The sequence below is a fragment of the Bradyrhizobium sp. YCK136 genome (assembly GCF_044570075.1).
Lineage (GTDB): Bacteria > Pseudomonadota > Alphaproteobacteria > Rhizobiales > Xanthobacteraceae > Bradyrhizobium > Bradyrhizobium diazoefficiens.
The window spans coordinates 4,214,415-4,268,682 of record NZ_CP172424.1 but is presented as its reverse complement, the minus strand read 5'-3'; the positions used below and the strand labels follow the sequence as shown (position 1 = coordinate 4,268,682).

The window sequence follows — 54,268 nt, the reverse complement described above, 5'->3', positions numbered from 1 at the left end:
GGTCGGCGGGCCGGCCTTTGCCAGCGACGCCAGGGATTCGCCGACCTCCGGCGCGAAGGCGGACACATAGACCAGCGCCGAAACCTTGGGATCGTTGCCGGCTTGCGTGATCACCACGCCGCCCCAGGAGTGGCCGACCAGAACGGTCCTGCCATCCTGTCTCGCCAGCGCCTGCTTGGTGGCATCGACGTCAGCGACGAGCGAGGTGAGCGGATTTTCCACGAGCGTGACGTTATAGCCTTTCTTCGTGAGAATATCGGCAACCGGCTGCCAGCTCGTCTGGTCCACGAAAGCGCCGTGCACGAGCACGATGTTGTGCGCTGCTCCCTTGGGCAGTTCGGCGGATTGGGCGGAGCCGACCAACGTCGATCCGGCCAGGAGTACAGTGGCGGCTGAGAGAAGGATATTTCGCATTGAATGTTCCTGTTGGCATGTCGGACGAAATCAGTCCGGGGGGATGGACAGGCGTTTCCTGCAAGGTCGCGGTTCTTCCATCCGCCGTCGGCGAAATGGTTGCCGCACCTACCGTCGGCCCGCTGCGGCATGATCTATTCCGCGGGCATTTCGGACGATAGGGATCAATCGTCCGCATGTTGTGTCCGATCGTCCACCGGTCTAATCTGGACCGCATGGACATCCTCACCCAGGTGCTCGATCGGGTTCGTCTCGGCGGGACGTTGCTCTTCCACTTCGAGCTCGGCCATCCCTGGCATCTTGAGTTGCCGGCGCGCCCCTACGCCCTGTTTCACTATCTCAGCCAGGGTTCGGCGACCCTCGCGCTCGAACAGGGAGAGGAAATCCAGATGACCGAGGGCGATTTTGTCGTGATCACGCGCGGCGAGCCCCATGTGTTTTATTCGGATCGCCGGGCCGAGCCTTTGCGCATCGCGGATATCGAACGGTCGTCGCCACGCCTCGGATTCCTTCGTCACGGCAGCCGTGCAAAGCCGCTCTCGACCATGCTCTGCGGCAATTTCACGGTGTCGCGGCCGATGTTTGGCAGCGTGCTGGAGTTGCTTCCACCCGTGCTCTTGCTGAAGCCGACGGCGGACCGTGGTTGGCTTGAAGCAATCCTGCGCCGCATGATGAGCGAGTCCGCGCTCGAGCGTCCTGGCCAAGGCGTCGCGCTTTCACGACTGACGGAAGTGCTCTTCGTCGAGGTGCTGCGAAGCTGGATCGCGTCTCTCAGTCCCGGACAAGGCGGCTGGATCGGGGCCATTTCTGATCCCCATATCGGACCGGCGCTGAAGCTAATTCACGAAAGTCCGGAGCAGCTCTGGACGCTGAGCGACCTTGGCCGTCGCGTCGGGCTCGGCCGCTCGGCATTTTCGGCGCGCTTTACCAGGCTCGTCGGCCAGTCCATGCACCGTTATGTGATCGAACGCCGAATGGCGGAGGCGGCGTTTCTGCTCGAAACAAGCGATGAGCCCATCGCGCGGATTGCCAGCCGGGTTGGTTACGAGACAGCGGCGGCGTTTTCGAAGCTGTTTCACCGGCATCACGGACATTCGCCAGGCCGCTACCGAGCCTCTCGACGCGCCGACGGAGGCTACGCGCAATCGGGCAATTCGGAAGTACACGTATCCGATTGACCTCGAGCACGCGCGCCGTCGCCATGTCTGCAAGTGGCCCATCGCCGACAACGTCGCCTTCCAACAGCAAAGCAGACGCGACGAATTCATGAGTACCCGCCCTACGCCCTTCGCATCAGCTTGAACGAGGCCGCCAGCCGCAGGCTGCGCTTGCCGGCGCGCTGGTCGATGCCTGGGTGAAGACCGGGGCGGCGTGTCCGGCTCCGTGACGAGGCGCTAGGGCGAGTACTCATGACCGTCGGCTTCCGAAGATAAAGCGGACGTCGCCCCGCTTGGTCATCATCGCCGGCTCATGACCCTGGCTGTGTAAAAAGCCACGAGTCGGCTACGATTCCTCCGTTTCCTGATGGGGGATACGGATGGGACGCTTCGTTGAAGGCGCGGACAGATCCCAGCTGACGCTCTTGCCGGAATGTCTGGAGGATTGGGTAAGCGAGGACAACGCGGTCCATGTGATCGATGTGTTCGTCGAGGCGCTCGACCTGCATGGAATGGGGTTTGTGCGTGCGATCGCCAAGGAGACGGGCCGGCCCTCCTATCATCCGGCAGTCCTTCTGAAGCTTTACATCTACGGTTATCTCAATCGGGTGCAGTCCAGTCGCCGCCTGGAACGTGAGGCGTGCCGCAATATCGAGGTGATGTGGCTGATCGGCCGCCTGGCTCCCGATCATAAGACGATCGCCGATTTCCGGAAGGACAATGGTGCGGCGACCCATAGCCGACGTACTACGGCCGTTGGCCCGATGTCGGCTTTTTGACCCTCAAGGACATTGAGGCTGAGTTAGGATATTGCAGCCCGGCAATGTCGCCCCTTCGAAGGATGCATGTTGCGATAGCTGACACTTCACGACATGGATCAAGCCGTTGTCGTCCAACGGCATGCACGTGATCATGCGAAATCCATGGCAAAGCGAGACTTGTAACTTTCGTGAAGCCCAAGCCAAACAGAACCGCGCCCGGAGGCCGGTCATTCATCTTCGATCACGAGAACAGAAAGGTCCCAATCAGCAGGCCCGCAGCGAAAGCGAAAAGCCCCAATGTGCAGCATGAAACGATACGGACGAGGATGCGAACTTGCTCCTCGTACTCCTCTTCTGCGGTCTTGTGGGACTGAGCCGTCACTGCAACTGCCCTGCCATCGCCCAGATTTGGCAAATATACGCTCGAAATCATGGTCAGCGCGAGGCATTTTAGTCCCGCCGCGATGCCCTGTTCGTGATCTGGCAGGCATCCCTTACGGGAAGGATCATTGAAGCCTCTCTTGAGGCTACTCTCGGCTCAGCGAGTTGGCGGGCAAATTGAGCACAATTGAATGTCCGCCGGTTGATGTCCGGCTTCGCCCCAATGCGGAGCGGGCTGCTTTCATTCCCCTGCGACGCAGATGTCGAGTGCAAGCGCCGACGAGGTGATCAAATAGCAGATCTCCGCAGCTAGTACCCGGAATCAGAGCTGAGTGATACGGCGGCCTTTGAAACGGCGTTGACGGACCTTTTTCTTGGTCCAGACGAAGGGCTCGGCTCTGTCGTTGTATGCGTTGACGTAGGCATCGATGTGTTCCTGAAGCTGCTTGAGGCTCGTGAAGGAGGTGCCGCTGAGCGACTGCCCCTGCAAGATGGAAAACCATACTTCGACCTGATTGAGCCATGACGCACTTGTCGGCGTGAAATGAAATTGCACGTTGGGGTGGGCCTTGAGCCAGTCCTCGTTCTTTTTATGGGTGTTGAGGTTGTCGAGGATGACGTGAAGCTTGCGGTTCGGAAAAGCCGCGGTGACGCTGTTCATGAAATCGAGAAACTCGACGCGGCGCCGGCGTTTTGAATGGGTCGCGATGATCTTTCCGGTGGCGACTTCGAGCGCCGCAAACAATGTTGTGGTGCCATGCCGCTTGTAATCGTGGCTTTGGCCGGTCAAGGCGCGGCCATTGGGCAACTTCAGATAACCCTGCGCTCGCTCCAAAGCCTGGATCGAGGGCTTCTCGTCCACGCACAGCACAATGGCCTTCGCCGGCGGCGCGACATAGAGGCCGACAACATCGGCGGCTTTGGCCGTAAAGTTCGGGTCGTTGCTCTCGCACCAGGACTTGCGAGCCACCAGGTCAATCTTGTGGCTGCGCAGGAACCGCCAGACATATTGGACATCGACATCGCCCAGCGCCTCGGCCAGCAGGGGGCCGGTCCAGCGCGCAAACCCTTGCGGTGGCGGCTTATCCAGCAGCTTCAGAATCCGCTTGTCGGTCGTCTTCGTATAGATCGGCTGCTTGCCAGGCCGCGGCTTGTCTTGCAGCCCTTCAAGGCCATGGTCGGCATAGCGATGCCGCCAAAGGCTGACAATCCGCGGCTGGACCCCAACTTCCTTGGCGATCGACCGGGTGCTGCGCCCATCCGCCGCCAACAGAACTATCCGCGCCCGCTTCAAATCGCGCTGCAACGTCACCGGTGAGCGACAGCACGCCTCAAGCACCTTGCGATCTTTCCTCGAAAGGTGGACTTCTCTTGCTTCGGGTATCATCCCGACCTTGAATCACGACTCACGTTCCAAGAAAAGTGGGTACTAGCGCCGAAATTGTTCGCTTATCGGGGTAGAGAGAAAGCAACTGGCCGACCTTCCAAACGGCGCTTTTGACCCCAACCGGCCCTCCGGCATGAAAACTCCGCACCGACGCAGGATCTCGGGAAATTCACTGCGAACTTTACGGGTTTGATCGGATGATCATCCGGAACGCTGAAGCTACAGTCGACCTTGGTCCCGGTGCCTTTCCAACCCAGTGGAGCACAGGTGAGCACTCACCCAACGAGTACAGGAGGACTCCGATGTGCCGTATTCTGTTTGCTGCGGTCTCCACCATTTTGATCTTGGTCACAGTCGGATCACTCTCGCCCGCGGTCGCAGATCGCTACTGCCTACAAGGCCGCCGCTGGGGCCATCCCGGCAACTGCCAGTTCTCGACTCTCCAGCAGTGCAGGACGGCTGCCTCCGGCACACATGCGTCCTGCGGGGTCAATCCGCGCCATGCATTCGGACGCTCGCGGCAGGGCAGACAGTAGTTGAGCGCCGCGGGCGCACCGGGCCGATAATTGTTGGTGGGTGCGGCTTGATTATTGAGAAAATCGTCGACCTGGATGAGTCCCGTTCTGCCTGAATTTCAAGGAATCAAATGGAGGGATGAGAATGTCGGTCCCCTGCAAGTTCGAACGCAGCCTCCTCAGCCACGAAGAATATGAGACGATCCGCCTCACGCACCATCCTGCCATCTATGACGTCGAAATCGCTGAGCTTGAGGCCATGCGACCCCGCTTGCGCAAGATGCGCAATAAGGAGCGAACGCTCGGCCGACAAAGGCAGCGACAGGGGCGCGGAAAAGCCGAGGCTCGCGGAGCCAGCTTTCCAGGAACCGCCGAGCATGCATCAGAACGCAAGCAAGTCTTCGCCGCGGCGCTGAAGCGGTTGAACAACGAGCTTCGGCGTCTTCACAACCTGGCAGCTCGGACCGCGCATGTCGAAGCGGCTCGAAAGGCTCTCGCGCTGCATCGAGCGGCGAACTTCACGATTTATCCCCCAGCCGGAGCCACCGCGAACGAAGGCATGGTGCCGAAGGCAAGCACACGCCGAAGAAAGACCATTGCAGGCGCAAAGATCGGACGAGTGTCGCAGGCGACGAAAGTCGCGCAGGCGGTACGCGACGCGCGAGGCGGATGAGCCTGAGTTGACCCATAACGAACTTGATGCGCAACGCATGCCCTTGTGATCGACGAAGGGCGTGATGTCGCCTGTTGGCCCACGGCCGACATCCAGACGTATCGGATTCAACGTCGCCTTCCAACAGCAAAGCGGACGCGACGAATTTATGAGGACACGCCCTAGGCCCGCCGCATCAGCTTGAGCGAGGCCGCAAGGCGCAGGCTGCGCTTGCCGGCGAGCGCGATGCCTTCGAGCTTCGCCGCTATCCGCCGTGCAAGTCCCGGAGAAGCCAATCCCGACCTCATAGCCGCCGAACACCGGATTTTCGCCTTTCGCCGGCGTGTGCTCCTGGTTGAGCATCTCACCCTTCCAGCGGCCGTCGGCCGATGAATAGGAGCCGAGATAGTAGAAGAACGCATCGCCGCCGAGGATGCGGCCGTCGATCAGCAGCATCACGCCGGAGAGTCCGGCATCGACACCGTCAAGCGCGCGCAGGCTCATCCCATAGAGCCCGTTGACGATGCCGCCAGGGCCGACCGCGCCGCTCGGAGGCACCGCCTCGTCGTCGAGCCGGGTGAGATTGGCCCAGAATTTTGCGCCCGGCATGGTGTCCGCGCCGCCCTCCAGACGGATCTGGTTGCCGTGCAGCCTCCCGCGTGCCCCGATCGAGGCGACGTCGGCGCCCATCAGCGGCTTGTAGTTCGGATCCAGATTATGCCGCTCGGTGATGACCTCGGCGATGGTCTCGCCATCGCGCTCGACATAGGTGCCAAGATGCGCGAAGCCCGAATTGCCGCCCAGCATCTTGCCGTCGTGCAGGCACATGATGCTGCGGCCGAACGCATCGTTGACGCCGTATTCAACCTTGTAGAGTCCGTCCAGCAACGCAATCAACCCGCAAAATCGGAAAAGAATCGAGGCTACCTAGCACTGCCGCCGCGCCAAGGCCATCCGGCTTTTGCGCGCAGGGCCGCTCGCCGGACCCCTCGCTGCATGATGCCATCATGCCCCTGTTTTGCCCGACGGGTCAACCGAGATTCGCCAAATCCGCAATCCGTGATTTCGTTGCGATTTCAGTGCCCCGGCTACTGTGCATGGGGTTGTTTTTCGACTTTTTTGTTCTGCGTGGTCCCGGCCGCCTCGCCCCGCGCTAGTGACGCTTGAAATATTGCACCTCGCGCTCGTGCTTCTCGGCCGCCGCGCGGCTCTTGAAGGTGCCGAGGTTGCGACGCTTGCCGGTCTTCGGATTCACCTTGCGTGAGTAAAGGCGATACTCGCCGGATGCCAGTTTGCGGATCATGATCACGCCTCCTGTCGGGTTTTCGGATTCAACCCGCTGCGCGCGAAATCCGTTCCGTCACGGCTTGGATGGCGGCGCAAACTGCTGATTGGCGAATGGCGCCTGGTCGGAAGGAACCTTCATGACGACGAAGTTGCGCTTCATCGACCGGTGGCAGGTGTTGCAGCCCTCGGTCAAATCGCCAAAGGCCTTTGCGAATTTGCGGCCGTCCTTCGCCGTGAGCGCGTCGGACATCGATTGCAGCGATGGCTCCAAGGTCGTGACATTACCGACGGGAATGCCTGAATAGAATACGGCGGCCTCGACCAGGCTGGCCTTGAGCTGGCGCAGCTCATAGGCCGCGAGCTCCCAGTTCTGGGCCTTGCCGGCCAGCCAGAGTTTCTGGTGACGCGTCTGCGCGGCGCCCATGATGTCGCCGAGGCGCGGCACATACTGGTCCGAGGATGGCGATTTGAGGTCCTGCGCCGTTGCCACGGCGGTTAGCGCGCCAAAGCCGGCCAGCGCCAGCATCCACCCCCGAAGCCTCATCGCAGGTCTCCATTTCCCGTGAGAAGCAAGTGTACGCTGGCGCGGTGCCCGGGAGCCTTGCGCTCGATCAAGGGCGGCGTCGAACCCGTCGGCGCACGCGCACGACAAAGGGGCATGAACCGGACCGAACCATCCGCCGAAGAGCAGATCGAGGCCTTCATCGCCAGCGCGGCGAAGCAACCGCTGCTCGATGCCGCGTTCGAACTCTGGCGCTGGCGCTACCGACTGGATTCGATCGAGGGGCGCCCGACCGCCGAGGAGGTCCGCATCAATCGCACCCTCTCGCCGCAGCAGATGGCCGAGAAATATCGTTACGACCGCGACCATGCCCATGAGGGGTCGATGTTCGGCTATGTGAAGCGAGCTCATCCTCGCGCCGACGACAACGCGATCAGGCAGGCCATCATCACCGCCGTCAAATTCGAGGGCGCGGCCGATGCCCATTTCAAATGGGACGGTGATTTCTGGGACTGCGTCGTACGCGCCGTGGCGCAGGCCGCCGCGGAATATCCCGATTTTCTCGAGACGACCTATCGCGACGCCCGCAACAATCTCGCCTACTACATGAAGTGAGCTACAGCATGATCCGGAAAAGTGGGCAGCGGTTTCCCGAAAGGATCATGCTCAAACAATAATTCTAAAGCGCGATCTCATCGCGCGCTTTAGAAGCACAGCGTGGTGACGAGCTTGCCCTGCTTGTCCTTGATCGCGTAGGGGCAGCGCAGCCGCTCCAGCGCAGCCTTGGCGTCCTCGTCGCCGAGCGCGGCAGCACGCTCGTAATAGGCTTTTGCGGCATCCTTGTCCTTCGGCCCGCCGCGGCCTTCCTGCGCGAAGGCGCCCATCCGCTCCAGCGCACCGGGATGGTTTTGCGCGGCCGCCTTCTCGAACAGCGCGCGCGCCGCGACGTCGTCCTTCGCACCGCCCGTGCCTTCGGAGAGCATCAGGCCGAGCTGATACTGCGCCTCCGCGTTGGTCTCGGCGGCCTTGCCCAGCAGCGCGCGGGCCTGCGCGGGATCGGCCGGCGCGGCACCACCGGCGCCGCCGAGCGCGGCAAGATTGCTGACGCCGCGGGGATTGCCGGCCTGCGCCGCCTTCTCGAACAGCTTTCGCGCCTGCGCCTCATCTTTCGCGACTCCTGATCCCGTGCCGTAGAGCACACCGAGCTCGACCATGGCCGCGCTCGATCCCTTGTCGGCCGCCTTGCGCCAGGCGGCGATCGCCTCCGCCCTGACGGCCGGCGGCATAGGCGCGGCCGAGCTCGAACATCGCGCGCCGCGAGGATGGCGCGGCCTGCCTGCAGAATTTGATGGCGGTCGCGACGTCGGAGGCAGCGACCTCCGCCACGCCCTTCACGTCGGCCGGCTTGTCGGGATCGCTGGGATCGGCCGCAACCCGGTCGCACAGGACGAGGTCGGCCGATTGCGCATGCGCCGCGAGGGGCGCGGCCAGCGCAAGGAGAATGGCAAGAAGATAGGTCCGCATGGGCACCACGTTGCGTCCCCGCCCCGGCAAATTCAAGGCTCGAGTCCGGATTGACGGAGAACGGGCACGACCTCCGGCGATGCCAGGTAGCGCAGCAGCAGGTACGCGGCTTCGGCCTGTTTCGCGTTCGCCATGCGGCCGGTGGAGAACACGGCCGGCGTCTGCAAATCGTGCGGGACCGGGCCGACGATTTCGATGCCGTCGACCTGCTTCAGCTCGCTGATCTGCTGCACGGCGAGGTCCGCCTCGCCGTTGACGAGCCGCTCGGCGGTAAAGCCCTGTTCGACGATGGTGGCTTTGGCGTTGATCTCGGCTGCGATCCCCATCCGGACGATCAGCTGGGCGAAGTAGACGCCGCTGGCGCCCAGCCGCGAATAGGCGACGGACCGCGCCGCAAGCAGCGTCTTGCGCAGCGCAGCTTCGGTGGCAATGTCGGGATGCGCCTGCCCTGCCCGCACGGCAATGCCGACGAAGGAGCGCGCGAGATCGGCCGCGCTCTCCGCGACGACGCGGCCCTCGCCGATCATCTCGTCGAGCCCCTCGCGCGTGAGGATGACGAGATCGGCGGCCTCGCCGTCGCGCAGCCGCTTGAGCAGCGCCAGGGTCGGCGCGAAGTCGGATTCGACGTGGATGCCGCTAGCGGTCTCGAAGGCGGTGGACAGGCTGCGCATCGCGCCCATCAGGCCGAGCGTCGAAAGCATGCGGATGGTCTTTTCCATGTGTCTTCCCGGATGAGATCAGGCGCGGTGCATCAGCTTGAGCGCTGCGGTCAGGCGCAGGCTGCGCTTGCCGGCGAGCGCGGTTGCCTCCAGCACCGCCTGCTCCGCGTCGTAGCTGCCGGAGAAGCCGATGCCGACCTCGTGGCCGCCGAAGATCGGATCGTCCTTGGCCGGCGTGTGCTCCTGATTGAGGATCTGGCCCTTCCAGCGGCCGTTCGCGGCGGTGTAGCTGCCGAGATAGTAGAACGCGGCATCGCCGCCGAGAATGCGACCCTGGTTGAGCAGCATCACGCCGGTGAGGCCGCCGTCGACGCCGTCGAGCATGCGCAGGTGGATCGAATAGAGGCCATCGGCGATGCCGCCCTCGCCGACGCCGCCGGCGATCGGCACCTCGTCCTCCGTGATCGGCGTCATCACCGACTGGAACGGCACGCCCGGCAGCTCCTTCAGCTCGCCCTTGAAGCGATAGAGATCGCCGTCGGCCCGGCCTTTCGCCAGCAAGGTCGCGTCATCGGTGCCGGCCATGGCGCGGTAGTTCGGATCGGGGTTGTGGCGGACGGTCTTGATGACGATGTCGACGCCGTCATCGGTCTTCTCGTAGGTGCCGATATGGGCGAAGGCCGAATTGCCGCCGAGCATCTTGCCATTGCCGGCATGCATCACGCTCCGGCCAACGGCGTCGCCGAGCTGAAACCGCACCTTGTAGAAACCCTCAAACACCAGCCGTCCCCGGCCCTGCGCACATCCGGGCACAGTCTATCCCGCTTTCGATGACGATGGACAAAATTCACCTCATCACAGCCGGCGGACCACAGGAACGGCCGTCATCAAAATGCAAAAAATCCGCCGGAGCCTTTCAGCTCCGGCGGATTGAATGCCAACCCGGGCCAGCCCCCTCGCCCGGGCCGGGAGGATCTTAGGCGACCGCCTTCTTCTCGGTCGGCACGGACGAGATCGTCTTCAGGATCTGCGAAGCGATCTGGTATGGGTCGCCCTGCGAGTTCGGGCGACGGTCTTCCAGATAGCCCTTGTAGCCGTTGTTGACGAAGGAGTGCGGCACGCGGATCGAAGCGCCGCGGTCGGCCACGCCGTAGCTGAACTTGTTCCACGGCGCGGTCTCGTGCTTGCCGGTCAGACGCTTGTCGTTGTCCGGGCCGTAGACGGCGATGTGGTCCATCAGGTTCTTGTCGAAGGCAGCCATCAGCGCCTCGAAGTACTCCTTGCCGCCGACCGTGCGCATGTACTCGGTCGAGAAGTTGGCGTGCATGCCGGAGCCGTTCCAGTCGGTGTCGCCAAGCGGCTTGCAGTGGAACTCGATGTCGATGCCGTACTTCTCGGTCAGGCGCAGCATCAGGTAGCGGGCCATCCACATTTCGTCAGCGGCCTTCTTGGAGCCCTTGCCGAAGATCTGGAATTCCCACTGGCCCTTCGCGACTTCCGCGTTGATGCCTTCATGGTTGATGCCGGCCGCGAGGCAGAGGTCGAGATGCTCTTCGACGATCTTGCGGGCGACGTCGCCGACGTTCGAGAAGCCGACGCCGGTGTAGTACGGGCCCTGCGGCGCCGGATAACCGGAGGTCGGGAAGCCGAGCGGACGGCCGTCCTTGTAGAAGAAGTATTCCTGCTCGAAGCCGAACCAGGCGCCGGCGTCGTCGAGAATGGTGGCGCGCTTGTTGGAGGCGTGCGGGGTCTTGCCATCGGGCATCATGACTTCGCACATCACGAGCACGCCGTTGGTGCGCGCGGCGTCCGGGAAGACGGCGACCGGCTTCAGCACGCAATCGGAGCTGTGGCCTTCGGCCTGCTGGGTGGAGGAGCCATCGAAGCCCCAGAGCGGAAGCTGCTCGAGCGTCGGGAACGACGCGAATTCCTTGATCTGAGTTTTGCCGCGCAAGTTCGGAGTCGGCGTATATCCGTCGAGCCAGATGTACTCGAGCTTATACTTGGTCATTGAGCCTCTCTGTAGATGATGCGAAAGGTTGGGGGCCCGGGGGCCCCCCACGTTTGTACCCGGCCACCATCGGCCGACCGTTTACAAGCATTTAGCGTGCCAAAAGGCCGCATTGCGGGAGGTTTTCCACCGCGGCCGCCCCCCCCCCCCCGCGAGCGGCCGGTCGTCCCCGGCGGCGTGCGTCATAGCGGCGCACCTTTGCGTGAAGCTGCACTGCAAAAATCCCGCGGAAAACGCCTGATTCTGGAGCAGGCCGGCCGGTGCCGGAGGTTGCCGATGAAACGCGCATCAACGTCCGGCAATTTTCGCAAAGTCTTCGCCCCATCGCCGGCAACCTTCGCAATGGCCCAAGCGTTAGTCACCAAGCTGGTGCCTTGGAGGATGCAGAATGCACGCTGCCTAGAAAATAAGCTGAAACTGATTTCCTTTTCAGCACTTTGCATTTCGGGGCGCGCGGCCGATATGGGGATTCCAGTAACCACAATCGAACGAGTCGGGCGCACCATGGAGGCCAAGCGCTTCGACCCGAGGAGATACCGCAATGATGAACAATGGTCTGAGTGAGGGATCTGCAAAGATCTATCAATTCCCCGCCGGGGGCCGCGCGGCTCTCGGAGGTCGCCGCTACGGTGAGGCCCGCCTTCCTGCCGACCGTCTCTCGCTTCCTGTGAACGAGACGATCTGCAGCGGAAGCTGGTACCATCAGGAGGCCGTCGACGAAGCCAAGCCGAAATGGGATCGCTAATGCCTGCGTTTGGTTCAATCCCGCGACGCTCCCTGGAGCGACCGGCAGCAGTTTGAAGAGGGTCGAAACAATGAGGTTTCGACCCTTTTTGATTCTTGATGGCAGCGCGGCTAGAGCCCGGGCTTTTCGACCATTGCGCAGGCCGTGACCGGCCGCTTCAGATGCTTGACGGTGGTCGCTCCCGTCTTGCCTATCCTCAGCGTGACCCCCGCCCCCGAATAGCGTGCGCCCGAGACCGTCAGCCGCTTGGCGAGCGTGACGGGTTCGCCGTCGATCTGGAGGAAGGCGCGCTTGTCCGCGTCATAAAACCCGACGATGAACTGCGTACCATCGGCGCAGCGGTAGGTCTGGAACGTCTGTGCACCGGCCAGCCGCATTCCGAAGATTCCGCTCGCCAGCATGGTGCTCGCCAAGACAATGGCCTTGTGCCGGTTCATGATCGCCCCCTGTAATGATCCGCCGGCAACATAACAAAAGCATATCCGATGTCAGAGCCCCCTGCCCGCCACCTCGCCTTGCAAGGCGCCAGCAATTTCCGCGATCTTGGTGGCTATCCGACCATCGATGGCCGCACCACGCGCTGGCGGCACATCTTCCGCTCCAACCATCTCGGTCAGCTCACCGCCGATGACATCGAAATCGTCCGCGCGCTCGGCGTCAGGAGCGCGTTCGACTTTCGCGGGCTGGAGGAGCGCGCGGCCGGTGTCTGCGTCGTGAACGAGATCACCGTGCACTCGCTGCCGATCGAGCCGACGGTTGTTGCCGCGCTGCGCGCCGAGCTCGCCCGGGGCACATTGACGGCGCCGGTTGCGCTGGAGCTGATGCGCGAGTCCTATCGCAACTATGTCCGCTACAACACGCACAGCTTTCGCGCGCTGTTCGGCCATCTGCTGGAAGACCGCGCCCCGCTCGTGATCCACTGCACCGCCGGCAAGGACCACACCGGCTTTGCCAGCGCGCTGATCCTGCATGCGCTCGGCGTTTCCGACGACGTCATTGCCGAGGACTACCTCCTGACCAACCGGCACTACCGGCGCGATGCGTCAAACGCCTCCGATCTTCCCGCCGACGTGCTCGACGCGATCGGCTCCGTCGAGGCCTCGTACCTTGCGGCGGCTTTCGAAGCCGTCGGCAGCGACTATGGCGACCTCGAAACCTACTTGCGCGACGGGCTCAAGGTCGGCACAGCAGAGCGGACCGCACTGAAGGCGCGCTATCTGCAATCGTAGGCGGCCGCGCCGGGAGAACGACAATGCAAGGCAAGGTTCTGATCGTCACCGGCGCGCTCGGCGCTCTCGGTAAAGTGGTTGCGGAGATCGCGCAGTCTCGCGGCGCACGGATCGCCGGCATCGATTACGCGCCCTCGCAAGTACCAGCGACGCCCGAGCGCATCGAGATCGGCGGCGTCGATCTGTCCGACGCGGCGCAGGCGAAGACCGCGGTTGATGCGGCCGCGAAGCACTTTGGCCGGCTCGATGCGCTGATCAACATCGCCGGCGGCTTTGCCTTCGAGACCGTCGGCGACGGCGACACCAAGACGTGGCAGCGCATGTATGCACTCAACGTGCTGACCGCGCTCAACGCCTCGCGCGCGGCGCTGCCGCATCTCGCCGCATCCAGCGCCGGACGCATCATCAACATCGGCGCCATGGGCGCGCTCCAGGCCGGCAATGGCATGGGTCCCTATGCGGCGTCGAAAGCCGGCGTGCATCGCCTCACCGAGGCGCTGGCCAGCGAGTGGAAGGGCAAGGTGACGGTGAACGCGGTGCTGCCGTCGATCATCGACACCACGGCCAACCGCGCCGACATGCCGAAGGCGGACTTCACCAAATGGGTGACGCCGCAGGAGCTCGCCGAGGTCATCCTGTTCCTCGCCAGCGACGCCGCGAGCGGCGTCACCGGCGCGCTGATCCCGGTGGGCGGGCGGGTGTAGTCGAAGTCCGATCCGTCGTCTGATGAGTGCCGGCTCTGATTCAATCGGAGCCCCGAACGCTCTAGACTGTCCACAATTGATTCTCCGATCGGAACACCTGTGGAAACCGCGCTCTACCTGCCCGTCAAACGCTTCCTCGAAGAGCTCGGCTTCACGGTCAAGGGCGAGATCGGCGGCTGCGATCTGGTCGGCCTGAGCGCCGGCGATCCGCCGGTGGTGGTGATCGGCGAGCTCAAGCTCGCCTTCAATCTCGAGCTGATCCTCCAGGCGGTCGACCGCGCGCCGGCCGGCGACGAGGTCTGGATTGCGGCAAAGATGTCGGTGCGCGGCAAGGGCCGCGAGAGCGACTCGCGCTATCGCAATCTCTGCCGCCGCCTCGGCTTCGGTATGCTGGGGGTCACCGACCGCGGCCAGGTCGAGGTGCTGGTGAAGCCGCCGACCGCGGCGCCGCGACGCGAGCCGAAGAAGCGCTCGCGCCTCGTTGCCGAGCATCAACGCCGCCAGGGCGATCCGGCGCTCGGCGGCAGCACCCGCGCGCCGATCATGACCGCCTATCGGCAGCAGGCACTGGCCTGCGCCGCGGCGCTCGCCGACGGCCCACGGCGCGTGGGCGAGCTGCGCGACCGCTGTCCGGATGCCGGCAAGATATTGCTTAACAATGTGTATGGCTGGTTCGAACGCACCGAGCGGGGAATCTACGGGCTGACCGCGGCTGGACATGCCGCGCTGAAGCGCTGGCCGCAGCAACGGACCGAGATCGACGCCGGTGCCCCGTCACCGCCGTGATACGGGATCGATGCAAGCCGTGAATAGCTGAGCTGCCACACCAAATTCATATTGCAATGCAACATAGGCGGCACTAGGTATCCCGGATCGAAACGAGGCCCCCATGAGCGCAGACTGGAATACCAAGTACGGCACGCGGCGCGTGCGTCACGATCCGCCCACCCTGGACGAGGCGATCTTCGCCGCCGTCGGCATCACCGACGACCAGGAGCAGCAGGCCGAGATCGCCGCAGCTCTGATGGGGATGCCGCTCGATGTCGTCCAGGCCGAGGTGAAGAAGCAGGCCCGCACCAACAGCCGCATCACCGCCACGCGCGTGATCGCCGGCGAACAGGGCGCACAGCGCTCGGTGGTGGTCGAGCGCCGCGTCGTCCGCCGCTTCGGCACCGGTACACGCACCGGCACCTGAGCGCCTCATCCACACTCCCCAATACAAGAGCGGACCGGTTTTGCCGGTCCGCTTTTTGATTCAGGCGGCGCGATTGCCGTACATGCTGGAGATGATCTTCCAGCAGGTCGAGTTGAAGCTGAGAAGCGCGCGCCCGGCCGTGAACGGCGCGGCCGCGAGGTCGGCCAGCTCGGCTTCCGGCGTCTTGGCGAGATCGATCGTGCCGGTCGATTCGCCATGGTGGAAGGCGAGATGGGCGCCGAACTTCCTGGCGAGCGCCCGCATCGCGTGATTCTCCGCGCCGGTGGTGATGCGCAGGCGCTTGTAGCCTCTCCAGCGCGCTTCCGCGATCAGGCGGCGGAACAGCACGGTGCCGACGCCCTGGCGGCGTGCGGAGGCCTCCACGCTGAAGGCGACTTCGGGCAGCGAATCGTGCTCCGGCGGATGCAGCTCGGCCGCACCGCGGACCACGCCGTCGACGATATAGGCGACGATCACGGTGCCGTCTTCGGCACAGCGGGCGGCGTAACGCTCGATGAAGCTGTCGTCGAGAAAACCGTTGAAACGATCATGCCGGCTTTCGGCATCGAGCCTCAGCAGGTGGTCGCGCAGCAGCGGCAATTCTTCCTGCTGGATCAGGGTCCGCACATAGCCTGGGGCGGTGCGGAGCGTCTCTTCAAGTACCACGTCAAAACTCCTCTTGGTGTCCCTCGAGGAGGCGTTCGAATCCCTAGGCTCCCTATGTTGTGCATCGCACCATAATTTTCAAGACTGGAACCTGCCCAAGTTAATGGCATCGGGAGCGACTATTTCGTTAACAAAATCAAAGGCCCGTAGTTATACGAGGACCAGCTGCGTCTGGGTCACCACCGCGACCAGCTTGCCGTCCTCGGTTTCCAAACGGGTGGTCCAAACCTGGGTCCGCCGGCCCCGGTGGACGGGGGTGGCGGTGGCGATGAGCGTGGTTCCCTCCTTCGCGCCCCCGATGAAATTGGTCTTGCTCTCCAGCGTGGTCGTCCCCTTGGCGTCCTCGGGCAGGTTGATGACGGTCGCCGCCGCGCCGACGGAATCGGCCAGCGCCATCACCGCACCGCCGTGGATGGTGTGGTGGAGGGTGCAGAGATCGGGGCGGACGGTCATCCGCGCCACCACGCGGTCCTTCTCGGCCTCGACGAATTCGACGCCCTTGAGCTCGGCGAACGGCATCTTCATCGCTTTAAGTTTCTCGAGCGGCGTCATCGGATTTCCTCCCAATTCGTTGTTGTCCCAGCGTGAATTGCTTCGCGCGGCAAAGCAATGACGTCCGAGGTCATGGCCATGCTGACATCGGCGCCCGCATTTGTGCATATGCTGCTCCCATGCGTCACTTCCCTCCCAGCCGCATCGTCTGCCTGACCGAAGAGACGGTCGAAACGCTCTATCTGCTCGGCGAGCAGGACCGCATCGTCGGCGTCTCCGGCTACGCCGTGCGCCCGCCGCAAGTGCGGCGCGAGAAGCCGCGGGTGTCGGCCTTCGTGTCGGCGGACATCCCGAAGGTTCTGGCGCTGGAACCGGATCTCGTGCTCGCCTTCTCCGATCTCCAGGCCGGCATCGTCGCCGATCTGGTGCGCGCCGGGCTCGACGTCCACGTCTTCAACCAGCGCGACGTTGCGGGAATACTGGCGATGATCCAGACGCTGGGCGCGCTGGTCGGCGCCGCCAAGCGCGCCCAGGAACTCGCCCAGGGATTCGAGTTGCGTCTCGCCGCGATCGCCGCAACGCCCCGTCCCTCGCCGCAGCCAAAGGTCTATTTCGAGGAGTGGGACGACCCGTTGATATCAGGCATCGGCTGGGTGTCCGAGCTGATCGAGATCGCCGGCGGCGCGGATGTATTTCCGGAGCTACGGCATCGGCAGGCGGCTAAGGATCGTATCGTCGCGGCGGACGACGTGCGTCACGCCGCCCCCGACGTGATCCTCGCATCATGGTGCGGCAAGAAGGTTGTGCCTACCCGCATCCGCGCGCGCGAGGGGTGGGATGAAATTCCGGCCGTGCGGGACAACCGCATCGTCGAGATTAAGTCACCGATCATTCTCCAGCCGGGGCCGGCCGCGCTCACCGACGGGCTCGATGCGATCGTGCAGGCGCTGTGGGGCGAGCGCTCCTGATCTCTCCTTCGTCATTGCGAGCGAAGCGAAGCAATCCAGAGCGTCTCTGCGGAAGGATCCTGGATTGCTTCGTCGCAAGGGCTCCTCGCGATGACGGATGGGCGGGCACCGTCCTCACGTCACCGCGTTCACGACCTGATATTCCGGCCGGCGCCATACCTCGCCTGCGATCACCTCCTCGATGATCTCAGCCGCCCTCATCACTTCGCTCTCGCCGATATACAGCGGCGTGATGCCGAAGCGCATGATGTCGGGAGCGCGGAAATCGCCGATGACGCCGCGGGCGATCAGGGCCTGCATGGCGGCGTAGCCGCCATCGAAGGCGAAGGAAACTTGCGAGCCGCGGCGCTCATGCGCGCGCGGGGTCACCAGCTCTAGGGACGGACAGCGGCGCCCGACTTCCGCGATCAGGAGATCGCCGAGTGCCAGCGAGCGCGCGCGGACCTCGGCGATATCGACGCGGTCCCATATGTCGAGCGAAGCCTCCAGCGCCGCCATCGCCAGCACCGGCGGGGTGCCGACGCGCATGCGCTCGATGCCGCCGGCGGCGACATAGGCGAGTTCAAACGCGAACGGCTTCGCGTGGCCCATCCAGCCCGACAGCGCGGCGCGCGCACTGTCGGCGTGGCGCGGCGCGACGTAAAGGAAGGCCGGCGCGCCGGGGCCGGCGTTGATGTATTTGTAGGTGCACCCCGCGGCGAAATCGGCACCTGACCCTGCAAGATCGACCGGCAGTGCGCCGGCCGAATGGGCGAGATCCCAGACCGTGACGATGCCGAGCGCATGGGCTTTCGCCGTCAGCTTCGCCATGTCGTGGCGGCGGCCGGTGCGGTAATCGACCTCGGTGATGTAGAGGACCGCGATCTCCTCCGACAACGCAGCCTCGATCTCCTCCGGCGCGACCAGTCGTAATTGATGCCCGCGCCCGAGCGTCGCGATCAGGCCTTCGGCCATGTAAAGATCGGTCGGGAAATTGCCGGTGTCGGACAGGACGACCTTGCGCGATGCTCTCATGTCGAGCGCGGCCGCAAGCGCTTGGTAGACCTTCAGCGACAGCGTGTCGCCGACCATCACGGAGCCGGCTTCCGCGCCGATCAGCCGGGCGATGCGATCGCCGACATGGCGCGGCTGGGCATACCAGCCCGCGGTGTTCCACCCGCGGATCAGCTCGTTGCCCCACTCGGTGGTGATGACGCGGCTGACGCGCTCGGCAACGCCCAGCGGCAGCGCGCCGAGTGAATTGCCGTCGAGATAGATCACGCCGTCAGGCAGATGGAACATCGCCCTGGTGTCGTCATAGACGCGAAGCTTCGACTTGGTCATGGACATCTCTAGAGGATGGTGCGGACGCGCCAAAGTTCGGGGAACAGCTCGACCTCCAGCATGCGCTTGAGATAGCTGACGCCGCCGGTGCCGCCGGTGCCCCGCTTGAAGCCGATGACCCGCTCGACCGTCGTCACGTGGTTGAAGCGCCAGCGCCGGAAATAGTCCTCGAAGTCGACCAGCTTCTCGGCGAGCTCGTACAGCATCCAGTGCGTCTCCGGCGCTTCATAGACGACACGCCAGGCCTGCAGCACGCCCTCGTTGAAGCTGTGGGTCTCGCGGACGTCGCGCGACAGCACCGCCGCCGGCATCGTGAGTCCGTTGCGGTCGGCCAGCCGCAGCACCTCGTCATAGAGGCTCGGCGTCGCGAGCTCGGCCTCGAGCAGCTTCGTCACCTCGGCATCGTGCGCGTGCGGCTTCAGCAGGGCGTGATTGCGGTTGCCGAGCAGATATTCGATCAGCCGGTACTGCCGCGACTGGAAGCCCGAGGACTGGCCGAGCTGCGAGCGGAAGCGCGTGTATTCGCTCGGCGTCATCGTGCGCAGCACGTCCCAGGCGTTATTGAGCTGCTCGAAGATGCGCGACATCCGCGCCAGCATCTTCATCGCGGGTTGCACCTCGTCCCTGGCGATGGCACGGCGCGCGGCGCTGAGCTCGTGGATGGCGAGCCGCATCCACAGCTCCGTGGTCTGATGCTGGATGATGAACAGCATCTCGTCATGCGCTTCCGACAGCGGATGCTGCGCGCCGAGGATCGCATCCAGCGCCAGATAGTCGCCATAGGACATGCGCCGGGAGAAGTCGGTCTCGGCGCCTTCGCTTGCAGGATCGTAATCGCTGGACGTCATGGCTGGCCCTCCCGATCGATCATTCCGGCCCGGCTCAGTCGAGGCCGATCAGGCGCGCGGTAATCTGCGACGACGGATCCTTGAGCCCGTCGATCACGGTGAAATGATTCAGCGCCGGCTCGACGACGAGGCGCGTCGGCACGTCGAAGCCGGTCCAGACATTGGCCAGTAGATCGGACTGGCGGATGAATTCGGGCCGCTCGCCGCCGCCGACCCAGGCGGTCACAGGCGAATGCCCGCGCGGCAGATGCAGCGCCGCGCTTTCGAGCGTCGCCTCCTCCATGGTCATGCGCAGCGTCTCGTTCATCTTGGTCTTGAGCAGCGGACGCAAGTCGTGCAGCCCGCTGATCGAGAGCGTGCCGGCAATGCGGTTGTAGACGGCGGACTCCAGCCGGCTGTCATCGCACAGCATGCGCGTGACGAGATGGCCGCCGGCCGAGTGGCCGGCAAGGCGGATGGGACCTGCGACAAGCGAGGCCGCTGTCGCAATCGCGGCGGTGATCTCAGCGGTGATGTCGGAGACGCGCGCAGCCGGCGTCAGCGTGTAGCTCGGCAGCGCCACGGTCCAGCCCTGGTGCCGCGCGCCTTCGGCAAGATCGGTCCACGCCGACTTGTCGAAGCGCATCCAGTAGCCGCCATGGACGAAGACGACGAGGCCCTTGCTGTCGCCGTCGGGCAGGACCAGGTCGAAGCGCTGGCGTTCACCGGCGCCATAGGCGATGTCGGCGCGAAACTCCTTCAGCCCGGCGCGGTAGGCCGCCGCCCGCTCCGCCCACTGCGCCGGCATCTTGTCCGAGCCCGGGATATGGGCCGAATTGGCGTAAGCGTCGTCCCAATCGCGCATCGTTACTCCCTCGGCGGACTCAAGGCGGCCGCCAGTCTGCCACCGGGAACGGCCGCATCCTAGTACCCGGAATCAGAGCTGAGTGATACGGCGGCCTTTGAAACGGCGTTGACGGACCTTTTTCTTGGTCCAGACGAAGGGCTCGGCTCTGTCGTTGTATGCGTTGACGTAGGCATCGATGTGTTCCTGAAGCTGCTTGAGGCTCGTGAAGGAGGTGCCGCTGAGCGACTGCCCCTGCAAGATGGAAAACCATACTTCGACCTGATTGAGCCATGACGCACTTGTCGGCGTGAAATGAAATTGCACGTTGGGGTGGGCCTTGAGCCAGTCCTCGTTCTTTTTATGGGTGTTGAGGTTGTCGAGGATGACGTGAAGCTTGCGGTTCGGAAAAGCCGCGGTGACGCTGTTCATGAAATCGAGAAACTCGACGCGGCGCCGGCGTTTTGAATGGGTCGCGATGATCTTTCCGGTGGCGACTTCGAGCGCCGCAAACAATGTTGTGGTGCCATGCCGCTTGTAATCGTGGCTTTGGCCGGTCAAGGCGCGGCCATTGGGCAACTTCAGATAACCCTGCGCTCGCTCCAAAGCCTGGATCGAGGGCTTCTCGTCCACGCACAGCACAATGGCCTTCGCCGGCGGCGCGACATAGAGGCCGACAACATCGGCGGCTTTGGCCGTAAAGTTCGGGTCGTTGCTCTCGCACCAGGACTTGCGAGCCACCAGGTCAATCTTGTGGCTGCGCAGGAACCGCCAGACATATTGGACATCGACATCGCCCAGCGCCTCGGCCAGCAGGGGGCCGGTCCAGCGCGCAAACCCTTGCGGTGGCGGCTTATCCAGCAGCTTCAGAATCCGCTTGTCGGTCGTCTTCGTATAGATCGGCTGCTTGCCAGGCCGCGGCTTGTCTTGCAGCCCTTCAAGGCCATGGTCGGCATAGCGATGCCGCCAAAGGCTGACAATCCGCGGCTGGACCCCAACTTCCTTGGCGATCGACCGGGTGCTGCGCCCATCCGCCGCCAACAGAACTATCCGCGCCCGCTTCAAATCGCGCTGCAACGTCACCGGTGAGCGACAGCACGCCTCAAGCACCTTGCGATCTTTCCTCGAAAGGTGGACTTCTCTTGCTTCGGGTATCATCCCGACCTTGAATCACGACTCACGTTCCAAGAAAAGTGGGTGTACTAGTCTTTATTTTAAGCTTAAAGTATCTGGATGAGGCACCGCTAGCCTCTCCACTCGTTATTCCGGGGCGATGCAAAGCATCGAACCCGGAATCTCGAGATTCCGGGTTCGCCCTTTAGGCGCCCCGGAATGACCAAACGTTTTGTTCGTAATGACGTCGGAGAGTGACCTACGCCTTCTCCACCCCGCACCACTCCGCGATGAACAGCGCCATGGCCTTGGTCATCTTCTTCAGCGACTCCAGATCAACGTATTCGTTGAAGCCGTGCATCTCGCCGCCGCTGGCGCCGAAGCAGAGGCTCGGGATACCGTGATTGAGGCCGTAGAAGCGGGTGTCGGTGAGCGCGGTGAAGACGAGGTCCTCGACTGCGCCGCCATAGACCTTGTTGAAGGCCTTGCCGAATGCGGCCTCGGGCGCCGCCGCGTCGGTCAGCTCATAGCCTTCTGACAAAAAGCCCGACCATTCGACCTCCGGCGGATTGTTGGCGAGGAAGCGGTGGTTGCGCGAGGCAGCAGTGACGCAGGCCATGATCTCCTTCTGGTGATCGGCCACCGACCAGCCAGGCAGGATCGCGATGCGGCAGTCGACGTCGCACCAGGCCGGGACGCTGGAGGCCCAGTCGCCGCCCTTGATGATGCCGGGGTTGAAGTTAATGGGATGGTTGATCGTCCCAAAATGGCGATCGGCCTTGGCCCGCTCGTTCCATTCGATCTCGAGCTTTTGCAGCGCATGGACCAGATGATAGGCCGCCATGATCGCATTGGAGCCGGAGCCGGCGAACGCGACATGGGTCGGATGGCCCTTCACCCGCAGACGAAACCAGATCACGCCGACCTGCGAGCGCACCATCTTGCCGCCGGTCGGCTCCGGAATGAAGCAGGCGTCCGCGCGATAGCCGCGCTGGAGCGTCGAGAGCGCGCCGACACCGGTGCTCTCCTCCTCGATGACGGACTGGAAGTGGATCCGCCCCGTCGGCTTGAGGCCGGCGGCCTTGATGGCATCGAGTGCATAGAGCGCGCCGATCGTGCCCGACTTCATGTCGCAGGCGCCGCGGCCGAACATCTTGCCGTCCTTGATGACGGGCGAGAATGGCGGGGTGTCCCACAATTCCAGCGGGCCTGCCGGCACCACGTCGCAGTGGCCCTGGAGGATCAGCGATTTGCCGCCGCCCGTTTGTGGACGGTAGGTGCCCACCACCGAGCGCGCCATGGAAAAATCATGCTCGATCGGACCGAAGCCGCGCAGATCCTTCAAATCGTCGACATTGATGTGCCAGTCGTCGACCTCGTAGCCGCGCGCGCGCAGGAGGTCGCCGATCATGTCCTGGCACGGCCCCTCGGCCCCGCGGATCGAGGGGATCGCAACGAAATCACGGGTGGTCGCAAGCTGGGCTTCGAAGCCGGCATCGACGGCGTCAACAATCCTCTGCTGCGTTTCGGCATTCATCAGGCAACTCCAGGCATTCGAATGGTCCCAAGGAGCGCGCAAGCTAGCCGATTTCAGCCGTTCGGGTACTCCACAAAATATGCATCTCGCAATGCATCTTCGAGCAGGCGGCCTTCCGAATAGCCATCGAGCGTCGCCGGGCGCGTCACACCCTCCAGCAGGCGCGGACACGGCTCCGGAGCACCGAGCACGGTGCGCACGGGAATGCGCTCGGCGTAGATCGGCAACGCATAGTCCTCGTCGTCGTCCGCAACACCCTTGGCGCGGATTTTTGCCGAGGCCTCCTCGATCTCCATGGCGATGAAGGAGGTCGCCTTGATCTCCTGCGTGTTGCTCGCCCGCAGGCTCGCGGTGCGGTCCGGGAAAAATCGGTCGACCATGGCGATCACCGCCCGCTCCTTCTCCTCGGGGTCGGTGACGAGATAGGCGGTGCCGAACGCCATCACCGCGCGATAGTCGGCGGAGTGGTTGAAGCCACAGCGCGCCAGCACGAGGCTGTCGAGATGGGCGACGGTGAGACACACGCGCTCGCCCCTGGTCTGGTTGCGCAGCATGCGGCTGGCGCTCGAGCCGTGCCAATAGAGCTTCGTCCCCTCGCGCCAGAAGAAGGTCGGCGTGCAATAGGGCTGGCCGTCGATGACATAGGCGACATGACAGAGCATCGAGGAATCCAGGATGCGATGAACCGTGTCGTGATCGTAGAAGCCGCGGTCGTGACGGCGCTTCACCTGGTTGCGCGCTGAGGTCGGATAGGAATTTGAAGTCTCGGTCTGGCTCACGGCCGCTCCTGTCGTGAATGGAACAGTTCCAGGGCAGTTGTAGCGGCCGATTTGGTCTGCGATAGTGCCAATTCCATGCAAAAAATTCCGACCAATTCGCCCTCGCCCGCCAAGGCCGAACTGCCGCTCGACCTCACCGGGGCGCACATCACCGCCGGCGCATCGGCGGCGCACAGGCTCTACCAGGCGCTGTGCGAGATGATCGTCTCCGGCCTCGTCAAGCCCGGCGAGCCGCTGCCGCCGTCGCGCACATTGGCCAAGCAAACGGGCTTCCGACGCAACGCCGTCGTCACCGCCTATGAACGCCTGATCGCCGACGGCTTTGCCGATGCCACCGTCGGCTCCGGCACCTTCGTCGCCGCGCGGATTCCAGCGCGTGCCGCCGAGCCTAAGAAGCCGAAGGTGATCGTCGAAGCACCGCAGCAAGGCGCGTTCTCGCTCGGCTGCACCCATATCGACGAACGCGCCGTGCAGCGCTTCCGCGCCTTTGTCGGCCGGCGCATGCGCGCGTTCGGGTCCGAGCATCTTCATTATGGCGATCCCCGCGGCAGCCGCGAGCTGCGGGCGGCGATCGCCGATCATCTATTGTCGGCGCGCGGCCTGCGCTGCGACCCCGACCAGATCATGCTGACGTCGGGCACGCTGCATGCCCTGCGCATCGTGCTGAGTGCGATCCTGAAGGCGGGCGACCAGGTCTGGTGCGAGGACCCAGGTTACCCCGCCGCGCGCAAGACCATCGCGCATTGCGGCTATCGCGCCGTGCCCGTCCCCGTCGACGAGCACGGGATGCGCATCGCCAAGGGCCGCACGTCGGCAACGTCCGCGCGCGCGGCCTATGTGACGCCGTCGCACCAGTTTCCGCTGGGCGTGCAGATGTCGATGCCGCGCCGGCTCGAACTGCTCGACTGGGCCAAGCAGGCCGGCGCCTTCGTGCTGGAGGACGATTACGACAGCGAGTTCCGCTATGATGGCGCGCCGCTGATGTCGCTTGCCGGCATCGATCATCTCCAGCGCGTGATCTACATGGGCACGTTCGCCAAGACGCTGTTTCCGGGCCTGCGCATCGGCTATTGCGCCCTGCCCGAGCGTCTGATCGCCGACGTGACGGCCGCGCGCACCGCGCTCGACCGCTTTCCCGGCACGCTGATGGAAGGCGCGGTGGCCGACATGCTCAACTCCGGCGCCTTTGCGGCGAACCTGAAGCGGGTGCGAAAGCTCTATCGCGAGGCTCGCGATGCGCTGGCCGAGACGCTGGAGACCAGATCCGACGGTGTGCTGTCCGTGCCGGTGCCGTCGCAGGGCCTGCATCTTGTCGCAAGGTTCGATCCGTCGGTCGATCTGTCGGTCGCGGCCGAGGCGAAGCTGGCCGCCGGCGCCGAAGGCTGGCTGTTGGCCGACACCTATTCACGCACACGCCCCCTGCCCGGCTTCGTGCTGGGATTTTCCGGGCATGCGGTTCCGAAGCTCGTGGCATCCGCGGAACGGCTCGCGCGGGAATCGCGTGCGGCGTTGCGCGTGAGCAGATCGGCCCGGCGCGCGTGACGAAGCTTTGCTATCAGAATCGGCGACCGCTCCCTACATTGCGGCATCGATTCCGGGAGCCCTCATCATGTCACTCCGCCGCGCAGCCTGCCTCTCGCTCCTGATCGCCATCGCGCTTGCCTCGACGGCGCGCGCAGGCACCGTCGGACGCGAGCAGGACATCGTGGATCTGAAACTTGGCCAGCGCGTGCTGGTGGATGACGGAACCTGCCCGGCCGGACAGGTCAAGGAGGTCCGCGGCGCGAAGATGACCGACAAGGGGATCGCGCAAACGAGTTCCTGCGTGCCGCGGCACGGGCCGAAATCGAAATGATGATCGGAGAGGCTACTTCGCCGGATCGAACATGCACTGCAAGGTGGGCTTGGCGATCTTGGTGAAGGTCGGGCCGATCTCGCCCTGCTTGGACGTCGGCACCCAATCGGTCTCGATCGTCGGAACGCCGGTCTCGCTGATTCCGCGCAGCAGCGCCTCGCGCAGATCGCGGTCCTCGACGACCGCGGCGGCATGGTCATGCAGACAGCCGCAGACTTCCTCCGGATGCTCCCAGCGCCCGAGCATGCGCGGCGCGCACTGCCGCACGAACTCGGTGCGGGGATCAGGCAATCTGGAGGGAGAGCGCACTTGCGCCTGGACGGAACTGATCGTCAGAAGGGAAATGAGCGCTGCGGCGCAAATGCGAAGATTCATGATGGCCTTTAACGGCTGATTTTCTTGTTGGCGATCAGAAGCGCGCGGCGACCACGATCGGCTGCGGCGCCGGGGTAATGACCGGCGAGCCGCTGTAGTGGAAGGTGCCGATACCCGGCAGATTGCCGTCTGGCGCGCCTGCGAACGAGGAACCGGCGAGGACAAAACCGAAAGCAAGGATGAAGCTGAGCGCGCGCATGGTCTTGTCCCTCAATTCCGTCGCCGGCGGTGCACCGCCGTCGTTGTGAAGCTGATAACCATGGGTGGTTTCGCGCGTGATGCGCCAAAGGCGGAAAATGGTTTCATCTCCGTTAGAATTGTTTCGTCCGGTCCGTTGCGACGAAACAATTCTCGGAAAATGCCAATCATTTCAGTCAGGTTGCGCCGCAACTCAACGTAACCCGGCAAGTCCTTGTTCCAGCACGAACATACGCCGGGGGCGCGCTGTCACGCGCGCGCCTTGCACGCTTCATACGCATTTTACGTTTTTCTGCTGAAGAGAAGCCAAACGAAGGTTGGGCCCTGTCGAACCGGGGGCGCTTCGGCTGCGACCCAAGCCATCGAAACCGAGACGCCCGGATCACCGGGCGCGATCACGTGAGGGATGGCCATCATGATGGCGGGAAGACGCGCAACGACGCGCGAGGCGGAGCAGCGGACGGACCGCGGAGATCAACGACCTGTTCGCGACCCCGTCACTTCGACGAGCGAAATGGCGCTGCAATCGAGCCGCGGCTTTGAGGCCGCGCCGCAGATGTTCGTGCGGCTGACCGGCTCGCATCTCGCAAAACCGCGCGTCAGCCGTGCTGTCGTCACCGAGTGAACGCAAACGCGTCACTGAGTGAACGCAAACGGCGTCACTGAGTGAAGAATTCGCCGCACTTCTGGACGTTGGCGTCCGCCGGTCCCCACGGCATGATCGGCACGGTCGAGGTCGAGTTCTTCGGCGAGCCCTCGATCAGCTTGTCCGAATAGACCATGTAGACCAGCACGTTGCGCTTGGCGTCGCAGCCGCGCACGATCTGCATCTTCTTGAAGAACAGCGAGCGTCGCCTGCGGAACATGTCGTCGCCTTGTTCCATCTTGTCCTTGAACTTGATGGGCCCGACCTGGCGGCAGGCGAGCGAGATGTCCGAGACCTCCTCGGCAAGGCCGAGCCAGCCCTTGAAACCACCCTTCTCCGGCACGGTGAAATGACAGGCGACACCTTCCACCTCGGGATCATCGAGGCCGTAGGTCGCGAGCTTGTCATTCGGGCTGACCCATTTGAAGACGGTCGAGCGGCGGAAGATCAGATCCGGCTCGTCGGCAGCTTGGGCGGAAGCCACCGGCACGCCCAGAACCAGGAGGAATAAAGCAAGGCCTTTCAAGCGGATGCCGGAAAGACCGGGGAAACGAGATGACATGAAGTTCTCCGGTAACAAGTACCCGCAATGTAGGGATGAGACAGCCAGACAGGAAGGCGACTGGCCGCGAGGGGCGGCCGCCGTTTACCGCTCCGTGAGGCTTTTTTGCTACGTCTTGGACAAATGTAGCTGATGGCAGAACTGCCTTGCTGGTGAACGCGTATCCCCTCTACGAGACTAATGTCTGATTTGGATTATGGATTCGAGGATGAATAGCGTGAAGGGGTCCGGTTCTTCTGCCAAGCCGGCGCGGCTGTGGCAGGTCGCCATTTTGGCGACGGCTGGTGCGATCGGTACGGCAAGCCAGGCGGACGCAGCATTTTACTACTGGACGGATTATTCCGACGGGTCCTACGCCTCCCGTCAGGATCGGCATCTCGAAGTCCCGCGCCAGAAGCCGCAGAAGCGCGGCGCGGCCGGCAAGAAGGACGCGGTTGCCGAGAAGGAAGTCGGCACCAAGCCGCAAGGGCCGCTCGTCATCGTCGTCTCGATCGACCGGCAGAAGGTGACGGTCTACGACACCAATGGCGTGTTCGCGGAATCCCCGGTGTCGACAGGCATGAAGGGCCACTCGACGCCGATGGGTGTGTTCAGCGTCATCCAGAAGCACAAATTCCACCACTCCAACATCTATAGCGGCGCGCCGATGCCGTACATGCAGCGGATCACCTGGTCCGGTGTCGCCATGCATGCCGGCGTGCTGCCGGGTTATCCGGCCTCGCATGGCTGCATCCGCATGCCGATGGCGTTCGCGGTGAAGATGTGGAATTGGACCAAGATGGGTGCACGCGTCATCGTCTCGCCCGGCGAGATGACGCCGCACAGCTTCCAGCACCCGCTGCTCGCCTCCGTGCGCGTGCCGCCGCAGCCCGCGGCCAGCGTCGAGCCTCAGACCAACATCGGCGACAAGGCCGACAAGGGCGCACCAGCCAAGACCACTGAAGCCAAACCGCCCGAGACCAAGACCGCCAGCGCCGAGAGCGTGCTCGAGCTGCGCTCGTCGGTCGGCCACACCGTGATGTCGGACATGACGACGGGCAATGCGCCGGCCCGCGCGGAAGCGGCCGCACCGGCCGACAAGCTTGACGCAACGAAATCCGCCGAAGCGTCTGACGCGGCCAGGCCGGCAAACGCTGATGCGAAGCCGACCGATTCGGCCGAGGCACCCAAAGCGACCACGGCCTCCGACGACAGGCCCGCCGACAAGGTCGAGGCCGTCAAGTCCGAGCCCCTCAAGACTGACGCGGCCGACGCCGCAAGGAAGCCTGATGCCGCCGTGACGACTACGGCACCCGCGCCGGACGCCAAGAAGGACGAGAGCCGCGTTGCCGATCCTGCGCCGGGTGCGAAGCCGGGAGCGCCCAAGCGGGCCGGCCAGATCGCCGTCTTCATCAGCCGCAAGGATTCCAAGCTCTACGTGCGGCAGAATTTCGCGCCGCTGTTCGAGGTGCCGGTCACGATCGCCGCGAGCGACCGGCCGCTCGGCACGCACGTCTTCACCGCCGAAGTCGACAAGACCGACGCCAATGCATTGCATTGGTCGGTGGTGTCGGTACCCGTCTCCGCTCGCGCCGCCGCGCGCGAGGATGACAGCCGCGTGACGCGCCGCCAGCGTGGCGCCGCCGTGATCCCCGTCGCCGCAAAGCCGGTGGTCACGCCGGACACCCCGGCTGAGGCGCTCGACCGCATCGCGATCCCCGCCGACACCATGGCGAAGATCAACGAGATGCTGACCTCGGGCGGCTCGGTCATCGTCTCCGACCAGGGCATCAACCAGGGCGAAACCGGCGAAGGCACTGATTTCATCGTCCGGCTCTACTAGAGCGTTTTCGAGCGCCCGATCCATCGGAACGGAAATGGCTCCAGGCGCTTCGCCGCTCCCGATAACGCGGTGTTGACGAGGCCGATCGCAGCGGCGGAGTAACATGCATCCCGGATCATTTCGGGGGACGCCGTCATGATGAACCGAAGGACCATGCTCATCGCGGCGCTTGCAGGCGCCGTCGCGCCGGTGACGCGCGCGGTCGCCGGTGGCGGCATGAGCCGGATCTCGGCCTACGCCTTCTCCTTTCCCGCGTTGTCCGGCGACGACATCCGCCTCGCCGCTTTCACCGGCAAACCGCTGCTGGTGGTCAACACCGCCTCGCTCTGCGGCTACACGCCCCAATACGCGGGGCTGCAAGAGCTCTGGAGCGAGTTTGGCGAGCGCGGGCTCACCGTGATCGGCGTGCCCTCCAACGATTTCGGCGGCCAGGAGCCGGGCGGAACGAGCGAGATCACGGAGACCGCGCACCACCAATACGGCGTTACCTTCCCGATCGCGGCCAAGGCCACAGTGATCGGCGCGAGGGCGCATCCGTTCTACAAATGGGCGGCCGACGCGCGCCCGAAGGATGTTCCGCGTTGGAACTTCCACAAATACCTGATCGGGCGTGACGGCTATATCGCCGAGGTGTTTGCCTCCAACATCGAGCCGACCGATACGCGAATCAAGACGGCGATTGCCAAGACGCTGGCCGACACTTGATGCAACGCGCCCCATCCGGTTGGGCACAATTGTGGCGGGATGCCAAACAGCCGTTGCAATGGCGATGGCCCACCATCTAGGCTAAGATCGTTTGGGGCAGGATGGTTTTGCCGGAGGCGAAAAGCCACGGCGGAACAACGGGATCAATCTCGAGGACAACACCATGCGTGTGGCGGCAGGACTGATTTTGGCAAGCGCGATGTCTTTAGGCATGACCGGCGCGGCATGGTCGCAGGCCCCGGCCGCGAAGCCCGCCGCCGCAACGGCGGCGACGCCGGCCGCGGCGGCGCCCGCCGCAGCACCGGCCCCCGCAGCGGCTGCCGCGCCAGCAGGCTTCGTCAATCCGCCGCCGCCCAAGCAGGCGCCGCAGCCCGCACGCGCGGCCTGCAACACACCCGACGCGCTCGGGGTCGCCCGCACCGTCGAGATCGACACGACAGGCGGTCCAGGCTTCGGCTTCGAGCACTTCAAGGAGCTCGACTTCCTGCGCGACAAGGAGGTGGTGTTGACCTTCGACGACGGCCCCTGGCCGAAGAACACGCCCGCCGTGCTGAAGGCGCTCGCCGATGAATGCACCACCGGCATCTTCTTCTCGATCGGCAAGCACGCGACCTATGAGCCGGAAATCCTGAAGCTGGTCTACGCTGCCGGCCACACCGTCGGCACCCACACCTGGTCGCACGCCAATCTCAACAACAAGAAGCTCACGGAAGCGCAGCGCAAGGAAGAAATCGAGAAGGGCCTGTCGGCGGTGAAATGGGCGCTCGGCGGCATCTCGCCCTCGCCGTTCTTCCGCTTCCCGGCACTCCAGCATCCGCCGGAGATGGTCACCTATCTCGGCAACCGCAACACGGCGATCTTCTCCTGCGACATCGACTCGTTCGACTTCAAGGCCTCGAAGCCCGAGAAGGTGATCGAGACGGTGATGAAGAAGCTCGACAGCAAGGGCAAGGGCATCGTCCTGATGCACGACTTCCAGAAGCATACGGCAGAAGCCCTGCCCGAGCTCCTCAAGCGCCTGAAGGCAGGCGGCTACAAGGTGGTGGCGATGCGCGCCAAGTTCCCGGCGTCTTCGCTGCCCGAATACGACCAGGAGCTGCTCAAGGACGTCAAGCTGCCGACGGTGAGCCAGCGCCCGGTCAATTCCGTGGTGACGACCGTTTCGGAATAGCCGGCAGTTGTCTTTCTGTATCGAAGGCTACGTCATCGTCTCCGCGGACGGCATGCTCGCCGACGCGAGCCATGTCATGCCTGACAGCCTGAAGTTCGAAGGCGACAAGCTGTTCTTCGAGCAGGCGCTCGATCGCGCCGCGCTGATCGTGCACGGCCGGCACTCACATGAGCAGCAGCCGAACTCTCCGAAGCGCAAGCGGCTGATCACGACCCGCAAGATCAAGGCCCTCACCGTCGATCCGGAGATGCCGAACGCGACATTGTGGAATCCGGATCACGCGAGCTTCGAGGAGGCCTGCGCCTTCGCCGATGTCGCCTCCGGCATGGTCGCGATCATCGGCGGTCCCGTCGTGTTCGACATGTTCATGGACCGTTACGACACGTTCTGGCTGTCGGAAGCCCCGCATCTGCGCCTGCCCGGCGGCGAAGGTTGTTTTGTCGGCGTGCCCGAGCGGACCCCGCACGAGGTGCTGGCGTCACACGGGATGAAGCCGGACGCGCCCTATGTGCTCGACGCGGCGCATGACGTCACGGTGACACCGTGGCGTCGGGCGTAGGTGCACTGCAACAACGTTCCCTGCAAAAACGCCCTACACGTCCCCGTAAGCCGCCTCGACCGGCCGCGTGGCGCGGCCATAGCCGATGATCATGCAGAGCGCACCGATGATCGAGAGATTCTTCAGCGCATCGACCAGCATCTTTGCGTTGTCGGGCGCCGCCAGATTCCAGAAGTCGTAGAACAGCACGGTTGCGACCGCGACGTAGACGATCAGCAGCATGGCGAAGAACCGCGCCCCGAAGTTCAGCGCGATCATCAAGCCCGCAATGATCTCGAGCGCCCCGACCGCGATCGCCAGCAGCTGCGGCGTCGTCATGGCGGTCGCCGTCTCGATCTGCTTGGCGTAAGGCGCGATGATGTCAGGCACCACGACCTTGGTGGCAATGAAATCGGCGGTCGCCTGGATAGCGAAGAGTTTCGTCGCGCCCGTGTAGATGAACAGCACGGCGAACAGAATTCGCCCGAAAGTCACGAACGCTGGCATGATCGGCCTCTTGGCTCAGGCTTTCTAAGATCGGAACTTGGACGAAAGTCCCGAGCGATTATGAAGAGTCGTTGGCCGGTTTACAAACGGGGAAATGGAGAACTGTTCTGAAAAGATTGAAGGGCGGATGCGCCGGAGGTGTGCTCCCTCGCCCCGCTCTTGTCCGCAGAAGCCTTGGCGAGGGCGGATGTGGGGCCGCGACGAGCTTCGCTCGCGCTGAGAGGGTTGGGGTGAGGGGAGCCTCCACGGGGGCGGTGAGAATTGGACTCGCGGAGAGTCCCCCTCACCCGGATCGCATCTGACGATGCGATCCGGCCTCTCCCCGCAAGCGGGGAGAGGCGAAGAGGTCCCGCCTTACGTAAACAACGTCGGCTGCTGCCGCGCCGCGCGCTCCTGCGCTTCCACGACGGCGACCGCAGTCATGTTGAGGATGCCGCGCGCGGTCACCGAGGGGGTGAGGATATGCGCCGGGCGCGCCGGGCCGATCAGGATCGGGCCGACGGGCAGTGCATCCGCGAGCGACTTGATCATCTGATAGGCGACGTTGGCGGTGTCGAGCGTCGGCATGATCATGATGTTGGCCTCGCCCTCGAGGTTGGAGTGCGGCAGCACCATCTTGCGCGCAGCGGCCGAAAGTGCCGTGTCGCCCTGCATCTCGCCGTCGGCCTCGATCTCCGGATGCTTCTCCTTCAGGAGCTGGGTCGCCCGGCGCATCTTGCGCGAGGACTCGGTGTCGTAGCTGCCGAAATCGGAATGCGAGACGAAGGCGATCTTCGGCTTGATGTTGAAGCGCTGGACGTGGACCGCCGCGAGCGAGGCGATCTCGGCGAGTTCTTCCGCGCTGGGGTTGGGGCGAACCTGCGTATCGGCGATGAAGAACGCGCCCTTGCTGGTGATCAGCAGCGCCAGCGCCGCATAGTCGCTGATCCCTGCCGAGAAGCCGACGATCTCGCGGACATGGCGCAGATGGCTCATGTAGCGGCCCTCGACGCCGCAGAGCATCGCATCCGCCTCCCCGCGCGTCACCGCGAGCGCGGCGATGACCGTGTTGTTGGTGCGTACCACCGTGCGCGCCGCATCCGGCGTCACGCCGCGGCGGCCGGCGACTTCGACATAGGACTGCACGTAGGATCGGTAGCGCGGATCGTCCTCGGGGTTGACGAGGTCGAAATCCTTGCCGGCCTTGATCGACAGGCCGAAGCGCTTGATGCGCGCCTCCACCACGGACGGACGACCGACCAGGATCGGCGTCGCCAGCTTCTCCTCCAGCACCACCTGCGTGGCGCGCAGCACGCGCTCGTCCTCGCCCTCGGCATAGATCACGCGCACCGGCTGGGTCTTGGCCTTGGCGAACATCGGCTTCATGACGAGGCCGGAGCGGAAGGCGAAGCGCATGAGCTGCGCGGCATATTCGTCGAAATTGGTGATGGGGCGCGTCGCGACGCCCGACTCGATCGCGGCCTTCGCGACCGCCGGCGCCACGCGCAGGATCAGCCGTGGATCGAACGGGCTCGGAATCAGCGAGCCCGGACCGAAGCCTCCCATCTCGCCGGTGTCGACCCCTTGCGCCACCGCATCCGACGGCGCCTCGCGCGCGAGCTGCGCGATGGCTTCGACCGCGGCGTGCTTCATCTCCTCGTTGATGGCGCTGGCACCGACGTCGAGCGCGCCGCGGAAGATGAAGGGAAAGCACAGGACGTTGTTGACCTGGTTCGGATAGTCCGAGCGGCCAGTGCAGATCATGGCGTCGGGGCGCACCTTCCGCGCTTCCTCCGGCATGATTTCGGGCGTCGGATTGGCGAGCGCCATGATGAGCGGCTTGTCGCCCATCGCCTTGGCCATCTCAGGCTTGAGGACGCCCGGTGCCGACAGCCCGATGAAGATGTCCGCGCCGCCGATGACGTCGGCGAGCGTGCGCTTGTCGGTCTTCTGCGCATAGACCGCCTTCCAGCGGTCCATCGAGGTGTTGCGGCCCTCATGCACGAGGCCGTCGATGTCGCAGACCCAGATGTTCTTGCGCTGCGCGCCCATCGACACCAGAAGATTGAGCGTCGCAATCGCGGCAGCACCTGCCCCTGACGCCACGATCTTGACGTCCGACAGCTTCTTGCCGTTCAGCCTGAGGCCGTTGGTGATGGCGGCGGCGACGATGATGGCGGTGCCGTGCTGGTCGTCATGGAAGACCGGGATCTTCATGCGCTCCTTCAGCCGCGCCTCGATCTCGAAGCACTCCGGCCCGCGGATGTCCTCGAGATTGATGCCGCCGAAAGTCGGCTCGAGCGCCGCCACGGTCTCGACCACCCGGTCGATGGTGTCGGCGGCGATCTCGATATCGAACACGTCGATGCCGGCAAACTTCTTGAACAGGACCGCCTTGCCCTCCATCACGGGCTTGGAGGCCAGCGGGCCGATATTGCCGAGGCCGAGCACCGCGGTGCCGTTCGAGACCACGGCGACCAGGTTGGCGCGGGTGGTCAGCGTCGCGGCCTCGGCCGGGTTCTTGGCGATCTCGGTGCAGGCAGCCGCAACGCCCGGAGAATAGGCAAGCGCGAGGTCGCGCTGGTTGGCAAGCGGCTTGGTCGCCTGGATCTCGAGCTTGCCGGGGCGCGGCAGACGATGATAGGCGAGCGCCGCCTGGTGGAGGTCATCAGAATAGGACGACATGCGGTCTCTTGCCTCGCGTTACCGGCCTCAAACTACGTTGTCCTGACCGGTCTGTCGCGGGTCGCGGTATTCCGGGTCATGGAAACGGGATGAAGCACGGCCGGCGCCCCGGTGGCAACATCCGATTCCGCCCCCATCAACAGGCCGCGCGGTCAAATAATTGAAAACCATAGCTTTCCCTGGACCGCCCCGCGCTTTGCGAATATGGCAGGTTGCGCAGTGCAAAACGAGCAACTGGAGCTGAGAATGAAGCGGATCCTGATCGGCCTGATCGCACTCGCCGTGCTCGCCGCGGGCGGATGGTTCGGCTTCAACCTCTATGCCAGACATCGCGCCACCGCGGAGATCGAGGCCGTCTTCGACCGGATCCGCAGCCAGGGCGGCAAGGCAAGCCACGGCAAGGTGGCGTTCGACTTGACGAGCCGGACGCTGACCATCGAGGACAACGCAGTCGATCCCGCCGGACAGCCACAGGCGCACGTCAAGATCGCCGGCATCAAGGGAATGGGCCTCCGCCAGACCGATGAGACCCGCTTTGCGGCCGACAGCATCGAGATCTCCGGTTTCGAGGTTGCGCTGGACGAAGTCGGCCCCGGGAAGCTGAAAGCCTCCTACAAGATCCCGCAGATGATCATGCGCGATTACGCGGGCCCTGTTCACGTCCAGAATGCGCCGGCGTCAGGCGCCCTGATCGACTTGTACCGATTTGTGCTCGATCAGTATGCGAGCGTGACCGCATCTTCAGTCACGGCACCGACCCTCACCATCGCCTTCGATGCCGGCAAAGGCGCCGCCGGCAGTGGCGAGGTCGTCTATTCGGGGCTCGCGATCCAGAAGCTCGGCAAGGGCAAGGTCGACGCGATGAAGGCCGACCGCGCCTCCTTCACGATCAACGTGGAGCAGGCCGGCAAGGCGGACAAGCTGACCGGCGAGATGTCCGACCTCATCATCAATGATTTCGACTCGACCGCAATCGCCGCCGCCCTCGATCCGCAGAAGGCCAACGACGACAGCTACCATCGCGTTTACGGACAAATGTCGAGCGGCCTTTACGTGGCGACGTCGACGCACGGCGTGCGGATGCAGGTCGACGGCATCGCGATCGCCGATATCGCGGTCCAGCCGTCAAAATTCCGGCCGGCCGAGATTCTGGCACTGCTGCCGACGGACCGCTCCGTCCAGCCGACCCCGGCGCAATCGCGCGAGATGATGGAGAAGCTCGCCGGCCTCTATGACGGCCTTCGCGTCGGCAAGATCGAGATCGGCACCATGTCGATCACGACCCCGCAAGGGACGCCCCGGCTCAGGGCGATCAGATACCAGGAGGGCGAGTTCGCGCTCGAAGGCCTGGATGCGCCGACGCCGCAAGGCCAAGTGAAGATGGAGCGCTTCGCGCTCAAATCGCTCAGCCTGGCGAACCTGTTTCGTTGGGCCGCGAGCCTCACCACGCCCGGGCAGGCACCCTCGCCCGATCAGATGCTGGGCCTGTTCCGGGTGCTCGAAGGCGCCGAGATCAAGGGCGTGGTCTCGCCCTACAAGAACACGCGGCAGCTCGTCACCATCGACACGATCAGCCTGAACTGGGGCCAACTGGTCGGGTCGATCCCGAGCAAGGCCAATCTGGTCGTGAAGATGGTCGCCCCCACCGATCCGGCCAATCCCACGCAGCTGCCGCTGACGATGGCCGGCATCGACAAACTGGCAATCAACCTCGATCTCGGCGCGGCCTGGACGGAGTCCTCGGGCGCGCTGGCGCTCGCGCCGGCCACCATCGACCTCGGCAACCTCGCCAAGGCGCAGGCCCGCCTCGCACTCGCCAACGTGCCGCGCGGCGTGTTCACGGCCGACCCGCTGCAAGCCATGAGCCAGGCCGGGCAGATCGAAGCCGGCGCGATCGAGCTCTCCCTGCGCGACAGCGGCGTCGTCGATCTGCTCGTGGCGCAGTTCTCCCGCATGCAGAATGTCAGCCGCGACGCGGCGCGCGGCGCCATCGTCGAGATGATCCGGGCACAGGGCGAGAAGATCGCGGCCGCCAATCCCGATGCCAAGACCGCGGTCGATGCCATCGCCGGCTTCGTCGAGACGTCAGGGCAAACGCTCACCATCAAGCTGACGCCGCTCGGCAAGGTGCCGATGCTTCAGCTGCTCGGCGCCCTGAACAGCGAGCCGATCGTCGCGCTGGCACAATTCCGCATCGAGGCGTCGACGGGGCTGTAGGCCGAGCGTTCGCTCGGCGGTCTCGTGTCCCGGACGCGGCGCGGCATGAAATGACGCGACGCAGAGCCGGGACCCAGGGTCACCGTCCGTGAAGTCTGGGCCCCGGCTCTGCAGCGCACCGCTGAAGAAGCGCTGCGCTGCGTCCGGGGTACGCATTCACTTCTGCGGCAGGTTCACTCGCACATGCAGCTCGCGGAGCTGCTTGGTGGTGGCTTCCGACGGTGCGCCCATCAGGAGGTCCATGGCCTGCTGGTTCATCGGGAACAGCGAGATCTCGCGCAAATTGGTGGTGCCGCACAGCAGCATCACGATGCGGTCGACGCCCGCGGCCATGCCGCCATGCGGCGGCGCGCCGTACTGGAACGCGCGGTACATGCCGCCGAAGCGGTCAACCACTTCCTGCTCGCCATAGCCGGCGATCTCGAACGCCTTCACCATCGCTTCCGGCACGTGGTTGCGGATGCCGCCCGAGGCGATCTCGTAGCCATTGCAGGTGATGTCGTACTGGAACGCCTTGATGGTCAGCGGATCCTGGCCCTTCAGCGCCTCGAGGCCGCCCTGCGGCATCGAGAACGGGTTGTGCGAGAAGTCGACCTTCTTGTCGTCCTCGTTGTACTCGTACATCGGGAAATCGACGATCCAGGCGAGCTCGAACCGCTCCTTGTCGGTGAGGTTCAATTCCTCGCCGACCTTGTTGCGGGCAAGGCCCGAGAACTTCCAGAACTTGTCGGGATCGCCGGCGACGAAGAAGGCGGCATCGCCTTCTTTGACGCCGATCTGCGCGCGGATCGCAGCGGTGCGCTCGGGTCCGATGTTGTTCGCCAAGGGACCAGCGCCCTCGCCGCCCTCGCGCCACATGATGTAGCCGAGGCCGGGCTGGCCCTCGCCCTGCGCCCACGAATTCATGCGATCGCAGAAGGCGCGGCTGCCGCCGCCCGGCGCCGGGATCGCCCAGACCTGATTCTTGGGGTCTTCGAGCATGCGCGCGAACACCTTGAAGCCGGAGCCGCGGAAGTGCTCGGAGACGTCCTGCATCTCGATGGGGTTGCGCAGGTCCGGCTTGTCGCTGCCGTATTTGCGCAGCGCTTCGGCGAACGGGATGCGGCGCCAGTTCTTGCTCACCGGCTTGCCCTTGGCAAACTCCTCGAACACGCCGGTGATGACAGGCTCCATCGCCGCGAACACGTCTTCCTGCGTGACGAAGCTCATCTCGACGTCGAGCTGGTAGAACTCGCCCGGCAAGCGGTCGGCGCGCGGGTCCTCGTCGCGGAAGCACGGCGCGATCTGGAAGTAGCGGTCGAAGCCCGACATCATCAGCAATTGCTTGTACTGCTGCGGCGCCTGCGGCAGCGCGTAGAACTTGCCGGGATGGATGCGCGAGGGCACCAGGAAGTCGCGCGCGCCTTCCGGCGAGGACGCGGTCAGGATCGGGGTGTTGAACTCGAAGAAGCCCTGCCCCTCCATGCGCCGACGCATCGACTTGATGATTTCGACGCGCGTCATGATGTTCTGGTGCAGTTTTTCGCGACGCAGATCCAGGAAGCGATATTTGAGCCTGATATCCTCAGGATATTCCTGATCGCCGAACACCGGCAGCGGCAGGTCGCCGGCCGGACCCAGCACCTCGATCTCGCTGACGTAGATCTCGACCTTGCCGGTCGGCAAATCGTCGTTGTCGGTGCCTTCAGGGCGGCGGCGGACCTTGCCGTCCATCTTGACCACGAATTCCGAGCGCAGCTTTTCGGCCAGCGAGAACGCTGGCGAGTCCGGGTCGACCACGCACTGGGTCAGGCCGTAATGGTCGCGCAGGTCGATGAACAGCACGCCGCCATGGTCGCGAACGCGATGGACCCAGCCCGAGAGGCGGATCGTCTCGCCGATGTTGCTCTCGCGGAGCGCGCCGCATGTATGTGACCGGTAGCGATGCATGGTCGTCCCAAAATCAATGTCGGAGGGTTCGAATCGATAGGGCGAATGGCCCTATTCGAAAGTTGCGGCAGGGTTTACCCGACGAGGCCGGAAGCGGCAACCAATGGAACGGGCTGTTTTGGGCCCGGAAGGCCCATTTTTGGCCGATCTGGGCCCAAGCCTTTGCCATCAGGCGTTCCCCGCCTATCTTTACCTCCATGACCGTCCATTTCCCCTTCCAGAACTCCTATTCGGCGCTGCCGGACAGCTTCTTTGCCCGGGTCGCGCCGACCCCGGTCGCAGCCCCCCGGCTCATCAAGCTGAACCGGCCGCTGGCGGTCCAGCTCGGCCTCGCCCCGGATATGCTGGAGACCCCTGAGGGCGCCGAGATCCTGGCGGGCAAGACGGTTCCTGATGGAGCCGACCCCATCGCCATGGCCTATGCCGGCCACCAATTCGGGCAGTTCGTGCCCCAGCTCGGCGACGGCCGGGCGATCCTGCTCGGCGAGGTCATCGACCGGGACGGCGTCCGCCGCGACATCCAGCTCAAGGGAAGCGGTCCCACCCCGTTCTCCCGCCGCGGCGACGGCCGTGCCGCGCTTGGCCCCGTCCTGCGTGAGTACATCGTCAGCGAAGCGATGTTCGCGCTGGGCATCCCCACGACACGCTCGCTTGCCGCCGTCGTCACCGGCGAGCACGTCATCCGCGAGACCGCGCTGCCTGGCGCGGTGCTGACCCGCGTCGCCGCGAGCCACATCCGCGTCGGCACCTTCCAGTTCTTTGCCGTCCGCCGCGATACCGACGCGATCCGCCGGCTCGCCGATCACGTCATCGCCCGTCATTACCCAGAGTTGCTCGGCACCGAGCGGCCGTATCACGCGCTGCTTGCCGGCGTCGTCGCGCGCCAGGCCGAGCTCGTCGCGCGCTGGCTGCTGGTCGGCTTCATCCACGGCGTGATGAACACCGACAATTCTTCGATCTCGGGTGAGACCATCGATTACGGCCCCTGCGCCTTCATGGATGCCTACAATCCCGCGCAGGTCTTCTCCTCGATCGACGAGATGGGCCGCTACGCCTACGCCAACCAGCCGCGCATCGCGCTGTGGAATCTGACCCGGCTGGCCGAGTGCCTGCTGCCCCTGTTCGGCGAGGAGCAGGAGAAGGCGGTCGAGCAGGCACAGGACATTCTCGGCGCATTCCCCGAGACATTCAGCAAGGCCTATCAGGCGGGCCTGCGCAAGAAGGTCGGCCTGTTCACGGAGCGCGACGGCGACGAGGCCCTGATCCAGGACCTGCTCGACGCCATGGCGAAGAACCAGGCCGACTTCACCCTCACCTTCCGCAGGCTGGGTGACGCCGCAGGCGATCCGGCCGCGGACGACGCCCGCGCAGAGTTCATGGACCCCGCAGCCTTCGATGAGTGGGCCCGGCGGTGGCGCGAGCGTCTCGCCGCCGAGCCGCAATCCGCCGCCGAGCGGCAGTCCGCCATGAACGCCGTCAACCCGATCTTCATCCCGCGCAACCACCGCGTCGAAGCCGTGATCCAGGCGGCCGTCAGCGATGACAACTACGCACCGTTCGAGGAATTGGTGAAGGTGCTGGCGAAACCGTTCGAGGACCAGCCGGACTACGCCGCCTACGCCGATCCGCCGCTACCGGACCAGCGGGTGTTGCAGACGTTCTGCGGGACGTGAAAGCTCGCACGCCCCGCATCACCATCTCTAATTGATTCACGGCATGGATTGCGCCTCGCGCTAATCCATTCCTGTCCGGTGGACGTTGTGGACACGTCCTGCCCGCTGGAACCGCTGTCATCAAACTGAAACACTCGCGTTCTAACGGCCTGTCAGCGCCGCCTTGCCGGGGGCGCCCATCCTCCAACAAGTCCCGACAAAGCGCGCCATGCCCTTCAAATTCATTCACATCACCGACACGCATCTCGCGAACCCCGGGCTGAAGCTCTATGGGCTCGATCCGCGCGCCCGGCTGGACGCGGCGATCGCCGACATCAACAAGCACCAGTCCGACGCCGCATTTGCCGTCGTGACCGGCGACCTCACCCATTGGGGCGAGCCTGAATCCTACGCCAATTTCGCAGACGCGATGGCTGCGCTGAAAATCCCGTACATCGCCATGGTCGGCAACCACGACAAACGCGTAGCTTGCCTCGACGGCCTGAAGGCCGCACCGCGCGATTCCAACGGCTTCGTGCAGGGCACGCGCATCACCGAGCACGGCCTGTTCGTCTTCCTGGATACGCTGGACGAGACCAGCCACGCCGGCGAAATGTGCGCCAAGCGTCTCGGCTGGCTCACAAGCACGCTGGCCGCCGCACCGGCCGACATGCCGTTCGTCGTCTTCATGCACCATCCGCCCTTCCCGGTCGGCGTCCACGCGATGGACGAGATATCGCTGAAGCAGAGCCCCGAATTCGCGGAAGTCATCGCGCCCTATCGCTCGCGCATCCGCCACCTCTTCTTCGGCCATGTCCACCGGCCGATCTTCGGCAGCTACGGCAAGATCCCGTTCTCGACGCTCCGCGGCACCAACCACCAGGTCTGGTTCGAGCTTGACGCTGCCGCCGCCGAGCATCTCGCCAGCCACGAGCCGCCGGCGTATGGCGTGGTGCTGATCGACGGCGAGAACCTGGTCGTGCACAGCCACGACTTCCTCGACGAAAGTCTGCGCTTCCCCTTCGAGCCACCGGCGGGAGTGGACGGCCGCGACTATGCGCTCAACTTCCCGGCGCGGTGAGATGAGCCTCGCTGAACCCGCGGCTCTCCCGGTCGCGGCAACTGCGCCGCCGCGTCTGCTTCTCCTGCAGCGGTTCTCCGCCCGCTTCAAAACCTCGCTGCCGGCCTATCTCCTGCTGCTGCCCTCGCTGATCTTCCTCGCGCTGTTCACTTACGGCGCGATGGGACGCGTGATTATCGACGCGCTGTATCAGCGCGCCACGCCCAAGGCGCCGGTCCGCTTCGTCGGCTTTGAGAACATCAACGCGGTGCTCGCCGACCCCGCCTTCACCGGGGCGATCGTCAACAATCTCATCTATGCCGTCGGCACCGCGATCCCCAGCATCGGCTTGGCGCTCTTGTTTGCGCTGGCGCTGTCGCGCACCAACGCCTTCAACAGCGTGCTGCGCGCCGCGCTGTTCCTGCCGGTGCTGATCCCGATGGTCGCGGCGTCCGCGCTGTTCCTGTTCATCTTCCTGCCGAATGTCGGCCTGCTCGACTACTACATCGGCCGCCTGCTGCCGGTGCTGCCGAACTGGCTCGGCGATTCCGACATCGCGCTTTATGCGATCATGGTCATCACCATCTGGAAGAACGCCGGCTACTACATGCTGTTCTTCCTCGCTGGGCTTCAGGCGGTGCCGGAGGACGTGATGGAAGCCGCCCATCTGGACGGGGCCGGTCCTTACCAGCGCCTGCGCCACATCATCCTGCCGGAGCTCAAGCCCACCTTCCTGTTCGTCACAGTCATCGCCACGCTCAACGCGGTGACGCAGGTCGACCACGTCTTCGTCATGACCAAGGGCGGACCGTCCAACGCGACCAATCTCGTGCTGTTCTACATCTACCAGCAGGCCGTCGAGCACTACGACATCGGCAAGGCCTCGGCGGCCACGCTGCTGACGCTCGCCGTGCTGATGGGCCTCACCGCGCTCTCGTTCCGGACGATGGCGAACCGGGAGGGCGGGCCATGAAGCTGATCGACTGGCTGCTCAAGGACGCCCCGCTCGCCACGCGCCGCGAGATCACACCGAAGCTCGGCTTCGTGCTGACCGTGCTGCTCGCGATCATCTGGCTCATCCCCTTCCTCTGGATGGGCGTTGCGACACTGCGCCCCGCCTCGGACGGCATCAACGCCATGGCCGAGCTGATGCCGAGCCTGAAGCCGACGCTCGACAATGTCAGGGATGCCTGGGAGATCGGCGATTTCCCGCGCTACGCCCTCAACACCACGATCATCTGCACCGGCATCCTGCTGGTGCAGCTCGTTACCATCACGCTGGCGGGCTTTGCCTTTGCGCGCCTCGCCTTCGCCGGCAAGACGCTGATCTTCTATCTGTTCCTGATGCAGCTGATGCTGGTGCCGGTGCTCTTGATCGTGCCGAACCTGACGCTCGTGGCGCAGCTCGGTCTCTATGACACGCTCACCGGCGTGATGATGCCGTTCTTCGCCTCCGCCTTCGGCACCTTCCTGATGCGCCAGGCCTTCGAGGCGATCCCGACCGAGCTGGAAGATGCCGCGCTGATCGACGGCGCCAGCCTGTTCCAGCGCATCCGCCACATCTACGTGCCGCTGTCGATGCCGAGCTTCTCCGCCTTCGCCATCATCTCGGTCACCAGCCACTGGAACGACTTCCTGTGGCCGCTGATGGTGATCAATTCGCCGGACAAGCGGCCGCTCACCGTCGGCCTCTCCGTCTTCACCGCAACGGCCGAAGGCACCCAGGCCTGGGGCACCATCGCCGCCGGCACGCTGATGGTAATCGCGCCGCTGCTCGTCACCTTCCTGATCTTCCAGAAGCGCTTCATCAGCTCTTTCGTCACCTCAGGCATCAAATAGGAGATTTTCCGATGCTGTTTTCCCGCAGGCTCATGCTCGGCCTCGCCATGGCAGGCACTATGGCAGGCGCCCTCGCCTTTCCCGCGCTCGCCGGCGAAGGTCCGACCGAGATCGACCTGTTCTTCCCCGTCCCCGTCGACGGCAAGCTCGCCCGCGACATGGGCACCTTGATCAAGGAGTTCAACGAGACCCATCCCGAGGTCAAGGCGACCGCGGTCTACACCGGCTCCTATGACGACACGCTGATCAAGACGCGCGCGGCCATCAAGGCCGGCAAGCCGCCGTCCGCCGTGATCATGTCGGCGAACTTCCTGCTCGACATGCAGATCGAGAACGAGCTCACCAATCTCGACGGCCTGATCGCCGCCGACGGCAAGACCAAGGACCAGTTCCTCGGCCAGTTCTTCCCGGCGCTCCAGGGCAACGCGGTGATCAACCGCTCGGTCTATGGCGTGCCTTTCCACAATTCGACGCCGCTGCTCTACATCAACGCCGACAAGGCCAAGGAAGCGGGCCTTGATCCGAACAAGCCGCCGCAGACCTGGGCGGAGCTGACCGACTGGGCCAAGAAGCTCACCAAGCGCGAGGGCGACAAGGTGACCCAATGGGGCATCGCGATCCCCTGCGCCTATGACTATTGCGGCTGGATGATGGAAACGCTCACCATGACCAATGGCGGGCGCTACTACAACGAGGAGTTCGGCGGCGAGGTCTATTACGACACGCCCTCGATGCTCGGCGCGCTGACCTGGTGGAACGACCTCGTCTACAAGCACAAGGTCCACGCGCCTGGGGCGACGCCCGGTCCTGCCGTCAGCACCTCCTTCATCTCCGGCAACGCCGCGATGATGATGCTGTCCACGGGCTCGCTGACCTATGTGCGCGACAACGCCAAGTTCGCCTACAAGGTCGCTTTCATCCCGCGCAACGTCCGCAACGCCGTGCCGATCGGCGGCGCCTCGCTGATCGTTCCGGCCGGTCTCGAAGCCGACAAGCAGAAGGCCGCCTGGACGCTCATCAAGTGGATGACCTCGCCCGAGAAGAGCGCCTGGTGGAGCCGCGCCACCGGCTATTTCGCGCCCAACATGGCCGCCTACAAGACGCCCGACATGGTCGAGTTCCTGAGCAAGAACCCGGACGCCAAGACCGCCGTCGAGCAGCTCGACGTCGCCAAGCCCTGGTTCGCGACCTACAAGACCGTCCCGGTCCGCAAGACGCTGGAGGACGAGGTGATGCTGGTCCTGAACGGCAAGAAGCAGCCGAAGGAGGCGCTCGCCGCCGCCCAGAAAGCGGCCGACGAGACGCTGAAGCCGTACAACGCGGAAACGTCGCTGAAGCTGCCGTAAGGCCGACGCTAACGTCCAAACGAACTTCGGCGCTCCGTCATGCGGGGCGCCGAATGCGTTTCGCGAGATGCGCGCGTTTAGATCGTCACCACGATCTTGCCGAACTGATCGTTCGACTCCAGGAAGCGATGCGCCTCGACGATCTCCTCGAACCGGAATGTCCTGGCGATGATCGGCTTCAGCGTGCCGTCCGACAGCCCATCAAGAATGAATGCCTTGGCCTTCGCAAGGCGCACGGGATCGCGGATGATCTCGTGCACGAGGTAGCCGCGCAGGACCAGACTCTTGGTCAACACGTTGAAGAGCGGGAACGGCGTCGGCGCCGGGCTGAGCCCGCCATACTCGATCAGAATGCCGCCCGGCGACATCGCCGCGGTCAGCGGCTCGAATGCGGGACCGCCGACGGCGTCAAACACCACGCGGACGCCGTTTGAACCGGCGATCTCCGCGAGCCGCGCTCCGATGTCCTCCTCGTCCGAGGCGATCACGTGCGCGGCGCCGGCATCGCGCAAGGCGCGCCGCTTGGTCGAGGTCCGCGTTAGTGCAACCGGGACAGCGCCGACCCGGTTCGCGATCTGGATGGCCGCAAGCCCGACGCTGCTCGATGCCGCCGTGATGGCGACGACGTCCCCTCGCCCTACTCCGGCGATATCGACCAGCGCGCCGTAGGCCGTCAGATATTGCATCCAAATCGCGGCTGCGACCTCGAAGCCAAGCTCGGGCGGATGCTTCACGACGAGCTCGGCCGGAAACGTCGCGAGCTCGGCGTAGGCCGGCCATCGCACCATCGACAGCGGCGGCACGATGCTCACAGTGTCATCAGGCGCAAAGCCGGCCACGCCTTCGCCGACAGCCTCGACGATGCCGGCCGCCTCCAGACCCAGGCCGGACGGAAATTTCGCGGACTCGATATACGTGCCCCTCCGCAGCAGCGCCTCGGCGCGGTTGAGACCGAGTGCCCTGACCCGGATCTGCACCTCGCCCTTTGCCGGCGGTGGAACGCTGGCGGTCTCGATGCACAGCACTTCGGGACCGCCGTGCCGACGAAAGCGAACGATGCGGGTCATGGGATATACTCCAAATCAGTTGAACTGAATGGAGCTATGCCGGTGCCGTGGAAGCGGATAAATCACCCAAACAAGCGAACAGTCGAAACCAGGAGTTTTCAATATGGACCGCCTGACCAGCATGGCCGTGTTCGTCAGGGCCGTCGAACTCGGCTCGTTCGCAGCCGCCGCCGACGCGCTGGAACTGTCGGGGCCGATGGTCGGCAAGCATGTGCGCTTCCTCGAACAGCGCCTCGGCGCCCGCCTCCTCAACCGTACCACGCGGCGCCAGAGCCTGACCGACGCAGGGCAAGCCTATTACGAGCGCTGCCGTGCCGTGCTCAGCGCGGCTGAAGCGGCTGACGCCGTAGTTGCCGACGAATTGTCCGAGCCGCGCGGCAGGCTGCGCGTGACAATGCCCGCGCTGCTGGGGCGGCACTGCATCGCGCCCTTGTTGATGAAGCTGGCGCGCAAACATTCGCATCTCGAGCTCGACCTCTCGTTCGGCGACCCGATCGCTGACATCGTCGAGGGCGGCTACGATCTTGCGATCCGGACCGGTGATCTCGATAACCAGTCCGGCCTGATTACGCGGCGCATCGCTCGCCAGCGAACGGTGGTGTGCGGCGCGCGATCCTATTTGCGCGCCCATGACAAACCGAAATCGATCGACGATCTCGCCGCCCACCAGGCGATCATCTATCGCCGCTCCGGGCGGGTCCGGCCTTGGCTGTTTCCGCGGGACGGTCAGCCTCCGCGCGAGATCATGCCCGCCGGCAGGCTCAGGCTCGACGATCTCGAGGCGATCGCGGACGCCGCGGCACAGGGCATGGGACTCGCCTGGCTACCCTGCTGGCTGGTCCGCGAACGCCTCAACAACGGCGCGCTGGTCGGTCTCTTCGGGGGCCAGCCGGAATTCCTGTACGACTGCCACGCCCTGTGGCCACGTTCGCCGCGGATGCCGCTCAAGGTCCGCGCCGCCGTGGACGCCCTCACCGCCGTCTTGCCGAAACTGATGACGTGATGGTGGTCGTCCGCGCCATTAACCCGCTGTCCACCATCCGGCCGCCCGCACCGCCGGTAACCATTGGAATTAACAGACCGTCAACACGCTCCCGACAAGTCTAACGGTTCTGTCGGGGGATTTTGCCGTGGATCTGTTGGTTTTCGAGTTCCTGGGACTGGCGCTGGTCGCCATGTGCGTGGTCGTGGTGGCGCTGCCCTGCGCCCGAAAACCCTCGCAAAGGGTCCGTTACGAATAGGAATTTCGTCGGAAGGAGCGATTCCGGCCCAATTGCAAGGCTCGAATTCGCTTCGAGCCCCTTGACATCACAGCGCTTTCGGCAGAACGGCTGATATCAAGTGTCATGGGCCGTTCATGGATTTGATTACCACCACCGCTGACCTTGCGGCTGCCTGCAGCCGACTGGCCAAGCATCCCGTCATTACTGTCGATACCGAGTTCCTGCGCGAGACCACCTATTACCCGCTGCTGTGCGTGGTGCAGATGGCCAGCCCCGAGGAAGCGATCGTCATCGACACCCTGGCCGTGGGCATCGACCTCAAGCCGTTCTTCGAGCTGATGGGCAACGAGGCCGTGCTGAAGGTGTTCCACGCCGCCCGGCAGGACATCGAGATCATCTGGCACCAGGCCAACATCATCCCGCATCCGGTGTTCGACACCCAGGTCGCGGCCATGGTGCTCGGCTATGGCGACAGCATCGCCTACGACCAGCTGGTCGAGAAGGTCACCGGCCACCGCCCGGACAAGACCCACCGCTTCACCGACTGGTCGCGCCGCCCGCTGACCAAGGAGCAGATGCACTACGCGGTGTCCGACGTCACCCATCTGCGCGACGTATTCGCGGCGCTCGATGCCGACCTGAAGAAGCGCCGCCGCAGCGAATGGGTCTCCATCGAGATGGAGGTCCTGACCTCGCCCCGCACCTACGACTTCCACCCCGAGCGCGCCTGGGAGCGGCTGAAGACGCGGGTGCGCAAGCCGAAGGACCTCGCGGTGCTGATGGAGGTCGCGGCCTGGCGCGAGCAGGAGGCGCAAAGCCGCGACGTGCCACGCGGCCGCGTGCTGCGCGACGAGGCCGTCAGCGACATCGCCACCCACGCCCCCAACACGCTGGAAAAGCTCGCCCATCTGCGCTCGGTGCCGAAGGGGTTCGAGAAATCCAAATGGGGCGCGGACATCGTTGCCGCGGTCGAGCGCGGCCTGGCGCGGGATTTCTCGACGCTGCCGAAGCTGGAGAAGCCGCGCAACAATTCCAACGGCGCGGCCATCGTCGAGCTCTTGAAGGTCCTGCTGCGGATGACCGCGGAGCGCCATGCAGTCGCAAGCAAGGTGATCGCGACCGTCGACGATCTCGAGGAGATCGCAGCCAGTGACGAGGCCGACGTCCCCGCCCTGCGCGGCTGGCGCCGCGAGCTGTTCGGCGATGCCGCGCTGAAGCTGAAGCGCGGCGAGCTGGCGCTGGCGATCGAGAAGGGTCGCGTGATCGGGGTCGAGCGGGCGTAAGCGCGCCCCGCTCTCCCTCCGTCGTCGTCCTGGCGAAAGCCAGGACCCATTACTCCATGGCGGAGTTTGGCGAAGACTCTGCGTTCGGTACTCCAACCGCCACAAATCGATGGATCACGCGGTATGGGTCCTGGCTTTCGCCAGGACGACACCGGTGAATGTGGTCGGCTGCTCCGGCCACATTGAAACGCTCGACCTTACGCCGGCGTCAGCTTCGCCACTTCGCCCTTCATATCCTCCAGCACGCCCGATATCGCCGCCACCAGTTCGTCGATCTGGGTCTTGTTGACGATCAGCGGCGGGCAGATGGCGATGGCATCGAGCATGTTGCGGGAGATCACACCGCGCTCCTGGAGCATGCGGCTGGCAATGCCGCCGACGGCGCCGGGTGTCGCCGCTGCCGTCTTGCGCTGCTTGTCGAGCACCAGCTCGAGCGCCGCGATCATGCCGACGCCGCGGACCTCGCCGACCAGCGGGTGGCTGGCAAGCTCACGCAGCTTGCCCTGCATGTAGCCGCCAAGCTCGGCGGCATGTGCGACCAGGCCGCGTTCCTCGATGATCTTGAGGTTCTCCAGCGCAATCGCCGAGCCGACCGGATGGCCGCCCGCGGTGAAACCGTGGCCGAGCACGCCGATCTTGTTGCTCTCATCCGCGATCGGCTCGAACATGCGGTCGTTCATCAGGATCGCCGACAGCGGGAAATAGCTCGAGGTGATCTGCTTGGAGACAACGATCGCGTCCGGCTTGATGCCATAGGTCTCGCAGCCGAACATCTTGCCGGTGCGGCCGAAGCCGCAGATCACCTCGTCGGCGACCAGCAGGATGTCGTACTTCTTCAGAACCGCCTGGATCTTGTCCCAATAGGTCGCCGGCGGCACGATGACGCCGCCCGCTCCCATCACCGGCTCGCCGAAGAAGGCTGCGATCGTATCCGGCCCTTCCTTCTGGATCAGCGCGTCGAGCTCCTCGGCCCGGCGCGTGGCAAACGCCTCCTCGCTCTCGCCCGGCGCGCCGTCCTTGTAGAAGTGCGGCGAGCCCGTGTGCAGGATGTTCGGCAGCGGCAGGTCGAACGAGCGGTGGTTGTTCGGCAGGCCCGTGAGGCTGGCCGACGCGATGGTGACGCCGTGATAGGCGCGCATCCGGCTGATCACCTTCTTGCGCTGCGGCTGGCCGAGCGCATTGGAGCGATAGGCGATCAGCTTCAGGACGGTGTCGTTCGCCTCCGAGCCGGAATTGGTAAAGAACACCTTGCTCATCGGCACCGGCGCGAGCACCACCAGCTTCTCGGCGAGATCGATCGAGGGCCCGTGCGATTTGGCGGAGAACGTGTGGTAGAACGGCAGCGCCAGCATCTGCTTGTGCGCAGCCTCGACCAGGCGCTTCTCATTGAAGCCGAGCCCGACGCTCCACAGGCCGGCCATCGCCTCGAAATAGCGCTTGCCCGATGCGTCGAAGACGTAAGGGCCCTCGCCGCGCTCGATCACCAGGGGACCGGCCTGCTGATGGGTGCGCGCGTTGGTATAGGGATGGAGCTGGTAGGCCACATCCCGGGCCTCTTGCGAATTCGGCAGCATGGACATTTGCGAAAGATCCTCAAGGTCGTCACATCGCCGGCGCGGCCAGCGTCATCTCTTGGCTATTGCGACAACGCAGAACTTGCAACGCCAATTCGTCGGCAGCAGGCGCTCAGCAGCGTTGCACAAAGCCGCACACGGAACAGCTCTCAGGCCGCGCTGTCATCATCATCATCACCATCGTCGGCGGCAGCAGCGGCTTCCCGCACCTCCACGAGCGCCATCGAGAGCAGATAGACGGTCGTGGGCAAGCCGACGCGGCGCGCCGTCTCGACGGCACGCGACAGGTCGCTTGCCAGCTCCTTGAGCTCGTCTCCCCGTGACAATGTCCCACCCCATCCATCCGCCGATCGCGGCCGCCTATACCGCAACGGCGCCGCTGGTTCTGATCAGTTCGGCGCTGGACTGGATTGTAGCAAAGTTACCGATGACATTCACTACCGCATGCTTGTAGGCGGCGGCATCGCCCGCGCCCGGCTGGCGGCAGGCCACGGCGTCGGCCACCACCTGATAACGATGGCTGCGGTGAAACCCGTCAATGGCGGTGGCGAGGATGGTCTCGTCCAGGGAGAAGCCGACCAACACGCAGCGCACATTGCGGATATTGGACATGTAATCCACAAACCGCGCCGAGCTGTAGGCCGAGGGCAGCGGGTGCTCGAACGTCATCTCGCCGGGCCGCGGCTTGGTCTCGGCGATCCAATCGGTCAGCCTGGATGCCGGATTGAACCAGGCCGCCTGGGCGATGCGCTTCAGATGCATCACGGGCCAGAGATTGTCGCGCCACAGCATCAGGAGTTCCAGGCAGCGCGCAGTGGCCGCCTCGCCGTCGAGGATGACGTGGCGACGCCCTGGGGTCAGATATTCGACCTGGAGATCCGCACAAACCAGGATTGGCGGATCATCGGTGTTGGAAGTCAGCATTATCTTGCGCAGAGCTGCACCAGTTTCAGTGATCGGCGAGCGCGAGATCCCGCAGCGGCGAGGTCACCGCCCGCCCCGCCGAGGCGTCAAGCACGCCCGGCCGGTCCCAATCGCCCTCGGGACGGATGATGACATAGGGATCGCTGTCCAGCGTGATGGCATCCGGACCCGGCTCGATCTCCAGCAGCATTTCCGTGTAGGAAAAATCCGAGAATGTGATCTTGCGATTGTGGCCGAGCGGCTTGGCGCCGAAATGGGCCCAGAAATCGACCAGCCGGTCCTGCGCCTGGCCGTAGATCTTGCGAAACCCTTTGCGCTTCACATAGTCGACGCTCGCCTGCACCAGCTTGAACGAGACGCGCGAGCGCCGATATTGGTGTCGCACCGCGAGCCGCTCGACCTTGGCGAAATCGCCGAAGAAGCGCACCCGCAGGCAGCCCGCAGGCTCGCTGCCGACAAAGCCGATGAAATGCGCGGCTACCATGTCGTTGCCGTCGAACTCCTCCTCGAACGGACAATCCTGCTCGGCGAGATAGACCGCCGAGCGGATGGCGGTGACCAGCATGAGATCGTTGGGATTGCGCGCAAGGCGGATGGTGATGGCGCGGGAGTCGGGCTTCGCCGGGGGAATCCTAGTGCCGTGCATCTGCAAAACTCCTTGCTTGGATGATCGCGCCCGGCATGCGCATCGGCCGCCGGTGCCATGGGCGCTCGTAGCACCACAGGTCGGGTTGGAAGCTCGGGACAGGCTCGAAGCCGGTCGCCCTCATGATGTCGCGTCCGGCCACGGTTGAAGGCTGCGCATAGCAATCCGCGCCGCGAAATCTCGGCTGTCGGAGGTGCGCCGCGGCCTTGCCAAGACCAGCGATGCCACGGCCCGTCGCCGCGACCGCCCATATGTAGATGGCAGCAACCTCCTCCTTCGCGGAAGCCAGATAGTGCGTCTCCGGCGCGGTGAGGCAAATCTCGTCGAGCAACAAGGCATCGTGCCCGCGGTCGCTCAGGAACAGGAAGGCCATGCCACCGAGCAGCTTGCCGTTCCGGCTGAACGTCAGGATGCTCTGAGGATCGAAGGTGAAGTATTTTGCAAGCTCCGCGGTTCCGAGCTGCACGCCGGGCACCAGCCGGCGCGCCATCTCGGAAAGTGCCGCAATTTCAGAAAATTGCGCGCAACGGACCTCGACATCCGGACTGAGCGGCAGCGCGTCGAAATCATGCCTTGCGGCAAAGGAGCCCCTTTCCATAGCCTGATCGCCCTTCTATCGTCTGCGGCTTTCGTGCCCCGCTATGTCGAGCTTAGCGGTTGGGGACCAGGAGTATGCAGCAGTTATTGCACCGGGGTGCTGCGATGACGCAGCACCGTGAAGAAGCCCTGGACGCGTCCTGGGACGATTTGAAGCTATTTCTAGCGTGCGCAAAATATAAAAGTTTCCGCAACGCCGCCGAAGAGCTCGGCCTCACCTCGACGACGCTGATGCGCCGGATCGACCGGCTCGAAGAGAGCATCGACTGCAAGCTGTTCCTGCGCGACCAGAGCGGGCTCACGCTCAGCGACGAAGGCACGGCAATGATTGCCGACGTCGCGCATATGGAGCGTCATGCCTTCAACGTCTTCCGGCGCGCCTCGCGCTCGTCGAACGACACGTCGGGCACCGTGCGCGTCGCAGTGACGGAAGGTCCCGGCAATTTCTGGATCCTGCCGCGGCTGATCGATTTCCAGAAAACCTATCGCAAGATCACCGTCGATCTGCGCTGCGCGATGGAGCAGGCCGACGTCGCGCGGCTCGAGTCCGATATCGCGATCCAGCTCGAGCCGCCGACCAACCCCGATCTGATCGTCGCAAAGCTCGGCCGTCTGCACATCTATCCCTTCGTCTCCAAGGAGTACGAAAGCCTCTACGGCCTGCCGGCGACGCTCGCCGAATTGAAGAACCACCGCATCATCAAGCAGAGTGCTCCGCAGGTCGACGACACCGCCTACGCCCGCGTGCTCGGGCTGGAAACGCTCGAGGGCATCGTCGGAATCAAGACCAACTCCTCGGTCGGCGTACTCTATGCGGTTGAGCGCGGCGCCGGCATCGGCTTCCTGCCGACGGTGTCGATCGCGCTCGGCGCACCGTTCATTGCCGTCGATCTCGGCGTGAGCCACCACGCCGACCTATGGCTCACCTATCACAAGGAGTTTCGCGATTCCGAGCGCCACAAGATCGTGGTCGACTGGCTGAAGAAGATCTTCGACCCCAAGACTTATCCCTGCTTCCGCGACGAGTTCATCCATCCGAATGCGCTGGTGCCGATGATGACGGCCGCGCGCGAAGGCTTTGGATTGAAAGGCTATGTCGCGACGACGCCGACATAGGCGCAGGCGAGCTGTGCCTCACCACCGATACTCGAAGCCGACCGTGCCCTGGTGCGAGGTGAGCTCGTTGCGGAACTTGCCGTCGTAATTGACGTAGAGCCGCGCGGTGTTGGTCAGGCTGAGCGAGGCTGACGCGCCGGCATCCATGCCGTAGCGGCTCTCACCGATGCCGGGGACGACGATGCTCTGGGTCCCGAGGCTGACCTGGACCGAGCCGAGGATCTGGTAAAAATTGTCAACGAACTTGCCGTACGCTGAGAGATCCAGAATCATCTGGTCGAAGATGAAGTAGCGCCCGACCTCGGCCCCGATCATGACACGCGCGCGCGAGAGCGCCGTCGAGCCGACGTTGAGCGGATCGAGGCCGCCAGCCTCCTGGAATGCCGCACTGGTGGCGCGGACATATTCGAGCGCACCCTTGGGCACGACGCGCATCTGATCCTTGGTCCAGTAGTAGCTGATCTCGGTCAGTGCGCCGTCGACCGCGGCGCGATAGCCGGCGGAGGCAACGCCAAAGCCGGTATCCCTGCTGGAACGGACCTTGCCGAAACCGTGCACCACCGCGAACGCCCAGGTCCACGGGCCTTTGTCGATCGAGCCGTTGAAACCAACCTGGGTCAAATCGAGCGTCGCCGACTGGAGCGCGAGCGGCACGTCGATATCGGTGTGGCTCTGATCGACGGAGAAGCCGAGATTGACGCCAGGCGCGAGCCGCGCGCCGAAGCCGGCGACGCCGCCAAACGTCTTGCGCTTGTCGCCGACGAAATCCCCCTGCGCATCGGTGCGGACCGAAATACCGTAGCCCTCGAACCAGGTGCGGTAACGGGGATCTTCCGTGCTTGCGGACGCGCCGCCGCCGCCCGGATTGGTCCGGAACGCCCGGTTGAAACCACCCGACGCCTGGTTGCCGAGCCGCTCCAGAAACCCCGACCCGAGATTGAGCGTGCTGTTACCGACCGACTGGTCGTAATTGGTCGAGGTCGGCATCGGAATTGGCGTCGGCGACGGCGTGGGCGTTGGGGTTGGGGTCGGCGTTGGCGTCGGGGTCTGCGCGTAGCCGGGCGTCGCCGCCAACATCGC

At 64.4% G+C, this 54,268-nt stretch carries 56 protein-coding genes and 3 pseudogenes (2 of these 59 only partly in view); 28 read left to right on the top strand and 31 right to left on the bottom strand.

Going from position 1 to position 54,268, the window contains the following annotated elements:
• Nucleotides 1-414, bottom strand: the 5' portion of a protein-coding gene (locus ACFLEY_RS20385; RefSeq protein WP_060911780.1) for an alpha/beta hydrolase. 357 nt of this gene lie to the left of the window's left edge; only the first 414 of its 771 coding nucleotides appear in the window; its start codon is at nt 412-414; its stop codon lies beyond the left edge, outside the window.
• Between the two features lie 215 nt (nt 415-629).
• Between ACFLEY_RS20385 and ACFLEY_RS20380 the strand changes: the two genes are divergently transcribed.
• Nucleotides 630-1,592: an AraC family transcriptional regulator gene (locus ACFLEY_RS20380; RefSeq protein ID WP_028171150.1), complete on the top strand. Its 963-nt coding sequence runs from the start codon at nt 630-632 to the stop codon at nt 1,590-1,592.
• Nucleotides 1,593-1,951: 359 nt separating this feature from the next.
• Nucleotides 1,952-2,302: pseudogene (locus ACFLEY_RS20375) on the top strand (transposase); the annotation flags it as partial.
• Between the two features lie 733 nt (nt 2,303-3,035).
• Here ACFLEY_RS20375 and ACFLEY_RS20370 read toward each other — a convergent pair.
• On the bottom strand, nt 3,036-4,100 hold the full coding sequence (locus ACFLEY_RS20370; protein WP_026192128.1) for an IS630-like element ISRj1 family transposase: 1,065 nt from the start codon (nt 4,098-4,100) through the stop codon (nt 3,036-3,038).
• A gap of 197 nt (nt 4,101-4,297) precedes the next feature.
• On the opposite strand from ACFLEY_RS20370, the gene ACFLEY_RS20365 reads away from it, so the two are divergent.
• Both ACFLEY_RS20365 and ACFLEY_RS20360 read left to right on the top strand, forming a co-directional pair.
• Nucleotides 4,298-4,636 carry a DUF3551 domain-containing protein gene (locus ACFLEY_RS20365; protein WP_370140254.1) on the top strand — a complete coding sequence of 113 codons (339 nt, stop codon included), beginning with the start codon at nt 4,298-4,300 and terminating at the stop codon, nt 4,634-4,636.
• Nucleotides 4,637-4,760: 124 nt separating this feature from the next.
• Nucleotides 4,761-5,288, top strand: a complete 528-nt coding sequence (locus ACFLEY_RS20360; protein WP_039184394.1) for a hypothetical protein — start codon at nt 4,761-4,763, stop codon at nt 5,286-5,288.
• Between the two features lie 161 nt (nt 5,289-5,449).
• Here ACFLEY_RS20360 and ACFLEY_RS20355 read toward each other — a convergent pair.
• The 3 genes and pseudogenes from ACFLEY_RS20355 to ACFLEY_RS20345 all read right to left on the bottom strand — a co-directional run bounded on the left by ACFLEY_RS20355 (nt 5,450) and on the right by ACFLEY_RS20345 (nt 7,098).
• Nucleotides 5,450-6,155, bottom strand: a pseudogene (locus ACFLEY_RS20355) (GrlR family regulatory protein).
• A gap of 265 nt (nt 6,156-6,420) precedes the next feature.
• Nucleotides 6,421-6,570 (bottom strand): hypothetical protein, encoded by a 150-nt coding sequence (locus tag ACFLEY_RS20350; protein WP_007609497.1) that lies wholly within the window; start codon nt 6,568-6,570, stop codon nt 6,421-6,423.
• Between the two features lie 57 nt (nt 6,571-6,627).
• Entirely contained in the window at nt 6,628-7,098 is a 471-nt protein-coding gene (locus ACFLEY_RS20345; protein WP_011086947.1) for a hypothetical protein, read from the bottom strand.
• 114 nt (nt 7,099-7,212) lie between these two features.
• Between ACFLEY_RS20345 and ACFLEY_RS20340 the strand changes: the two genes are divergently transcribed.
• Nucleotides 7,213-7,671, top strand: a complete 459-nt coding sequence (locus ACFLEY_RS20340; RefSeq protein WP_060913070.1) for a hypothetical protein — start codon at nt 7,213-7,215, stop codon at nt 7,669-7,671.
• Nucleotides 7,672-7,760: 89 nt separating this feature from the next.
• Here ACFLEY_RS20340 and ACFLEY_RS20335 read toward each other — a convergent pair.
• The 4 genes and pseudogenes from ACFLEY_RS20335 to ACFLEY_RS20320 all read right to left on the bottom strand — a co-directional run bounded on the left by ACFLEY_RS20335 (nt 7,761) and on the right by ACFLEY_RS20320 (nt 11,250).
• Nucleotides 7,761-8,580, bottom strand: a pseudogene (locus ACFLEY_RS20335) (tetratricopeptide repeat protein).
• Between the two features lie 32 nt (nt 8,581-8,612).
• Nucleotides 8,613-9,299: a substrate-binding domain-containing protein gene (locus ACFLEY_RS20330; protein ID WP_060911778.1), complete on the bottom strand. Its 687-nt coding sequence runs from the start codon at nt 9,297-9,299 to the stop codon at nt 8,613-8,615.
• An 18-nt stretch (nt 9,300-9,317) separates the two neighbouring features.
• On the bottom strand, nt 9,318-10,019 hold the full coding sequence (locus ACFLEY_RS20325; RefSeq protein WP_028171143.1) for a GrlR family regulatory protein: 702 nt from the start codon (nt 10,017-10,019) through the stop codon (nt 9,318-9,320).
• Nucleotides 10,020-10,215: 196 nt separating this feature from the next.
• The gene (locus ACFLEY_RS20320; RefSeq protein WP_011086942.1) at nt 10,216-11,250 is read right to left on the bottom strand and encodes a glutamine synthetase beta-grasp domain-containing protein; all 1,035 of its coding nucleotides are present in this window, start codon (nt 11,248-11,250) and stop codon (nt 10,216-10,218) included.
• Nucleotides 11,251-11,526: 276 nt separating this feature from the next.
• Between ACFLEY_RS20320 and ACFLEY_RS20315 the strand changes: the two genes are divergently transcribed.
• Nucleotides 11,527-11,814: a hypothetical protein gene (locus ACFLEY_RS20315; RefSeq protein ID WP_162185834.1), complete on the top strand. Its 288-nt coding sequence runs from the start codon at nt 11,527-11,529 to the stop codon at nt 11,812-11,814.
• Nucleotides 11,792-11,995, top strand: coding sequence for a DUF2735 domain-containing protein (locus ACFLEY_RS20310; protein ID WP_011086940.1), 204 nt, complete (start codon nt 11,792-11,794; stop codon nt 11,993-11,995). Before ACFLEY_RS20315 ends, ACFLEY_RS20310 begins: the two co-directional genes overlap by 23 nt.
• A 110-nt stretch (nt 11,996-12,105) precedes the next feature.
• Here the strand turns inward: ACFLEY_RS20310 and ACFLEY_RS20305 are convergent, their stop codons facing one another.
• Nucleotides 12,106-12,432, bottom strand: a complete 327-nt coding sequence (locus tag ACFLEY_RS20305; protein ID WP_028171142.1) for an MliC family protein — start codon at nt 12,430-12,432, stop codon at nt 12,106-12,108.
• Between the two features lie 48 nt (nt 12,433-12,480).
• On the opposite strand from ACFLEY_RS20305, the gene ACFLEY_RS20300 reads away from it, so the two are divergent.
• From ACFLEY_RS20300 to ACFLEY_RS20285, 4 genes are all read left to right on the top strand, one after another.
• On the top strand, nt 12,481-13,224 hold the full coding sequence (locus ACFLEY_RS20300; protein ID WP_060911777.1) for a tyrosine-protein phosphatase: 744 nt from the start codon (nt 12,481-12,483) through the stop codon (nt 13,222-13,224).
• Nucleotides 13,225-13,247: 23 nt separating this feature from the next.
• Complete coding sequence (locus ACFLEY_RS20295) at nt 13,248-13,928, top strand: SDR family oxidoreductase (protein WP_011086937.1); 681 nt, start codon at nt 13,248-13,250, stop codon at nt 13,926-13,928.
• Nucleotides 13,929-14,027: 99 nt separating this feature from the next.
• Nucleotides 14,028-14,714 (top strand): DUF2161 domain-containing phosphodiesterase, encoded by a 687-nt coding sequence (locus tag ACFLEY_RS20290; RefSeq protein WP_060911775.1) that lies wholly within the window; start codon nt 14,028-14,030, stop codon nt 14,712-14,714.
• 103 nt (nt 14,715-14,817) lie between these two features.
• The gene (locus ACFLEY_RS20285; RefSeq protein ID WP_028171140.1) at nt 14,818-15,123 is read left to right on the top strand and encodes a hypothetical protein; all 306 of its coding nucleotides are present in this window, start codon (nt 14,818-14,820) and stop codon (nt 15,121-15,123) included.
• A gap of 60 nt (nt 15,124-15,183) precedes the next feature.
• On the opposite strand, the gene ACFLEY_RS20280 is transcribed toward ACFLEY_RS20285, so the two are convergent.
• Nucleotides 15,184-15,789, bottom strand: coding sequence for a GNAT family N-acetyltransferase (locus ACFLEY_RS20280; protein ID WP_011086935.1), 606 nt, complete (start codon nt 15,787-15,789; stop codon nt 15,184-15,186).
• Nucleotides 15,790-15,939: 150 nt separating this feature from the next.
• A complete protein-coding gene (locus ACFLEY_RS20275) occupies nt 15,940-16,341 on the bottom strand; it encodes a PaaI family thioesterase (RefSeq protein WP_038966793.1) in 402 nt (133 codons plus the stop codon).
• 119 nt (nt 16,342-16,460) lie between these two features.
• Here ACFLEY_RS20275 and ACFLEY_RS20270 point away from each other — a divergent pair, with 119 nt between their 5' ends.
• Entirely contained in the window at nt 16,461-17,249 is a 789-nt protein-coding gene (locus ACFLEY_RS20270; RefSeq protein WP_060911774.1) for a cobalamin-binding protein, read from the top strand.
• Nucleotides 17,250-17,363: 114 nt separating this feature from the next.
• Here ACFLEY_RS20270 and kynU read toward each other — a convergent pair whose 3' ends face one another.
• From kynU to ACFLEY_RS20240, 6 genes are all read right to left on the bottom strand, one after another.
• Complete coding sequence (gene kynU / locus ACFLEY_RS20265; RefSeq protein WP_060911773.1) at nt 17,364-18,578, bottom strand: kynureninase; 1,215 nt, start codon at nt 18,576-18,578, stop codon at nt 17,364-17,366.
• A gap of 2 nt (nt 18,579-18,580) precedes the next feature.
• Entirely contained in the window at nt 18,581-19,420 is an 840-nt protein-coding gene (kynA, locus tag ACFLEY_RS20260; protein ID WP_060911772.1) for a tryptophan 2,3-dioxygenase, read from the bottom strand.
• 34 nt (nt 19,421-19,454) lie between these two features.
• The gene (locus ACFLEY_RS20255) at nt 19,455-20,264 is read right to left on the bottom strand and encodes an alpha/beta hydrolase (protein WP_060911771.1); all 810 of its coding nucleotides are present in this window, start codon (nt 20,262-20,264) and stop codon (nt 19,455-19,457) included.
• Nucleotides 20,265-20,336: 72 nt separating this feature from the next.
• Nucleotides 20,337-21,401: an IS630-like element ISRj1 family transposase gene (locus tag ACFLEY_RS20250; protein ID WP_026192128.1), complete on the bottom strand. Its 1,065-nt coding sequence runs from the start codon at nt 21,399-21,401 to the stop codon at nt 20,337-20,339.
• Between the two features lie 214 nt (nt 21,402-21,615).
• Nucleotides 21,616-22,893: an ArgE/DapE family deacylase gene (locus tag ACFLEY_RS20245; RefSeq protein WP_060911770.1), complete on the bottom strand. Its 1,278-nt coding sequence runs from the start codon at nt 22,891-22,893 to the stop codon at nt 21,616-21,618.
• Nucleotides 22,894-22,946: 53 nt separating this feature from the next.
• Complete coding sequence (locus ACFLEY_RS20240) at nt 22,947-23,672, bottom strand: pyridoxamine 5'-phosphate oxidase family protein (RefSeq protein WP_028171134.1); 726 nt, start codon at nt 23,670-23,672, stop codon at nt 22,947-22,949.
• A gap of 75 nt (nt 23,673-23,747) precedes the next feature.
• Between ACFLEY_RS20240 and ACFLEY_RS20235 the strand changes: the two genes are divergently transcribed.
• Together ACFLEY_RS20235 and ACFLEY_RS20230 are read left to right on the top strand one after the other, a co-directional pair.
• Nucleotides 23,748-25,214 (top strand): PLP-dependent aminotransferase family protein, encoded by a 1,467-nt coding sequence (locus tag ACFLEY_RS20235; protein ID WP_060911769.1) that lies wholly within the window; start codon nt 23,748-23,750, stop codon nt 25,212-25,214.
• 67 nt (nt 25,215-25,281) lie between these two features.
• Complete coding sequence (locus ACFLEY_RS20230) at nt 25,282-25,527, top strand: DUF6719 family protein (RefSeq protein ID WP_011086926.1); 246 nt, start codon at nt 25,282-25,284, stop codon at nt 25,525-25,527.
• 12 nt (nt 25,528-25,539) lie between these two features.
• Here ACFLEY_RS20230 and ACFLEY_RS20225 read toward each other — a convergent pair whose 3' ends face one another.
• Nucleotides 25,540-25,902, bottom strand: a complete 363-nt coding sequence (locus tag ACFLEY_RS20225; RefSeq protein ID WP_038966792.1) for a hypothetical protein — start codon at nt 25,900-25,902, stop codon at nt 25,540-25,542.
• A 34-nt stretch (nt 25,903-25,936) separates the two neighbouring features.
• Nucleotides 25,937-26,101, bottom strand: coding sequence for a hypothetical protein (locus ACFLEY_RS20220; protein WP_171901260.1), 165 nt, complete (start codon nt 26,099-26,101; stop codon nt 25,937-25,939).
• Nucleotides 26,102-26,515: 414 nt separating this feature from the next.
• Here ACFLEY_RS20220 and ACFLEY_RS20215 point away from each other — a divergent pair, with 414 nt between their 5' ends.
• On the top strand, nt 26,516-26,725 hold the full coding sequence (locus tag ACFLEY_RS20215; RefSeq protein ID WP_249162911.1) for a hypothetical protein: 210 nt from the start codon (nt 26,516-26,518) through the stop codon (nt 26,723-26,725).
• Between the two features lie 34 nt (nt 26,726-26,759).
• Here ACFLEY_RS20215 and ACFLEY_RS20210 read toward each other — a convergent pair whose 3' ends face one another.
• Nucleotides 26,760-27,308 carry a CreA family protein gene (locus ACFLEY_RS20210; RefSeq protein WP_060911767.1) on the bottom strand — a complete coding sequence of 183 codons (549 nt, stop codon included), beginning with the start codon at nt 27,306-27,308 and terminating at the stop codon, nt 26,760-26,762.
• Between the two features lie 208 nt (nt 27,309-27,516).
• Here ACFLEY_RS20210 and ACFLEY_RS20205 point away from each other — a divergent pair, with 208 nt between their 5' ends.
• The 4 genes from ACFLEY_RS20205 to ACFLEY_RS20190 all read left to right on the top strand — a co-directional run bounded on the left by ACFLEY_RS20205 (nt 27,517) and on the right by ACFLEY_RS20190 (nt 31,565).
• On the top strand, nt 27,517-29,130 hold the full coding sequence (locus ACFLEY_RS20205) for a L,D-transpeptidase family protein (RefSeq protein ID WP_060913069.1): 1,614 nt from the start codon (nt 27,517-27,519) through the stop codon (nt 29,128-29,130).
• Between the two features lie 135 nt (nt 29,131-29,265).
• Nucleotides 29,266-29,835: a glutathione peroxidase gene (locus tag ACFLEY_RS20200; protein ID WP_011086922.1), complete on the top strand. Its 570-nt coding sequence runs from the start codon at nt 29,266-29,268 to the stop codon at nt 29,833-29,835.
• A gap of 163 nt (nt 29,836-29,998) precedes the next feature.
• Nucleotides 29,999-31,006: a polysaccharide deacetylase family protein gene (locus tag ACFLEY_RS20195; RefSeq protein ID WP_211433602.1), complete on the top strand. Its 1,008-nt coding sequence runs from the start codon at nt 29,999-30,001 to the stop codon at nt 31,004-31,006.
• 7 nt (nt 31,007-31,013) lie between these two features.
• A complete protein-coding gene (locus ACFLEY_RS20190; protein WP_028171126.1) occupies nt 31,014-31,565 on the top strand; it encodes a dihydrofolate reductase in 552 nt (183 codons plus the stop codon).
• Between the two features lie 33 nt (nt 31,566-31,598).
• Here ACFLEY_RS20190 and ACFLEY_RS20185 read toward each other — a convergent pair whose 3' ends face one another.
• Nucleotides 31,599-32,051, bottom strand: coding sequence for a DoxX family membrane protein (locus ACFLEY_RS20185; RefSeq protein ID WP_011086919.1), 453 nt, complete (start codon nt 32,049-32,051; stop codon nt 31,599-31,601).
• A gap of 354 nt (nt 32,052-32,405) precedes the next feature.
• Nucleotides 32,406-34,715, bottom strand: coding sequence for an NADP-dependent malic enzyme (locus ACFLEY_RS20180; RefSeq protein ID WP_028171125.1), 2,310 nt, complete (start codon nt 34,713-34,715; stop codon nt 32,406-32,408).
• Nucleotides 34,716-34,961: 246 nt separating this feature from the next.
• Between ACFLEY_RS20180 and ACFLEY_RS20175 the strand changes: the two genes are divergently transcribed.
• Entirely contained in the window at nt 34,962-36,932 is a 1,971-nt protein-coding gene (locus ACFLEY_RS20175) for a hypothetical protein (RefSeq protein ID WP_060911766.1), read from the top strand.
• 156 nt (nt 36,933-37,088) lie between these two features.
• On the opposite strand, the gene aspS is transcribed toward ACFLEY_RS20175, so the two are convergent.
• Complete coding sequence (gene aspS, locus ACFLEY_RS20170) at nt 37,089-38,861, bottom strand: aspartate--tRNA ligase (protein ID WP_060911765.1); 1,773 nt, start codon at nt 38,859-38,861, stop codon at nt 37,089-37,091.
• Nucleotides 38,862-39,058: 197 nt separating this feature from the next.
• On the opposite strand from aspS, the gene ACFLEY_RS20165 reads away from it, so the two are divergent.
• The 5 genes from ACFLEY_RS20165 (at nt 39,059) to ACFLEY_RS20145 (ending at nt 44,758) form a co-directional block, all read left to right on the top strand.
• Nucleotides 39,059-40,534, top strand: a complete 1,476-nt coding sequence (locus tag ACFLEY_RS20165; RefSeq protein WP_211433601.1) for a YdiU family protein — start codon at nt 39,059-39,061, stop codon at nt 40,532-40,534.
• A gap of 208 nt (nt 40,535-40,742) precedes the next feature.
• A complete protein-coding gene (locus ACFLEY_RS20160) occupies nt 40,743-41,594 on the top strand; it encodes a phosphodiesterase (protein WP_060911764.1) in 852 nt (283 codons plus the stop codon).
• Nucleotide 41,595: 1 nt separating this feature from the next.
• A complete protein-coding gene (locus ACFLEY_RS20155; RefSeq protein WP_060911763.1) occupies nt 41,596-42,546 on the top strand; it encodes a carbohydrate ABC transporter permease in 951 nt (316 codons plus the stop codon).
• Nucleotides 42,543-43,412: a carbohydrate ABC transporter permease gene (locus ACFLEY_RS20150; RefSeq protein ID WP_060911762.1), complete on the top strand. Its 870-nt coding sequence runs from the start codon at nt 42,543-42,545 to the stop codon at nt 43,410-43,412. Before ACFLEY_RS20155 ends, ACFLEY_RS20150 begins: the two co-directional genes overlap by 4 nt.
• 11 nt (nt 43,413-43,423) lie before the next feature.
• A complete protein-coding gene (locus ACFLEY_RS20145) occupies nt 43,424-44,758 on the top strand; it encodes an ABC transporter substrate-binding protein (RefSeq protein WP_060911761.1) in 1,335 nt (444 codons plus the stop codon).
• 77 nt (nt 44,759-44,835) lie between these two features.
• Here the strand turns inward: ACFLEY_RS20145 and ACFLEY_RS20140 are convergent, their stop codons facing one another.
• The gene (locus ACFLEY_RS20140) at nt 44,836-45,825 is read right to left on the bottom strand and encodes a zinc-dependent alcohol dehydrogenase family protein (RefSeq protein ID WP_060911760.1); all 990 of its coding nucleotides are present in this window, start codon (nt 45,823-45,825) and stop codon (nt 44,836-44,838) included.
• Between the two features lie 103 nt (nt 45,826-45,928).
• Between ACFLEY_RS20140 and ACFLEY_RS20135 the strand changes: the two genes are divergently transcribed.
• Entirely contained in the window at nt 45,929-46,828 is a 900-nt protein-coding gene (locus ACFLEY_RS20135) for a LysR family transcriptional regulator (RefSeq protein WP_060911759.1), read from the top strand.
• A 354-nt stretch (nt 46,829-47,182) separates the two neighbouring features.
• On the top strand, nt 47,183-48,331 hold the full coding sequence (rnd, locus tag ACFLEY_RS20130) for a ribonuclease D (protein ID WP_011086908.1): 1,149 nt from the start codon (nt 47,183-47,185) through the stop codon (nt 48,329-48,331).
• 197 nt (nt 48,332-48,528) lie between these two features.
• On the opposite strand, the gene ACFLEY_RS20125 is transcribed toward rnd, so the two are convergent.
• The 5 genes from ACFLEY_RS20125 to ACFLEY_RS20105 form a co-directional block, all read right to left on the bottom strand.
• Nucleotides 48,529-49,911 carry an aspartate aminotransferase family protein gene (locus ACFLEY_RS20125; protein WP_060911758.1) on the bottom strand — a complete coding sequence of 461 codons (1,383 nt, stop codon included), beginning with the start codon at nt 49,909-49,911 and terminating at the stop codon, nt 48,529-48,531.
• A 143-nt stretch (nt 49,912-50,054) separates the two neighbouring features.
• The gene (locus ACFLEY_RS20120) at nt 50,055-50,231 is read right to left on the bottom strand and encodes a hypothetical protein (RefSeq protein ID WP_171901259.1); all 177 of its coding nucleotides are present in this window, start codon (nt 50,229-50,231) and stop codon (nt 50,055-50,057) included.
• A gap of 34 nt (nt 50,232-50,265) precedes the next feature.
• Nucleotides 50,266-50,829, bottom strand: a complete 564-nt coding sequence (locus tag ACFLEY_RS20115) for an isochorismatase family protein (protein WP_028171114.1) — start codon at nt 50,827-50,829, stop codon at nt 50,266-50,268.
• Nucleotides 50,830-50,854: 25 nt separating this feature from the next.
• On the bottom strand, nt 50,855-51,475 hold the full coding sequence (locus tag ACFLEY_RS20110; protein ID WP_011086905.1) for a GNAT family N-acetyltransferase: 621 nt from the start codon (nt 51,473-51,475) through the stop codon (nt 50,855-50,857).
• Nucleotides 51,462-52,073, bottom strand: coding sequence for a hypothetical protein (locus ACFLEY_RS20105; RefSeq protein ID WP_060911757.1), 612 nt, complete (start codon nt 52,071-52,073; stop codon nt 51,462-51,464). Before ACFLEY_RS20105 ends, ACFLEY_RS20110 begins: the two co-directional genes overlap by 14 nt.
• 74 nt (nt 52,074-52,147) lie before the next feature.
• Between ACFLEY_RS20105 and ACFLEY_RS20100 the strand changes: the two genes are divergently transcribed.
• Nucleotides 52,148-53,188: a LysR family transcriptional regulator gene (locus ACFLEY_RS20100; RefSeq protein WP_011086903.1), complete on the top strand. Its 1,041-nt coding sequence runs from the start codon at nt 52,148-52,150 to the stop codon at nt 53,186-53,188.
• Between the two features lie 18 nt (nt 53,189-53,206).
• On the opposite strand, the gene ACFLEY_RS20095 is transcribed toward ACFLEY_RS20100, so the two are convergent.
• Nucleotides 53,207-54,268 carry the 3' portion of an autotransporter outer membrane beta-barrel domain-containing protein gene (locus ACFLEY_RS20095; RefSeq protein ID WP_211433599.1) on the bottom strand. The gene runs 102 nt beyond the window's last position, so 1,062 of the gene's 1,164 nt are visible here — the last part of the coding sequence; its start codon lies beyond the right edge, outside the window; its stop codon occupies nt 53,207-53,209.

Excerpts from the sequence above, each read along its gene's own strand:
- ACFLEY_RS20380 (WP_028171150.1), top strand. The coding sequence starts at position 630 with ATGGACATCCTCACCCAGGTGCTCGATCGGGTTCGTCTCGGCGGGACG.
- ACFLEY_RS20370 (WP_026192128.1), bottom strand. The coding sequence starts at position 4,100 with ATGATACCCGAAGCAAGAGAAGTCCACCTTTCGAGGAAAGATCGCAAG.
- ACFLEY_RS20365 (WP_370140254.1), top strand. The coding sequence starts at position 4,298 with ATGATCATCCGGAACGCTGAAGCTACAGTCGACCTTGGTCCCGGTGCC.
- ACFLEY_RS20360 (WP_039184394.1), top strand. The coding sequence starts at position 4,761 with ATGTCGGTCCCCTGCAAGTTCGAACGCAGCCTCCTCAGCCACGAAGAA.
- ACFLEY_RS20350 (WP_007609497.1), bottom strand. The coding sequence starts at position 6,570 with ATGATCCGCAAACTGGCATCCGGCGAGTATCGCCTTTACTCACGCAAG.
- ACFLEY_RS20345 (WP_011086947.1), bottom strand. The coding sequence starts at position 7,098 with ATGAGGCTTCGGGGGTGGATGCTGGCGCTGGCCGGCTTTGGCGCGCTA.
- ACFLEY_RS20340 (WP_060913070.1), top strand. The coding sequence starts at position 7,213 with ATGAACCGGACCGAACCATCCGCCGAAGAGCAGATCGAGGCCTTCATC.
- ACFLEY_RS20330 (WP_060911778.1), bottom strand. The coding sequence starts at position 9,299 with ATGGAAAAGACCATCCGCATGCTTTCGACGCTCGGCCTGATGGGCGCG.
- ACFLEY_RS20320 (WP_011086942.1), bottom strand. The coding sequence starts at position 11,250 with ATGACCAAGTATAAGCTCGAGTACATCTGGCTCGACGGATATACGCCG.
- ACFLEY_RS20315 (WP_162185834.1), top strand. The coding sequence starts at position 11,527 with ATGAAACGCGCATCAACGTCCGGCAATTTTCGCAAAGTCTTCGCCCCA.
- ACFLEY_RS20310 (WP_011086940.1), top strand. The coding sequence starts at position 11,792 with ATGATGAACAATGGTCTGAGTGAGGGATCTGCAAAGATCTATCAATTC.
- ACFLEY_RS20305 (WP_028171142.1), bottom strand. The coding sequence starts at position 12,432 with ATGAACCGGCACAAGGCCATTGTCTTGGCGAGCACCATGCTGGCGAGC.
- ACFLEY_RS20300 (WP_060911777.1), top strand. The coding sequence starts at position 12,481 with ATGTCAGAGCCCCCTGCCCGCCACCTCGCCTTGCAAGGCGCCAGCAAT.
- ACFLEY_RS20295 (WP_011086937.1), top strand. The coding sequence starts at position 13,248 with ATGCAAGGCAAGGTTCTGATCGTCACCGGCGCGCTCGGCGCTCTCGGT.
- ACFLEY_RS20285 (WP_028171140.1), top strand. The coding sequence starts at position 14,818 with ATGAGCGCAGACTGGAATACCAAGTACGGCACGCGGCGCGTGCGTCAC.
- ACFLEY_RS20275 (WP_038966793.1), bottom strand. The coding sequence starts at position 16,341 with ATGACGCCGCTCGAGAAACTTAAAGCGATGAAGATGCCGTTCGCCGAG.
- ACFLEY_RS20270 (WP_060911774.1), top strand. The coding sequence starts at position 16,461 with ATGCGTCACTTCCCTCCCAGCCGCATCGTCTGCCTGACCGAAGAGACG.
- kynU (WP_060911773.1), bottom strand. The coding sequence starts at position 18,578 with ATGTCCATGACCAAGTCGAAGCTTCGCGTCTATGACGACACCAGGGCG.
- kynA (WP_060911772.1), bottom strand. The coding sequence starts at position 19,420 with ATGACGTCCAGCGATTACGATCCTGCAAGCGAAGGCGCCGAGACCGAC.
- ACFLEY_RS20255 (WP_060911771.1), bottom strand. The coding sequence starts at position 20,264 with ATGCGCGATTGGGACGACGCTTACGCCAATTCGGCCCATATCCCGGGC.
- ACFLEY_RS20250 (WP_026192128.1), bottom strand. The coding sequence starts at position 21,401 with ATGATACCCGAAGCAAGAGAAGTCCACCTTTCGAGGAAAGATCGCAAG.
- ACFLEY_RS20245 (WP_060911770.1), bottom strand. The coding sequence starts at position 22,893 with ATGAATGCCGAAACGCAGCAGAGGATTGTTGACGCCGTCGATGCCGGC.
- ACFLEY_RS20235 (WP_060911769.1), top strand. The coding sequence starts at position 23,748 with ATGCAAAAAATTCCGACCAATTCGCCCTCGCCCGCCAAGGCCGAACTG.
- ACFLEY_RS20230 (WP_011086926.1), top strand. The coding sequence starts at position 25,282 with ATGTCACTCCGCCGCGCAGCCTGCCTCTCGCTCCTGATCGCCATCGCG.
- ACFLEY_RS20225 (WP_038966792.1), bottom strand. The coding sequence starts at position 25,902 with ATGAATCTTCGCATTTGCGCCGCAGCGCTCATTTCCCTTCTGACGATC.
- ACFLEY_RS20220 (WP_171901260.1), bottom strand. The coding sequence starts at position 26,101 with ATGCGCGCGCTCAGCTTCATCCTTGCTTTCGGTTTTGTCCTCGCCGGT.
- ACFLEY_RS20215 (WP_249162911.1), top strand. The coding sequence starts at position 26,516 with ATGATGGCGGGAAGACGCGCAACGACGCGCGAGGCGGAGCAGCGGACG.
- ACFLEY_RS20210 (WP_060911767.1), bottom strand. The coding sequence starts at position 27,308 with ATGTCATCTCGTTTCCCCGGTCTTTCCGGCATCCGCTTGAAAGGCCTT.
- ACFLEY_RS20205 (WP_060913069.1), top strand. The coding sequence starts at position 27,517 with ATGAATAGCGTGAAGGGGTCCGGTTCTTCTGCCAAGCCGGCGCGGCTG.
- ACFLEY_RS20200 (WP_011086922.1), top strand. The coding sequence starts at position 29,266 with ATGATGAACCGAAGGACCATGCTCATCGCGGCGCTTGCAGGCGCCGTC.
- ACFLEY_RS20195 (WP_211433602.1), top strand. The coding sequence starts at position 29,999 with ATGCGTGTGGCGGCAGGACTGATTTTGGCAAGCGCGATGTCTTTAGGC.
- ACFLEY_RS20185 (WP_011086919.1), bottom strand. The coding sequence starts at position 32,051 with ATGCCAGCGTTCGTGACTTTCGGGCGAATTCTGTTCGCCGTGCTGTTC.
- ACFLEY_RS20180 (WP_028171125.1), bottom strand. The coding sequence starts at position 34,715 with ATGTCGTCCTATTCTGATGACCTCCACCAGGCGGCGCTCGCCTATCAT.
- ACFLEY_RS20175 (WP_060911766.1), top strand. The coding sequence starts at position 34,962 with ATGAAGCGGATCCTGATCGGCCTGATCGCACTCGCCGTGCTCGCCGCG.
- aspS (WP_060911765.1), bottom strand. The coding sequence starts at position 38,861 with ATGCATCGCTACCGGTCACATACATGCGGCGCGCTCCGCGAGAGCAAC.
- ACFLEY_RS20165 (WP_211433601.1), top strand. The coding sequence starts at position 39,059 with ATGACCGTCCATTTCCCCTTCCAGAACTCCTATTCGGCGCTGCCGGAC.
- ACFLEY_RS20160 (WP_060911764.1), top strand. The coding sequence starts at position 40,743 with ATGCCCTTCAAATTCATTCACATCACCGACACGCATCTCGCGAACCCC.
- ACFLEY_RS20155 (WP_060911763.1), top strand. The coding sequence starts at position 41,596 with ATGAGCCTCGCTGAACCCGCGGCTCTCCCGGTCGCGGCAACTGCGCCG.
- ACFLEY_RS20150 (WP_060911762.1), top strand. The coding sequence starts at position 42,543 with ATGAAGCTGATCGACTGGCTGCTCAAGGACGCCCCGCTCGCCACGCGC.
- ACFLEY_RS20145 (WP_060911761.1), top strand. The coding sequence starts at position 43,424 with ATGCTGTTTTCCCGCAGGCTCATGCTCGGCCTCGCCATGGCAGGCACT.
- ACFLEY_RS20140 (WP_060911760.1), bottom strand. The coding sequence starts at position 45,825 with ATGACCCGCATCGTTCGCTTTCGTCGGCACGGCGGTCCCGAAGTGCTG.
- ACFLEY_RS20135 (WP_060911759.1), top strand. The coding sequence starts at position 45,929 with ATGGACCGCCTGACCAGCATGGCCGTGTTCGTCAGGGCCGTCGAACTC.
- rnd (WP_011086908.1), top strand. The coding sequence starts at position 47,183 with ATGGATTTGATTACCACCACCGCTGACCTTGCGGCTGCCTGCAGCCGA.
- ACFLEY_RS20125 (WP_060911758.1), bottom strand. The coding sequence starts at position 49,911 with ATGTCCATGCTGCCGAATTCGCAAGAGGCCCGGGATGTGGCCTACCAG.
- ACFLEY_RS20115 (WP_028171114.1), bottom strand. The coding sequence starts at position 50,829 with ATGCTGACTTCCAACACCGATGATCCGCCAATCCTGGTTTGTGCGGAT.
- ACFLEY_RS20110 (WP_011086905.1), bottom strand. The coding sequence starts at position 51,475 with ATGCACGGCACTAGGATTCCCCCGGCGAAGCCCGACTCCCGCGCCATC.
- ACFLEY_RS20105 (WP_060911757.1), bottom strand. The coding sequence starts at position 52,073 with ATGGAAAGGGGCTCCTTTGCCGCAAGGCATGATTTCGACGCGCTGCCG.
- ACFLEY_RS20100 (WP_011086903.1), top strand. The coding sequence starts at position 52,148 with ATGCAGCAGTTATTGCACCGGGGTGCTGCGATGACGCAGCACCGTGAA.